Annotated in this window: 44 protein-coding genes (2 of these 44 only partly in view); 27 read left to right on the plus strand and 17 right to left on the minus strand. The window is 73.1% G+C overall.

Going from position 1 to position 57671, the window contains the following annotated elements:
- Window positions 1–134, plus strand: partial view of a sulfite exporter TauE/SafE family protein gene (locus tag BLA60_RS03165; RefSeq protein WP_075131112.1) — the end only. The gene continues 658 nt to the left of window position 1, outside the view; 134 of the gene's 792 nt are visible here — the last part of the coding sequence; its start codon lies off the left edge, out of view; the stop codon is at window positions 132–134.
- A 13-nt stretch (window positions 135–147) separates the two neighbouring features.
- Here the strand turns inward: BLA60_RS03165 and BLA60_RS03170 are convergent, their stop codons facing one another.
- The 3 genes from BLA60_RS03170 to BLA60_RS03180 are packed head-to-tail and all read right to left on the minus strand — an operon-like array spanning window position 148 to window position 3007.
- On the minus strand, window positions 148–714 hold the full coding sequence (locus BLA60_RS03170; RefSeq protein ID WP_075131113.1) for a DUF4291 domain-containing protein: 567 nt from the start codon (window positions 712–714) through the stop codon (window positions 148–150).
- Window positions 715–746: 32 nt separating this feature from the next.
- Window positions 747–1961 carry an MFS transporter gene (locus BLA60_RS03175; protein WP_154814074.1) on the minus strand — a complete coding sequence of 405 codons (1215 nt, stop codon included), beginning with the start codon at window positions 1959–1961 and terminating at the stop codon, window positions 747–749.
- A gap of 2 nt (window positions 1962–1963) precedes the next feature.
- A complete protein-coding gene (locus tag BLA60_RS03180) occupies window positions 1964–3007 on the minus strand; it encodes a MerR family transcriptional regulator (RefSeq protein WP_075131115.1) in 1044 nt (347 codons plus the stop codon).
- A gap of 122 nt (window positions 3008–3129) precedes the next feature.
- Between BLA60_RS03180 and BLA60_RS03185 the strand changes: the two genes are divergently transcribed.
- From BLA60_RS03185 to BLA60_RS03195, 3 genes are all read left to right on the plus strand, one after another.
- Entirely contained in the window at window positions 3130–6819 is a 3690-nt protein-coding gene (locus BLA60_RS03185; RefSeq protein ID WP_154814075.1) for a S8 family serine peptidase, read from the plus strand.
- 133 nt (window positions 6820–6952) lie between these two features.
- Window positions 6953–8083, plus strand: a complete 1131-nt coding sequence (locus BLA60_RS03190) for a hypothetical protein (RefSeq protein ID WP_075131117.1) — start codon at window positions 6953–6955, stop codon at window positions 8081–8083.
- On the plus strand, window positions 8080–8460 hold the full coding sequence (locus tag BLA60_RS03195) for a hypothetical protein (RefSeq protein ID WP_075131118.1): 381 nt from the start codon (window positions 8080–8082) through the stop codon (window positions 8458–8460). Before BLA60_RS03190 ends, BLA60_RS03195 begins: the two co-directional genes overlap by 4 nt.
- Window position 8461: 1 nt before the next feature.
- On the opposite strand, the gene BLA60_RS03200 is transcribed toward BLA60_RS03195, so the two are convergent.
- The 4 genes from BLA60_RS03200 to BLA60_RS03215 are packed head-to-tail and all read right to left on the minus strand — an operon-like array spanning window position 8462 to window position 11731.
- The gene (locus BLA60_RS03200; protein ID WP_075131119.1) at window positions 8462–9871 is read right to left on the minus strand and encodes an aldehyde dehydrogenase; all 1410 of its coding nucleotides are present in this window, start codon (window positions 9869–9871) and stop codon (window positions 8462–8464) included.
- Window positions 9872–9875: 4 nt separating this feature from the next.
- Window positions 9876–10061 carry a tautomerase family protein gene (locus BLA60_RS03205; protein ID WP_075131120.1) on the minus strand — a complete coding sequence of 62 codons (186 nt, stop codon included), beginning with the start codon at window positions 10059–10061 and terminating at the stop codon, window positions 9876–9878.
- Between the two features lie 9 nt (window positions 10062–10070).
- On the minus strand, window positions 10071–10757 hold the full coding sequence (locus BLA60_RS03210) for a 2-keto-4-pentenoate hydratase (RefSeq protein WP_075131491.1): 687 nt from the start codon (window positions 10755–10757) through the stop codon (window positions 10071–10073).
- Between the two features lie 5 nt (window positions 10758–10762).
- Window positions 10763–11731 (minus strand): SAM-dependent methyltransferase, encoded by a 969-nt coding sequence (locus tag BLA60_RS03215; RefSeq protein WP_075131121.1) that lies wholly within the window; start codon window positions 11729–11731, stop codon window positions 10763–10765.
- A 211-nt stretch (window positions 11732–11942) separates the two neighbouring features.
- Between BLA60_RS03215 and BLA60_RS03220 the strand changes: the two genes are divergently transcribed.
- The 11 genes from BLA60_RS03220 to BLA60_RS42925 are packed head-to-tail and all read left to right on the plus strand — an operon-like array spanning window position 11943 to window position 30982.
- Window positions 11943–12257: an acyl carrier protein gene (locus tag BLA60_RS03220; RefSeq protein WP_245811798.1), complete on the plus strand. Its 315-nt coding sequence runs from the start codon at window positions 11943–11945 to the stop codon at window positions 12255–12257.
- Complete coding sequence (locus tag BLA60_RS03225; RefSeq protein WP_084734577.1) at window positions 12254–13348, plus strand: acyl-CoA dehydrogenase family protein; 1095 nt, start codon at window positions 12254–12256, stop codon at window positions 13346–13348. Before BLA60_RS03220 ends, BLA60_RS03225 begins: the two co-directional genes overlap by 4 nt.
- Complete coding sequence (locus BLA60_RS03230) at window positions 13348–14340, plus strand: hypothetical protein (protein ID WP_075131122.1); 993 nt, start codon at window positions 13348–13350, stop codon at window positions 14338–14340. Before BLA60_RS03225 ends, BLA60_RS03230 begins: the two co-directional genes overlap by 1 nt.
- Window positions 14337–15380, plus strand: a complete 1044-nt coding sequence (locus BLA60_RS03235) for an HAD-IIIC family phosphatase (RefSeq protein WP_075131123.1) — start codon at window positions 14337–14339, stop codon at window positions 15378–15380. Before BLA60_RS03230 ends, BLA60_RS03235 begins: the two co-directional genes overlap by 4 nt.
- A complete protein-coding gene (locus tag BLA60_RS03240; RefSeq protein ID WP_075131124.1) occupies window positions 15377–18769 on the plus strand; it encodes a non-ribosomal peptide synthetase in 3393 nt (1130 codons plus the stop codon). The genes BLA60_RS03235 and BLA60_RS03240 overlap by 4 nt, the downstream gene beginning before the upstream one ends.
- Entirely contained in the window at window positions 18756–21833 is a 3078-nt protein-coding gene (locus tag BLA60_RS03245) for a non-ribosomal peptide synthetase (RefSeq protein WP_075131125.1), read from the plus strand. The genes BLA60_RS03240 and BLA60_RS03245 overlap by 14 nt, the downstream gene beginning before the upstream one ends.
- Entirely contained in the window at window positions 21826–27930 is a 6105-nt protein-coding gene (locus tag BLA60_RS03250; RefSeq protein WP_075131126.1) for a non-ribosomal peptide synthetase, read from the plus strand. The genes BLA60_RS03245 and BLA60_RS03250 overlap by 8 nt, the downstream gene beginning before the upstream one ends.
- Entirely contained in the window at window positions 27927–28793 is an 867-nt protein-coding gene (locus BLA60_RS03255) for a 3-hydroxyacyl-CoA dehydrogenase family protein (RefSeq protein ID WP_075131494.1), read from the plus strand. The genes BLA60_RS03250 and BLA60_RS03255 overlap by 4 nt, the downstream gene beginning before the upstream one ends.
- On the plus strand, window positions 28790–28960 hold the full coding sequence (locus BLA60_RS03260) for an MbtH family protein (protein WP_075131127.1): 171 nt from the start codon (window positions 28790–28792) through the stop codon (window positions 28958–28960). Before BLA60_RS03255 ends, BLA60_RS03260 begins: the two co-directional genes overlap by 4 nt.
- A 4-nt stretch (window positions 28961–28964) precedes the next feature.
- Entirely contained in the window at window positions 28965–30041 is a 1077-nt protein-coding gene (locus BLA60_RS03265) for a ketoacyl-ACP synthase III family protein (protein WP_075131128.1), read from the plus strand.
- On the plus strand, window positions 30038–30982 hold the full coding sequence (locus BLA60_RS42925) for a LysR family transcriptional regulator (RefSeq protein ID WP_162292889.1): 945 nt from the start codon (window positions 30038–30040) through the stop codon (window positions 30980–30982). Before BLA60_RS03265 ends, BLA60_RS42925 begins: the two co-directional genes overlap by 4 nt.
- Window positions 30983–31012: 30 nt before the next feature.
- Here BLA60_RS42925 and BLA60_RS03275 read toward each other — a convergent pair whose 3' ends face one another.
- Genes BLA60_RS03275 through BLA60_RS03295 form a run of 5 tightly spaced genes read right to left on the minus strand, consistent with a single transcriptional unit; the run spans window position 31013 to window position 36850 of the window.
- Complete coding sequence (locus tag BLA60_RS03275) at window positions 31013–32458, minus strand: UbiD family decarboxylase (RefSeq protein ID WP_075131130.1); 1446 nt, start codon at window positions 32456–32458, stop codon at window positions 31013–31015.
- On the minus strand, window positions 32442–32957 hold the full coding sequence (locus BLA60_RS03280; protein WP_075131131.1) for a flavin reductase family protein: 516 nt from the start codon (window positions 32955–32957) through the stop codon (window positions 32442–32444). The genes BLA60_RS03275 and BLA60_RS03280 overlap by 17 nt, the downstream gene beginning before the upstream one ends.
- Window positions 32944–33702, minus strand: coding sequence for a dioxygenase family protein (locus BLA60_RS03285; protein ID WP_084734580.1), 759 nt, complete (start codon window positions 33700–33702; stop codon window positions 32944–32946). Before BLA60_RS03285 ends, BLA60_RS03280 begins: the two co-directional genes overlap by 14 nt.
- Window positions 33699–35228, minus strand: coding sequence for a 4-hydroxyphenylacetate 3-hydroxylase family protein (locus tag BLA60_RS03290; RefSeq protein ID WP_211288572.1), 1530 nt, complete (start codon window positions 35226–35228; stop codon window positions 33699–33701). Before BLA60_RS03290 ends, BLA60_RS03285 begins: the two co-directional genes overlap by 4 nt.
- Window positions 35222–36850 carry an aromatic amino acid ammonia-lyase gene (locus BLA60_RS03295; protein WP_075131132.1) on the minus strand — a complete coding sequence of 543 codons (1629 nt, stop codon included), beginning with the start codon at window positions 36848–36850 and terminating at the stop codon, window positions 35222–35224. The genes BLA60_RS03290 and BLA60_RS03295 overlap by 7 nt, the downstream gene beginning before the upstream one ends.
- Before the next feature lie 186 nt (window positions 36851–37036).
- On the opposite strand from BLA60_RS03295, the gene BLA60_RS03300 reads away from it, so the two are divergent.
- The 4 genes from BLA60_RS03300 (at window position 37037) to BLA60_RS03315 (ending at window position 40674) form a co-directional block, all read left to right on the plus strand.
- Window positions 37037–37657 (plus strand): helix-turn-helix transcriptional regulator, encoded by a 621-nt coding sequence (locus BLA60_RS03300; protein WP_075131133.1) that lies wholly within the window; start codon window positions 37037–37039, stop codon window positions 37655–37657.
- Window positions 37654–38265 carry a UbiX family flavin prenyltransferase gene (locus BLA60_RS03305; RefSeq protein ID WP_075131134.1) on the plus strand — a complete coding sequence of 204 codons (612 nt, stop codon included), beginning with the start codon at window positions 37654–37656 and terminating at the stop codon, window positions 38263–38265. Before BLA60_RS03300 ends, BLA60_RS03305 begins: the two co-directional genes overlap by 4 nt.
- Window positions 38266–38379: 114 nt before the next feature.
- The gene (locus BLA60_RS03310; protein WP_162292890.1) at window positions 38380–39633 is read left to right on the plus strand and encodes an MFS transporter; all 1254 of its coding nucleotides are present in this window, start codon (window positions 38380–38382) and stop codon (window positions 39631–39633) included.
- 3 nt (window positions 39634–39636) lie between these two features.
- The gene (locus BLA60_RS03315) at window positions 39637–40674 is read left to right on the plus strand and encodes a histidinol-phosphate transaminase (protein WP_075131136.1); all 1038 of its coding nucleotides are present in this window, start codon (window positions 39637–39639) and stop codon (window positions 40672–40674) included.
- A 4-nt stretch (window positions 40675–40678) separates the two neighbouring features.
- Here the strand turns inward: BLA60_RS03315 and BLA60_RS03320 are convergent, their stop codons facing one another.
- The 5 genes from BLA60_RS03320 to BLA60_RS03340 all read right to left on the minus strand — a co-directional run bounded on the left by BLA60_RS03320 (window position 40679) and on the right by BLA60_RS03340 (window position 47796).
- Entirely contained in the window at window positions 40679–43459 is a 2781-nt protein-coding gene (locus tag BLA60_RS03320; RefSeq protein WP_075131137.1) for an FtsX-like permease family protein, read from the minus strand.
- Between the two features lie 80 nt (window positions 43460–43539).
- Window positions 43540–44349, minus strand: a complete 810-nt coding sequence (locus BLA60_RS03325; RefSeq protein WP_075131138.1) for an SDR family NAD(P)-dependent oxidoreductase — start codon at window positions 44347–44349, stop codon at window positions 43540–43542.
- Window positions 44346–45188 carry an amidohydrolase family protein gene (locus BLA60_RS03330; protein WP_075131139.1) on the minus strand — a complete coding sequence of 281 codons (843 nt, stop codon included), beginning with the start codon at window positions 45186–45188 and terminating at the stop codon, window positions 44346–44348. The genes BLA60_RS03325 and BLA60_RS03330 overlap by 4 nt, the downstream gene beginning before the upstream one ends.
- Complete coding sequence (locus BLA60_RS03335; RefSeq protein WP_075131140.1) at window positions 45185–46372, minus strand: mandelate racemase/muconate lactonizing enzyme family protein; 1188 nt, start codon at window positions 46370–46372, stop codon at window positions 45185–45187. The genes BLA60_RS03330 and BLA60_RS03335 overlap by 4 nt, the downstream gene beginning before the upstream one ends.
- Window positions 46366–47796 (minus strand): aspartate aminotransferase family protein, encoded by a 1431-nt coding sequence (locus BLA60_RS03340; protein WP_084734582.1) that lies wholly within the window; start codon window positions 47794–47796, stop codon window positions 46366–46368. Before BLA60_RS03340 ends, BLA60_RS03335 begins: the two co-directional genes overlap by 7 nt.
- Before the next feature lie 118 nt (window positions 47797–47914).
- Here BLA60_RS03340 and BLA60_RS03345 point away from each other — a divergent pair, with 118 nt between their 5' ends.
- From BLA60_RS03345 to BLA60_RS03380, 8 genes are all read left to right on the plus strand, one after another.
- Window positions 47915–48709, plus strand: a complete 795-nt coding sequence (locus BLA60_RS03345; protein WP_075131141.1) for an IclR family transcriptional regulator — start codon at window positions 47915–47917, stop codon at window positions 48707–48709.
- Between the two features lie 222 nt (window positions 48710–48931).
- Complete coding sequence (locus BLA60_RS03350) at window positions 48932–50956, plus strand: hypothetical protein (RefSeq protein ID WP_211288573.1); 2025 nt, start codon at window positions 48932–48934, stop codon at window positions 50954–50956.
- Between the two features lie 12 nt (window positions 50957–50968).
- Window positions 50969–53077, plus strand: a complete 2109-nt coding sequence (locus BLA60_RS03355) for a hypothetical protein (RefSeq protein WP_211288574.1) — start codon at window positions 50969–50971, stop codon at window positions 53075–53077.
- Entirely contained in the window at window positions 53070–54329 is a 1260-nt protein-coding gene (locus BLA60_RS03360) for a Gfo/Idh/MocA family protein (protein ID WP_075131142.1), read from the plus strand. The genes BLA60_RS03355 and BLA60_RS03360 overlap by 8 nt, the downstream gene beginning before the upstream one ends.
- Before the next feature lie 29 nt (window positions 54330–54358).
- Window positions 54359–55582, plus strand: coding sequence for an ABC transporter substrate-binding protein (locus BLA60_RS03365; RefSeq protein ID WP_075131143.1), 1224 nt, complete (start codon window positions 54359–54361; stop codon window positions 55580–55582).
- A gap of 62 nt (window positions 55583–55644) precedes the next feature.
- Window positions 55645–56550, plus strand: a complete 906-nt coding sequence (locus BLA60_RS03370; protein ID WP_075131144.1) for a carbohydrate ABC transporter permease — start codon at window positions 55645–55647, stop codon at window positions 56548–56550.
- Window positions 56547–57377 carry a carbohydrate ABC transporter permease gene (locus BLA60_RS03375; RefSeq protein ID WP_211288575.1) on the plus strand — a complete coding sequence of 277 codons (831 nt, stop codon included), beginning with the start codon at window positions 56547–56549 and terminating at the stop codon, window positions 57375–57377. Before BLA60_RS03370 ends, BLA60_RS03375 begins: the two co-directional genes overlap by 4 nt.
- 2 nt (window positions 57378–57379) lie before the next feature.
- A protein-coding gene (locus tag BLA60_RS03380) for an NAD-dependent epimerase/dehydratase family protein (protein ID WP_075131145.1) crosses the window boundary here: on the plus strand, window positions 57380–57671 show its 5' end (the start). Its footprint extends 731 nt past the window's final position; 292 of the gene's 1023 nt are visible here — the first part of the coding sequence; the start codon lies at window positions 57380–57382; its stop codon lies off the right edge, out of view.

The following is a 57671-nucleotide window of genomic DNA, read 5'->3' on the forward strand; positions in this document are numbered from 1 at the left end:
CCGCGATCGCCGGGTCCTCCGTCGGGAAGATCATCGCCAACCGCCTCGACACCAGCAGGCTCACCAGTGCGTTCGCCATCCTGCTCGTCCTCGTGGGCGTGGGCGTCGGAGTGCGGAGCCTGCTCGCGCTCTGAGGCGGACCCGCACTCAGGGCGAGGCGCCGATGCGTGCCGCGATCGGTTCGGGAAGGGGGTAGGGCCGCTCGTCGGGGGTGCGCCGGAGGTCGTCGGTGATGTCGGTGAGATCGACGGTCCACTCGTTGACGTACTCGTGCACGGCCGGCCCGCGCAGCCCGATCTGGATGCTGCGCCACGGAAGCGGCCGGAGACCGGCGTCGCGTTCGGGGTCCCACTGGACGCGGACCGGGCTCTCGGTGGTGAGGCGTCGCCAGGTGTCGCGGTCGCGGTGGACGGCGGGGTCGAAATGGCTCAGGCAGGCCAGTGACAGCGCCCGCTCGAACCCGGCGCGGGTGAGCCGGATGGCGAGGACGCGTTCCTGGCCGGGTTTGGTGGCCCAGCCGCAGCGGTACATCATCCACCGGAACGACGGCTTGATCCAGGTCATGCGCTCCAGCTTGAACGGCGGGACGAACCGGCCCGCCTCGACCGCCGGGCCGGCGATGGCCGGCGAGTAGGCCTGGTAGACGGTGATCGTGTCCTCGTCGTGGACGGCACGGATCTGTCGAGGAGGCGGTGTCGGGTCAGGGTTCCCCATCGCAGGCACGGTACGGAGACCTCGCTCGGCGGTCATGTCGTTTTCGCGGGCACCGGGCGCCGGCCGGTCCGCAGGGTCCGGTCACGCAGCACCACCACCGGCGTGACGGCGGCCAGGACGGCGGCGACGGCGATCGTCACACCGGTCCCGGTGGTGGCGGCCAGAACACCGACGATCGCGTTGGCCGGGAGCATCGGGACCAGCTGGACCAGGATCAGCAGGCTCTGGAAACGGGAGGTCATCGCCGGGGGCGTCAGGCCGAGGTAGGTCGGGAAGACGTGCGCGGTGAACACGACGACCCCGGAGCCGACGACGGTCGTCGCGGCGGCGGCCAGTGGCCACACCGGCGCGAGCGCCAGCAACCCGAGGCCGGTCGCGACGACCAGTGGGCCGATCGTCATCGGCAGGTGGGGACGCGCGGCGGTCCCGCGCCAGGCGAACCAGGCACTGGTCGCCAGGCCGCCGACCACCCAGCACGCCTCGACCCAGCCGGTCTCGCCCGCTGACCAGCCGCGTTCCCGGGCGGCCAGCGGGATTCCCAGCAGGACGGTCGGAAGCACGCCGCCGGCGACGATCGCCACGGCCAGCAGGAGGTTCGGCACGCCCTCGGTGGCCCGCGCGGTGCGCAGACCATCGACGATGCTCCGGAACCCGGCCGACGCGGCGGGGTCGCGGTCACCGGAGTGCTCCCGTGGCGGCCGGACCAGCAGCAGGGTGATCATCAGCGCCAGGAACCCGACCAGGTCGAGCAGGGCCACCCCCGCCAGGCCCAACGGCCCGACCAGCAGTCCACCGAGCGGCGGCGCGGTGATGCGGGCCACCTGGTTGGACATCCCGGCCCGGGCCACCGCCGCGCCCAGCCGGTGGTCGTCGACGAACAGGCGGGGGAACGTGCCGGCCGCCGGGCGGGCGAACGCGAACACGGTGCCGGTGAGCGTCGCCGCCGCCACGAGCAGCCACGGCTCGGGGCCCCACAGGGCCGAGGTCACCGCCAGCGTCGTGCAGACCAGGATCATCGCGATCTCCGTGGCGATCAGCACCCGGCGCGGGCCGAACCGGTCGGCGACCGCACCGCCGACCAGGCACAGCAGCACCGCGGGGAGCACGGACGCGATCGCCACCGTCGCGGCGGGTCCGGGACCGTGGCCGCTCGCGGTCCAGGTCAGTGCGAAGGCGAGCAGTCCGGCGCCCAGCTCGGACCCGAGCGAGGCGACGATCCAGGAGTGGAACCCTCGGGGAAAGCGCATGGTCACTGCTGGGGCATCACGAGGGCGGCGAAGTCGGGCTGGCCGGGATCACGCCACAGCAGCGGCCGTCCGTTCGCCCGGACCTCGCACACCAGGTCGACCCCGAACGCGGCGCCGGCGATGACGGCCACCGCCGAGGCGGACAGCTCCAGCGTGACCGGGTCACCGCGGTGCCGGCCGGTGACCCGGCGCCGGCCGATGGTCAGCACGGCCTTCCCGTCGGCGGCGACCACGCGAACCGGTTCCTCGGCCGGTCCGGTGAGGGCCTGCCTGGCCACCACGATCCGGCTCACGCGGACCGCGTCGATCTCCAGAACCTGGTCCACGCTGGGAAAGCGGTCCGGTGCCGGCTCGACGGACAGTTCGGTGCCGTCCTCGTCGCGCAGGACGACCCGCGACGGCCGGGCGACGACCAGGTCGACGGTGGCGCGCCCGTGGAGCCAGTCCAGGGTCGGGCCGGTGGCGATCTGCGCCCGGGTGGGCGGGCCGGTGACCACGGCGGGAAGCGCGGTCCGCGCCAGCAGGAGGTACCGGTTGGTGGCGACGACGGCGACCCCGCCGGCGGTGAGGTCGATCAGTACTCCGTCCAGATCGGTGCCGTCGCCGGGCCGCCCGCTGGCCGCCATCACCTGCCGGATCGCCGTGGCGAGGACGTCGGCGTCCAGCCGCGCCCGGGTGTCCGGTTCGGCCCCGGTCGCCCGCAGGCTCCGGCGCAGTTCGGCGACGACCCGTTCGGCGGCCTCGGACCGGGAGCGGGTGTCGCTGACCCACTCGTCGAGCAGCCGCTCGCTCATGTCGGGGGTGGCGTCGAGCAGTTCCCGGATCCGGTCGAGGGACAGTCCCGCGTCGCGCAGCCGGCGGATCCAGATCGCCCGCTGCCACTGCGAGGGCGTGTAGTAGCGGTAGCCGGTGCGGTCGTCGACGTCCGCCGGCACCAGCAGCCCGTTCTCGCCGTAGGACCGGATCGCGCTGACGCTCAGCCCGACGGAGCGGGCGAAGCTGCTGATGGTCTGCAGCGGCGGCTGCCGGGGAGCGGAGTGGGACATGCCGGGAATCGTCGACTCTCACCCCGCCTGAGAGTCAACCCGGATAAAGGTGGGTTAAACGGCGGTTGCGGCCTTCGTGACGGGAACGGTAGTTAGGAACTGCCCGACATTGAGGAGATCTGGTGGGTCGACGAAGAGTGTGGCGCGGTGGAACCGGGGTCGCGCTGGCGGTCACGCTGGCCGCGGGTCTGGTCACCGCGACGGGGCAGGGGGCGGTGGCCGAACCAGGCGCCACCGTCGGACGGGGAGAGCCGGTCTCGGTCACGCTGGTCAGCGGGGACCGGGTGGAACTGTGGGGAAGCGGCCCGACGGCGCCGCTGCGGATCGAGCCGGCGCGGCGGCCACGCCCGGTTCCGTTCCAGGACTACTGGCACGACGGGGACCGCTACGTCGTTCCCGCCGACGCCGCCAAGCTGGTCAGCGACGGCGTGCTGGACCGCGCGCTGTTCAACGTCACCGGACTGGTGCGCCAGCGCTACGACGACGCGCACACCACGGCGGTGCCGCTGCTGGTCGAGCACAGCGGCGCGCGGGCGGCGGTGATGTCGACCGGCACCACGGTGCGTCGCGCCCTGCCCGAACTCGACCTGACAGCGCTGGACCAGGACAAGGCCAGCGCCGGGGACTTCTACGACCGGCTCACCGCGCCGACCACGCTGCGCACCACCGGGATCCAGAAGATCTGGCTGAACAAGCGGGTTCGCGCGACCCTGGACCAGAGCGTGCCGCAGATCGGCGCGCCGGCCGCCTGGGAACGCGGGCTGACCGGGGCCGGGGCACGGGTCGCCGTACTGGACAGCGGGATCGACACCGATCACCCGGACCTGGCCGGCAAGGTCGCGGCCAGCAAGGACTTCTCCGGCTCCGACGGGATCGAGGACCGGCTCGGTCACGGCACGCACGTCGCGTCGATCATCACCGGGTCGGGGGCGGCCTCGGGCGGGCGGTACCAGGGGGTGGCCCCGGACGTCAGCCTCGCGGTCGGCAAGGTGCTCGACGACTCCGGCTGGGGCACCGAGGACGGCGTGCTCGCCGGGATGCGGTGGGCGGCCGCCGAGTCCGGCGCGAAGATCGTCAACATGAGTCTGGGCAGCGGGCCCAGCGACGGCCAGGACCCGGTGTCGCTCGCGGTGAACACGCTCAGCCGCGAGTACGGGACGTTGTTCGTCGTCTCCGCCGGCAACTACGGGTCGCCGGGAACGGTGTCCTCCCCGGCGACCGCCGACGACGCGCTCGCCGTCGGCAGTGTGTCCAAACAGGACGAAGTGAGTGACTTCTCCAGCCAGGGGCCCCGGCTGGGCGACAACGCGGTCAAGCCGGAGATCAGCGCCCCGGGCGGGCAGATCGTGGCGGCCAGCCCGGCCGGTGTGCCGCCGCTGGGCGAACCGGTCGGCGACGCCTACCAGCGACTCGACGGCACCTCGATGGCCGCCCCGCACGTCGCCGCCGCCGCGGCGATCCTGGCCCAACAGCACCCCGACTGGACCGCGCCCGCGCTGAAGTCGGCGCTGGTCAGCAGCGCGCGGGAGGTTGCCGGCGCCGGCGTGTTCCAGGTCGGTGCCGGCCGGCTCGACCTGGACCGGGCGACCGCGACCCCGGTCGTGGCCACCGGTGCGGTGTCGGCGTACCTGCCGTGGCCCAACACCGGGACGCAGGTGCGCCGGACGGTCACCTGGACCAACGCCGGTGACGCGCCGGTCACCCTGACGCTGCGGGCCGACGTGACCGGTGCGAACGGCGAGCCGGCCCCGGCCGGGCTGGTCACGCTGGCCGAGGACACGGTGACCGTGCCGGCCGGTGGCAGCGCGCCGGTCGACGTGCTCGTCACCGGGCAGGAGGACGGGGCGGGGACCTACTCCGGGGTCCTGGTGGCCACCGACGGCACGGTCGGCACCCGCACCGCGATCTCGGTGTACCAGCAGGAACAGCGGTTCTCGTTCACGGCGAACCTGCTGGACCGCGACGGCGCCGCCCCCGGGGCGGACTTCTGGGCGCTGGCCCACATTTTCGACGTGGAGACCGGCGACATGTACCTGGCCTACTCGGGTGAGACGATCAGCCTGCCCCGAGGCCGGTACTCCGTCCACACCACAACCAACACCCGCGACCCGGACCACGAGACCGTCTACACGGTCATCAGTCATCCCGACCTGTCCCTGGACCGGGACGTCACGCAGGTGTTCGACGCCAGGCTCGGGCAGCCGGTCACGGCCGAGCCGGACAACCCCGAGGCCAACGGTGGAACCCACTCGATCGAGGCCCTGACACGCCTCGGTGACTGCGACTGCATGTTCTCCCTCGCCTACGAGGCCGACCCCCGGTTCGCCCTGGGGTACGCGGCGACCCTGCCGGGCACGGCCTCGGACGGCTACGCCCTGGCCCAGAGTCGCCGGGCGACGGAGCCGGAGTTGGAGATGGTGGCCGACGACGGCGAACGGTTCGACGTCAACCTCCAGTTGCTGTACGGCGATCCGCCGACCGAACAGTCCTCGCTGAGGGCCGTGTACGGCGGCTCGGGCACACCGGAGGACCTGGCGAAGATCGACGCCGCCGGCAAGCTGGTGGTGATCGAGTTCGACCCGTACCTCGGCCGGGACGAGTGGCTGCGGCGCGGGGTCAACGTCGCCGAGGCCGGGGGAAAGCTGGCCCTGATCCGCTTCGTGGACCAGGGGGCCGAACCACTGCCGCCGGACCCGGTCGACGCCGAGCCGGTGCCGGCCTTCTACGGCGAGGGCAACCCCACGGTGGACCGGCTGGTCGAGTTGGTCAAACGGGGTGAGTCCACCGTCGACTACGTCAGCCGGGCGAGTACCGACCTGCGCTACGAGCTGGCCCACGGCGTGGCGCGGCAGGTGACGGGGCCGGTCACGTACCGGCCGAGGACCAGTGAGCTGGCCACCATGCGGGCGGCCTACCACGACAACGCGCCGGCCACGGTCGCCTACGGTGCCTTCACGACGATGTTCGACCGCCCCATCGGCCCCGGGTGGACCGCGCGGACGGCGGCCCAGCAGGTGCGGACGGAGTACTTCACGCCGGGTGAGTGGGACCTGTTCTGGAGCACCGGCCCGGACTCACTGGGCGAGACGGTGACGCTGGCCGCCGGCCAGCCGCCGACCCGGATCGCGTGGAACAAGGCGGTGATCGGCCCGACGTTGCGCGGCACCACCATCAACACCCTGCAGGAGGACCCGCACCCGTGGTCCTGGCGCCACGACGGGCAGCTCAGCGTGAAACTGCCGATGTACGGCGACTCGGCCGGCCGGGCGAGAATGGTCGACCCGTTCCGGGACGCCACCGGGTCGGTCACCGTGTACCGGGACGGCGAGGAGATCGGGAACTCCCCGGTGACCGAGGTCGTGGAGTACCCGGTGCCGGACGCGGACTCGTCCTACCGGGTGGTGGCCGAGGCCCGTCAGTCGAACGCGGCCTGGCCACTGTCCACTGTGGTCACGGCGGACTGGGTGTTCCGCTCGTCGGCGGCCGGCGAGGGCGCGGCGTTGCCGATGCTCACCGCCCGGTTCGACCCGTCGGTGGACGTCCGCAACCGGGCGCCCGGCAACCAGCGGGTCAGCTTCCCTGCCTACGTGGAACGGCAGGACGGCCCGGCCCGGATCACCTCGCTGTCGGTGGACGTCTCCTACGACGACGGGGCGACCTGGCGGCCGGCCGAGGTTCGTCGTGTCGACGGCCACTGGACGGTGTCCGTGCGGCACCCGGCGAAGGGCTACGCCTCCCTGCGGGCCCGAACGTCCGATGTGGACGGTAACCGACTGGCGCAGACGATCATCCGCGCCTATCAGATCGGCTGAGTGACACCGGGGCCGGCGGAATTCGCCGGCCCCGGTTCCGCCATGATCGAGTCGTCGGTTTTCCGGTTTTACCGCGCGTTACCCGGCGGTATGCGACATCATTCCTTCAGTTGTCACATTGCTGGAGGGGTGCATGTCGTTCTACGTGGATGCGGCGGCCGTCGCGGGGCTGTCCGCCCTGGTGACGCGAAACGGTGGCGGTGCACAGCTGTTCGCCAACTACAACAAGGGGTCCGGACCGAACGAGTTCGGCGAGGGGGTACTGATCAACCTCTGCGCGCAGTCGCTGGACCGGTGGCAGCAGCTCGCCCGGGACAACTCCCAGCGGGGCGCCGACCTGCTCCTCGGGTGCGGACACCAACTGGAGCACGCCGCCGAGCTCTACGCCGGCGTCGACCACGAGTACGCGGCCAAGCTCGACGCGACCTACCCGCACGGCGGTGGCGCCGCCCCGCTGGAGCCGGGTCAGGTACGCGCGGCCGACTCCGCCGGCGAGTTCACCGACTGGGAGAACCCGTCGTCGAACCCGCGAGACCCGAGCAAGGAGTACCAGGGGCCGCCGACACTGGGCGAGGCCGACGCGGCGGGCTCGGGCTGGAACATCGACCTGGAGGGCGAGGTCGACCGCGTCACCGGCGCGGTGTCCCTGGCCAGGCAGATCCGCGACGTGCTCCGGGCCATCCTCGGGCTCGATCCCTTCGACGTGGCGCTCACGCTGATCGCCGGCCACTGGGAGCTGCTGCTCTACCAGGCGCGGTGCGTCGAGGACCTGGACCCCGGGTTCACCAGGATCCGGGAGAACCTGGACCGGGGCCGGTTCGCCGTGCAGGACCGGTGGGAGGGGAACGCGGCCGGCGCGTTCGAGGTGTGGATGCTCAACTACTGCCTGGCCGCCGACGAGCTCGCCACCTTCGGCCGGGAGGCCGGCTGGAAGATGAGGAACTTCGCGGAGGCCGCGTACCACCAGTTCCAGGCGCTGAACATCGCGATCGACTTCCTGATCGACCTGGTGCTCGACCTCGTGCTCGCGGGCGGCGGCACGATGATCGGTGGGGCGCTGTCGGTACTGCGTGGCGAGAACCCCATCGAGGCGATCGGGTCGATCGTGGCCGCCTACGGGCAGGTGTCCACGATCCTCGACGCCATCCGGGTACTGGGGCACGAGTTGGTGTCGATCTCGGACGTGGTCGCCGGCAACGGCGAGGCCGTCGCGCGCAGCTGGCCGAGCAATCCCAGCGAGTACGTCCACCCGGAGTTCCGGTGACCGAGCTGCCGGAGAACCCCTGGGCCACCCGGCAGGGCCGCCTCGCCAGGGCCGAGCAGTTCCGGCGGCTCGCCTCGGGGGAGGGCGAACTGGCCGAGTTCGCCAAGGAGGTACTGGCCGGCCGGGTGGAGCCGCACGCGCTCGTCCGCTCCCCGGTCCTGAGCGACGAGGTGATGCGCACTCTCCATGCCCAGGTCGAGCGCTGGCACGCGCTGTCGGACAGGGAACGCGAGGAGATCGTGGCCGGGGCCGAGGAACGGACCCGGGCGCGGATCGAGGCACTGGCCGAGGCCGCCGAGTCCGCCGGGTCCGCTGACGAACCGGGACCACCGGAGGAGGACCCGCCGGCCGGGCCGGTGCTGCGCGACGCCTGGTAGGTCAGTCGATGGCCAGGGTGACGGTCCGGGGTTCGGTGAAGAAGTCCCTGCTGAACACGCCGCCCTCGCGGCCGATGCCGGAGTCGCCCGCGCCGCCGAACGGCGCCCGCAGGTCACGCACGAAGAAGCAGTTGACCCAGACCGTCCCGCCGCGCAGCGCGGCCGCCACCCGGTGCGCGCGGTTGAGATCGGTGGTGAACAGCATCGCGTTGAGGCCGTAGGAGGTGTCGTTGGCCAGGCGTACCGCCTCCTGCTCGGTATCGAAGGGGGCGATCACGGCGACCGGGCCGAAGATCTCCTCCCGCCACAGCGGGCTGGCCGGTGGCACGCCGGTCAGCAGCGCCGGGGGGACGGTCCAGTCGTCGGTGGCCGGGAGCGGATGCCCGGCCATGGCCAGGTACGCGGTGACCTTCCGGTGGTGCTCGGCCGAGGAGAGCGGGCCGACCCGGGTCGCCGGGTCGCGCGGGTCACCCACCGGCATGGCCGCCGCCCGGTCGGCCAGCAGCCGGTGGAACTCGTCGTGGACCGGGCGCTGCACCAGGATCCTGGTGCCCGCCAGGCACATCTGGCCGGCGTTGCCGAACGCGGCGTGCGCGGCGTGATCGGCGGCGACCGCCAAGTCGGCGTCGGCGAACACCACCGAGGCGCCCTTGCCGCCCAGCTCCATGCTCACCGGGGTCAGGTTCGCCGAGGCGGCGGTGGCCACCGCCCGGCCGGTCGCCGACTCGCCGGTGAACGTCACCCGGTCGACGCCGGGGTGGGAGACCAGCCACTCGCCGGCGGCGTTCGGGCCCGGTCCGTGCACGACGTTGAGCACCCCCGGCGGGAAACCGGCCTCCAGCGCCAGGCGCGCCAGCGCGGTGGCCGACGCCGGGCTCTGCTCGGCCGGCTTGAGCACGACGGTGTTGCCCCAGGCCAGTGCCGGTGCGATCTTCCACGAGCCCAGCATGAGCGGGAAGTTCCACGGCGCGACGGCCGCGACCACACCGGCCGGGGGATAGCGGGTGTGGACGAGGTGGCCGCCGTCGGCGGGGAACACCTCGGCCGGACACAGCCGCGCGTGGTCGGCGAAGAAGCGGAAGTTGGCCGCCGCGCGGGGCACGTCCCTGGTCAGCACCTCGTGCCGGGGGCGGCCCATGTCCGAGGTGTCGGCCGTGGCCAACTCCTCGCCGTCGCGCACGATCAGGTCGGCCAGCCGGTGCAGCAGCCGGCCCCGTTCGGCGAAACCGAGCCGGGGCCAGTGGCCGTGGTCGGCCTCCTGCCGGGCGGCGCGGACCGCGCGGTCGACGTCGGCCGGGCCGGCGAGGGCGGCGCTGGCCCACGCGCGTCTGGTCCACGGGTCCACCGACGCGAACCGCGCGCCGTCGGCCGACTCGGTCTCCCGGCCGGCGATGACGTGGGGGACGAACACGGCGTCACCGGTCCGCGAGGATCGTGCCGCCGGCGATCACCTCGGCCGGTTCGACCTCGACGATCCAGGCGCGGACCGACGTCCTCGGTGTGCCGGTCGACGTCTCGACGGCGTCGGCCAGTGCCGCGAGCAGGGCGCGTTTCTGTTCGGCCGTGCGGCCGGCGGCCATGGTGACCTGGATGAACGGCATGGGTACTCCTCAGCTGATCGTCACGAGCAGATCCCGGCCGCCGCCGCGTACGCGGACCTCGCCGCGCCGCGCCGGGACGGCGGCCGTGGGGGAGCCGAGCAGCACGACCTCCCCGGCGCGCAGGCCGCCGACCTCGCCGGCCAGCCACGCCAGGTGCGGTCCGGCCGGGTCCAGCTCGCCGGCGCCGGCCGGCTCGTCGTCGACGAACAGCTGGAGCGGCCCGGGTGTCACCGCCTCGCCGGCGACCACCGCCGCACCGCCGGAGGCGTTGTCGGCGATCACGTCGGCGATGGTGAACCGGTAGGCGCGCCACACGCTGTCCAGGACGTCGAGGGCGAGCACGTACTTCTCGACGGCGTCGGCCGCCCGCCGGGCGTCGGTCCCCGGCGGCACGTCCGCGCCGAGCACCGCCGCCAGCTCCGGCTCGATCCGGGGTTGGATGAACCGGTCGAGCCGGACCGTGGCCGGCGCGCGCAGCAGGTCGGACTGGCCGAGGTGGCCCCGGATGGGCTCGGACATCCCCATCTGCTCCTGCTTGGCGCGGCTGACCAGGCCGAGCTTCCAGCCCACCCGCGCCTGGCCGAAGACCTCGCGCTGCACCTGGTAGGCCTGCTCGACCGTCAACCGGGCCGGCGGCGCGTCGACCGCCGTCCTGGTGCGCCGGGCCGTGCGGATGGTGTCCCGCACCGTCTCCACGGCGATCACCCGGCCCTGCGGGCGAGCATCAGCAGGGCGCCGGGCATCGTCGGGCGCACCTCGCGGGCGACGGTGAACCCGGCGTCGGCCAGCACCGCGTGCCAGCCGGGCGCGTCCAGCAGTCGCTGGCCCATGAGGGCGTGGACCAGCGTGAACTCGGGGCTGAACAGCTGGCCGGGTTCGGTCGTCGCCGGGGTGACCTCGGCGATCAGCAGGTGCGCGCCGGCCGGCAGTCGCCGGGCCAGGCCGCGCAGGTGGTCGACCAGCGCCGCGCGTCCGGCGGCGAGGATCTCGTGCAGCAGGAAGAAGGTGACGACCAGGTCGGTGGCGGCGATTCCGGGGAGCGCGGCGAGGTCACCGGCGTCGAGCTGGCGCACCGACACGGTGCCGGCGGCGCCGGCCGCGCTGATCTCCCGTTCGGCCTCCGCGCAGGCCCGGGAGTCCTCGTCGACCCCGGTCCCGGTGGCGCCGAACCGGCGGCAGATCTCCAGCAGGAACCGGGCGTTGCCGCAGCCGAGGTCGAGCACCCTGGTCACGCGCGTTCCGTCGAGCAGATCGAGGGCCTGGGGGACCAGGTCGCGGGCGCCGACCAGCGCCGACCCGACCGCCACGCCGCTGCCGTCGCGGCCGGCGTGGTCGTCGGTGCCGCGCGCGCCGGTGACGAACTCGGCGATCGACCGCATCGGCAGGCCGTAGCCCCGGCTGAGCCACACGAGGTAGCCGATGTCGGCGCGGATCGCGTCGCCGAGCGGGGTGAACCGATGTCGGTCGCCGCACTCCTCGACGATCCCGCGCGCCGCCAGGTAGTCCAGCAGCGGTGCGCCCAGACCGTGGGAATCGGGGGCGAGCCGGCCGGTGGCGGCCAGCTCCGCAAGCAGTCCCGCCGTTTCCAGAGAGGCGAGAGTCGCGCACAGGGAAAACCCGGAAAACAGGTCGAAGGCGGGTCGGGCAGCAGTGTTCAAATCGATGACCACGACCTCGACGTTAGCGCCTCGGTGATTGTCAAACAATTTAGCGTTGCTGGACGAACGCTTCGCGATCGATGAAGGCGCGAAATGCCCGGGACTCTTAAGCAACACCGGACGATCCGTTGTGAAACCGTTGAAGAATGGTGTTTCGAGAGGTTACTACCAGCGAAAAGTGAAGTCAACCGGTGAAATAGTTCCGGAAGTCCGGTAGGAAGGGATGGCGACGGCAATTCTTGACGAATATTTGGGGGCCGCCTTGCAGAGTCCGCCCGAAGGCCGCGTGTCCAATGATGTCGAGTTGGAAATCATGCGCTATCTGGAATCGGAATTCGAGGATTCGGGGATCGATCGTTGCGCCGATATCTTCGCGCTCGGGTATGTCAACTCGCTGTTCGCCCTCGAACTGGTGACGTTCGTGGAACGCAGATTCGACATCACCATCGGAACCGACGACCTCGACCTGGACAACTTTCGCAGCGTCGAGGCGATGGCCCGGCTGGTCGGGACCATCCGGGCGGCGGCGGGACGATGAACGCCCTCGCCCAGGACCTGCGCCGCTTCGCCGAGGACCACGCGGCGGCCGCCGGTGAGTGGGACCGGGCCGGCGCACTGCCCGACGAGGTGGTGCGCGCGGTCGCCGCCCGGGGCTGGCTCGGCGCGGCGGTGCCCGACACCCACGGCGGCCGGCGGCTCGACCCGGTCTCCTTCGGCGAGCTGTGCGCGGGACTCGGTGGCGTGTGCTCGTCGCTGCGCGGTCTGCTGACCGTCCAGTCGATGGTGGCCGACGTGATCGCCCGCCGGGGCGAGGACCACCACCGCGCCTGGCTGCCCGACCTGGCCGCCGGCCGCGTGATCGCCGCCCTGGCGGCCACCGAGGACGGCGCCGGCAGCGACCTGGCCGCCGTGGGCACCCGCGTCGAACCGGTCCCCGGCGGTCTGCGGATCAGCGGACGCAAGCGCTGGGTCACCTTCGGCGAGACCGCCGGCCTCTACCTGGTCCTCGGCGTCACCCCGAGGGGCCCGACCGCGGTCCTGGTGCCCCGCGACGCCGGCGGGATCACCGTGGAGCCGGTGCGCGGCCAGCTCGGGCTGCGCGCGGCGATGATCGCCCACGTCACGTTCGACGGCGTCGTGGTGCCGGCCGCGCACCGGCTCGGCGCTGCCGGCGCCGGGCTGACCCACGTGGTCGCCGCCGCGCTCGACCACGGCCGGTACAGCGTCGCCTGGGGCTGTGTCGGCATGGCCCGCGCCTGCCTGGACCTCTCCGCCCGGCACGCGGTGGCCCGCTCCGGTCGCCTCGCCCAGCACCAGCTGGTCCGCCGGCTGGTCACCGACATGGTCGCCGGCGTGACCACGGCCCGGCTGCTGTGCGAACACGCCGCCGGGCACCCCCGCCCGGACCGCACGATGCTGGCCAAGTACGTCGCCGCGCGCACCGCGGCCCAGGTCACCCGCGACGCCGTCCAGGTGCTGGGCGCCGCCGGCTGCGCGCCGGGACATCCGGCCGAGCGGTTCTTCCGGGACGCCAAGCTCATGCAGCTGATCGAGGGCACCGACGAGATCTGCCAGACCCACGTCTGCGACGCCGAGTTCCGCCGGCACGCGACCCGGGGAGCGGCCTGATGCGGGTCAAGCGGATCGCCACCCACCTGCCGGCCACGACCGTCGCGGTGTCCGGGCTGGCGCGGACCGAGGACCTCGACGAGCAGGCCGCCGCGACGCTCGACCGGCTCGGCGTGCACGAGGTACGCGACGCCGGCACGGCCACCGAGGTCGACCTGGCCCACGCCGCCGCCGTCACCGCCTGCGCCGACGCCGGGGTCGACCCGGCCGGGCTGGACGCGGTGATCCTGGTGCAGGGCCGGGCGCCGCAGTACCTGCTGTCCTCCGAGGCGGCCCGGCTCCAGCACGCCGTCGGGGCCGACCGGGCGTTCACCGTCGGGGTCGGCGACCTGGGCTGCGTGTCCTCCTCGGCGGCGCTCACGGTCGCACGCGGCCTGTTCGCCGCCCACCCCGGGTGGCGCTCGGCGCTGGTCGCCATGGGCGTGCGCACGGCGGCACCGGCGCGGTACCGGGCGCCGATGACCGTGCTCGGCGACGGTGGCCAGGCCGCCGTGCTGACCCCGGACGACGGCCCGTGGCGGCTGGTGGACCAGGATCTGCGGGTCAACGGCGGGTACGCCGACCTGTTCCGCATCCGCTACCGCGAGACCGGTGCACCCGGCTGGCGCGAGGAGTGCACCGACCTGCCGGGCTACTCCTTCCGCCTGGCAGTGGAAAGCCGTGCCCAGCTGACCGGGATGACCAGGGAACTGTTGGCGCGCAACGGATGCGGGCCCGGTGACGTGGCCTGGCTGATGCAGAACCTGTCCGCCGGTGCCATCGCGTTCTGGCAGCGGGCGCTGGGCGTGGAGCTGCTGGGGGTGTGCGCGGCCAACCTGCGCCGCTACGGCCACCTCGGCCCCGCCGACGTGCTGCTCAACCTCGACCACGCCGCGCCGCTGCTGCGGGCCGGCGACCGCGTCCTCGTCCTGAACAGCAGCCCGGTCGCGGCCTGGAGCTGCGCGCTGTTCGAGTACGTGCCCGACCGAACCCCGGAGAGGACACCCCGATGACAACCGCGATCAAGTGCGTGGTCTGGGACCTGGACGACACGGTGTGGGACGGGGTCCTGCTGGAGGGCGACCGGCCGGCGGTCCGGCCCGGCGTCGCGGACACGATCCGCGCCCTCGACGAACGCGGCATCCTGCACGCCGTCGCCAGCCGTGGCGACCGGGACCGGGCCACCGCGCACCTGCGTGCCGTCGGCCTGCTCGACCTGTTCGTGCACCTGGAGGTCGGCTGGGACGCCAAGTCGGACGCGGTGGCCCGCACGGCGACCGAGCTGAACCTCGGCCTGGACACTGTCGCCTTCGTCGACAACGACCCGTCCGAGCGCGACGAGGTGCACGCCGTGCTGCCGATGGTGCGCTGCTACCCCGAGACCGCCGCCGCCCGGCTGCCCGCCCTGGCGGAGTTCACCCCGGACGGGATCACCGGCGAGTCGCGGGCGCGCCGCACGATGTACCAGGCGGAGCGGCGCCGCCGGGCCGACGAGCAGACCGCCGGCGCGCACCGCGCCGAGTTCCTCGCCGGGCTGGGGCTGGTCATGACCGTGCGCCGGGCGCGCGAGGAGGACCTGCTGCGCGTGCGGGAGTTGACCGTGCGCACCCACCAGCTCAACACCACCGGCCGGACCTACCCGCTCGACGAGCTGCGCGCGCTGTGCGCCGACCCCGGCCATGAGGTGCTGGTCGCGACCCTCAGGGACCGCTACGGCTCCTACGGCACCATCGGCCTGGCGGTCAGCGAGATCACCGGCACCGACCACGTACTGACGCTGCTGCTGACCTCGTGCCGGGTGATGTCCCGGGGAGCGGGCGGCGCGCTGCTGCACCACGTCGTTGACCGGGCGCGCCGGGCCGGGCGGGTGGCGCGCGCGGAGTTCGTGCCCACCGAGGTCAACCGGATCATGATGGTGAACCTGCGGTTCGCCGGGTTCGCGGCGGTCGGCGAGCGTGACGGGGTGGTTCTGCTGGAGGCCACCGCGCCCGGCGCGCCGCCACCGGCCCACGTGCTGATCGAGGACGCCGACACCAGGGCGGCGCGGTCGTGACCGGTCCCGACCTGGTGGCGCTGCTGCGCGCGGCCGTCGCCAGCACGACCAGGACCGAGCCGGCGTCCGTCGGCGAGGACAGCTCGCTGCGCGCGCTGGGCGTGAACTCCATGCGGGCCCTGCGTATCGCCGCCCGGCTCGAACGGGAACTCGGCGCCCCCGTCGCCCCGTGGCCGCTGCTGGAGCACGACCGGCTCGGCGACGCGGCGGCGGCGATCGTGCCCGGGACCGACGAGCCCCCGCGGCACCGGCCGGGACCGTGGCGGCCGTTGTCGCACGCCGAACAGTCCCAGTGGTACCTCGACTGGTCGGAACCGGGAGCGACACGCTACGTGTTCTCGGGGGCGATCCGACTGCGCGGCCCGGTCGATCCCGCCGCCCTGGGCGCCGCGCTGAGCGCCGTGGTGCGCCGGCACGAGCCGCTGCGCACCCGCTACGGGACCGGGCCCGACGGCGTGCCGCGCGCGGTCGCCGCCGACCCGTACCCGGTGGCGCTGCCGGTGACCGGCGAGCCGCTCGACCAGGTGGTGCGCGCGGAGCGGGAGACACCGTTCGACCTCACCGGCGGCCGGCTGCTGCGGGCCCGGCTGGTGCGCCTCGCGCCGGAGGACCACGCGCTGGTGCTGGCCGCGCACCACATCGCCGTCGACGGCTGGTCGTTCGGCGTGCTGCTGCGCGAACTCGGCGGACGGTCGCCGGAGCTGACCGCCGGCTACCCGGACGCGGTCGCGGCCGAGGCGGCGACCTGGCGCGCGGACGGCCCGCGTCAGCGGGAGTGGTGGCGCGGCTACCTCGCCGACGCGCCGCCCGCGCTGGACGTGCCGGGCGACCTGCCGGTCGGGCCCGGCGCCACCGGAGCGGGGCGGGTGCTGCGGTTCGCGGTGGAGCCGGCCGTCACCGCCGCCGTCCGCGCGTTGCCGGCGACCCCGTACGCCGTGCTGTTCACCGCCTTCGCCGTCGTGCTGCACCGGCGCGCCGGTCGGGACGACCTGCTCGTCGGGACCCCGCTGGCCAACCGGGCGCGGCCACGCTTCCACGACCTGATCGGCATGTTCGTCAACACCGTGGTGCTGCGCTCCCGCGCCGGCCGGGACACGACCTTCGCCGCGTTGCTGCGCGCCACCCGCGACGGGCTGCTCGGCGCGATGACCCACCAGGAGGTGCCGCTTCCCGAGATCACCGCCGCGGCCCAGGGCGCCGCGCGGGATCCGCTGGTGCGCGTGATGTTCGACCTGCACTCGTTCCCGCCCGGCGAGCTGGCGCTGCCCGGCGTCGAGGTCCTGGCCGGCGACGGCGGCCCACTGACCCTCAACTCGTTCGAGACCCCGGGCAGCCAGGCCAAGTTCGACCTCACGCTGACCATGGAGGACACCGGCGAGGCCCTGCTCGGCGCCCTGGAGTACCGCACCGACCGCTACACCCGGCGCTGGGCCGACGGGTTCGTCGAGGACCTGCTGGCCGTGCTCACCGAGGCGACCCGCGACCCGGACACCCGCGTCCGCGACCTGGCCGCCGGCCGGGGCGAACCGTCCGTGGTGCGCGGCGAGCCGGCCCCGCCGGGGGAGTGGACGGTGCACGGGCTGGTCGGCGGGCGGCCGGAGGCGGTCGCGGTCGTCGACGGCGACGAGGCGCTCGACTACGCCGAGCTGGACCGGCGGGCCGGCGAACTCGCCGGGAGGCTGCGCGCTCTCGGGGTCGGCGCCGGCACCACGGTCGCGCTGCTCGCCGAACGCTCCGCCGGTCTGGTCGTCGACGTGCTGGCCGTGCTCCGCGCCGGGGGCGCGTTCCTGCCGCTGGACCCGCGCCACCCGGTCGACCGGATGCACGCGATGCTCGCCGACGGGGACGCGTCGCTGCTGCTCACCCGCGAGCACCTCACCGCGCGGGCCGGGCGTGGCGCCGGGCGCGACCTGGGCGCCGGCCGGCGGGTGATCACCTTGCGCCACACGGAGTCCACGCGCCGGGACGCCGGCCAGGCGGACACCGCGTACGTGCTGTTCACCTCGGGCTCCACCGGGCGGCCCAAGGGTGTCGCGGTGTCCCACCGGTCCCTGGCGGTCGCCGCGCTGACCTGGCGACGGGAGTTCGGGCTGGGCGAGGGCGACGTGGTCGCCCAGATCGCCGGCTGCGCCTTCGACGTGTTCTGCGGCGAGCTGGTCCGCGCGCTGGGCACCGGGGCGCGGCTGGCGATCGTGCCCGACGACGTGGTGCTCGACCCGGTCCGGTTGCACGCCCTGCTGCGGGACGCCGGGGTGACCTGCGCGGAGTTCGTGCCCTCGGTCCTGGCACCGCTGGTCGACCTCGGCCGCGAGCTGCCATCGCTGCGGCGGGTGGTGATCGGGGTGGAGCCGTGGACGGCCGGTGAGCAGGCCCGGCTGCGTGCCCTGCTGCGGCCGGAGGCGGTGGTGCACAACACCTACGGCCTGACCGAGGCCACCATCGACTCGACCGGCGAGATCCTCACCGGGACCGACGGTCTCCCGGCGGAGCACCGGTTCCCGGTCGGCTGGCCGTTCTCCTCGACCACGGTGTACGTGCTCGACGAGAGCCGGCGGCCGGTGACGGTCGGGCTGGCGGGCGAGGTGTGGATCGGCGGCACCGGCGTGGCGCAGGGCTACGTCGGCCGGGCCGCGCACACCGCCGACCGGTTCCGGCCCGACCCCTTCGGCGACCCCGGCACCCGGATGTACCGGACCGGCGACCGGGGCCGGCTGCTGCCGGACGGGCGGCTGGTGCTGCTGGGCCGGCTCGACCGCCAGCACAAGGTGCGGGGCACCCGGGTGGACCTGGAGGAGGTGGAGGCGGTGTTGGCCGGCGCGCCCGGTGTGCGCCGCGCGGTGGTGGTGCCCGAACCCGCCGGCCTGGTCGCCTACCTGGTGCGCGAGCCGTCCGCCGCGACCGAACCCCGCGAGGTCGCCGCGCATGCCGCGCGCTGGCTGCCCAGGACCGTGTGCCCGGTGCGCTACGCCGTACTCGACCGGCCCCCGCTGACGCCCAACGGCAAGATCGACGTCGCGGCCCTGGCCGGGGTGCCCACCCAGCCGGTCGCGGCGCCCGCTCCGGCCCGCCCGGCGAGCACCACCGAGCGCGAGATCGCCCGGCTGTGCGCCGAGGTCATCGAGGGCGGGCCGGTCGGGGAGGTGGACCCGGCGGCGGACTTCTTCGAGCTGGGCGGGCACTCGCTGCTGCTGGCCCGCTGGATCGGCCTGGTGCGCGACCGCTTCGCTGTCGACCTGCCGATCCGCGAGGTCCTGCTCAGACCGACCGTGGCCAGGGTGGCCGAACTGGTGGAGGCCGGCGCCCCGGCCGCCAGGACACCGACGGCCGGCCACACCCGTATCCGCTGGTCCGCCCGACCACAGCGAGGTGGCGACGATGAACGACCGTGAGCTGGCGGCGACCCTCGTCCCGGCCCTGCCGTTCCAGGAACGGCTCCTGCTCTCCGAACGGCTGACGGCCGACCGCGCCGTGCACCCGATCCCCGTGCGGCTGCGGCTGTCGGGCCCGCTGGACCCCGACGCCCTGCGCGCCGCGCTGGCCGGCTGCGTCCGGCGGCACGAGGCGCTGCGCACCGGCTTCGAGACCGTCGACGGCCGGCCGCACCAGGTCGTGGTCGACGCGCCGGGGCTGCCGGTCCCGCTGCGCACCGTGGACCTCACCGAGGACCCCGGGCGCCTGGACGGGCTCGCCGCCGAGGAGGCCGGCCGGCCGTTCGACCCGACGGCGATCCCGCAGGCCCGCGCGGTGCTCGTGACGCTCGGACCCGACGAGCACGAGCTGCTGCTGACCGTGCACCACGCGGTGTGCGACGGCAGCTCGATCGAACAGCTGGTGGCCGAGCTGGTCGCCGGCTACGGCGGCGAGGACGTGCCGCCGCCCCGGACCGGCCTGCTCGACTGGACCGCGCGCCGCCTCCACGACGCCGGCTCACCGGCCGCCACCGCCGACCTCGACCACTGGCTGGACCGGCTCGACGGCGTGGCGACCGTGCTGGAACTGCCGGCCGACCGGCCGCGCACCACGTCGGTCGAGTCGGTGGCGCACCGGGTCACCGTCGAGTCCGCCCTGGTGGATCGGCTGCGCGCCCTCGGCCGCGCCGAGCGCACCGGCTTCGCCGCCACCCTGCTCGCCGGCCTGGCCGCCGTGCTGCACGCGCACACCGGCCAGGACGACTTCTGCGTCGGCGTTCCGCTCTCGCTGCGCGACGACCCGGCGCTCGACCGCACCGTCGGCCCGCTGCTGACCACGGTCGCCGTGCGGCTGCGGGTCGCCGGCACCTTCCGCGAGCTGGTCCGCGCCACCGGCCGGGCGCTGCGTGAGGCGCAGGCGCACACCACCGTGCCGTTCGAGCGGGTGCTGGACTCCCTGGCGCTGCCCCGTTCGGGCGGGCTGGCCCCGCTGTTCCAGGTGATGTTCACCCACGAGCGCGTCCGGCGGCGGCAGTGGGACACCGGCGGGGTGCGCGTGCGCGCCGACATCGCCGGGGCCACCGCCGCCCGCAACGACCTGACCGTCGCGGTCACCGAACTGGACGACCGGCTCGACGTCCTCGTCGAGCACCGCGCCGACATCTTCGACCCCGACCGGCTGGGCCGCCTCGCCGGACACCTGCGCACCGTGCTGGCCGCCGCGGCCGGCGCCCCCGACCGTCCGGTCGTGCGGCTGCCGCTGCTCGACGCCACCGAGCGGGACCTGGTGCTGCGCCGGTGGAACGACACCGACGCGCCCGTGCCGGCCACGACGGCCGCCGCGCTGTTCGCCGCGTGCGTCGCCCGTGACCCGGACGCGCCCGCGATCCACACCGGCGGCACCACAGTGACCTACGGGGAACTGGACGTCGAGGTCGAGACGCTCGCCCGCCACCTGGCGGACCTGGGCGCCGGCCGGGAGACGCTCGTCGGCGTCGGTCTGCCCCGGGGCCGGGACGCGATCGTGGCGCTGCTGGCCGTGCACCGGGCGGGCGCGGCCTATCTGCCGCTGGACCCGTCCTACCCGCCCGCGCGCCTGGCGGCGATCGTGACCGGCAGCCGGTGCGCGACGGTCGTGACCCGCCCAGGGGTGCTGCCCCCGCTGCCGGTCACCGAGGTCCACCTCGACGCGCACCCACCCGGCCGGACCGTCCCGGTGGCGCCCGCCCCGGACGACCTGGCCTACGTCATCCACACCTCCGGCTCCACCGGCGTGCCCAACGGGGTCGCGGTGACCCACCGGTCGCTGGTCGCGCGGGTGCTCGACGACGGGTGCGCGGACTTCGGGCCCGGCCAGGCGGTGCTCAACCTGGCGTCGCTGTCGTTCGACGCGTCGGTCAGCGAGGTGTGGGCGCCGCTGTGCAACGGCGGCGCGATCGTCGTGCCCCGGGTCGACCAGCCGTTCCTCGACCAGGTCCGCGAGGGCGTGACCGGGGCCCCGGTGACCACCCTGCAACTGGTCTCCCCCCAGCTCCCGCTGGTCCTGGACTCCGCGCCCGAACTGTTCGACGGCGTGTCCCAGGTGGTCGTCGGCGGCGACCTGCTCTCGCCCGGGCACGCGGCCGGCCTGCTCGCCCGCCGGCCCGGTGTGCGGTTCACCCACGTCTACGGGCCGACCGAGTGCACGCTGTTCGCCCTGACCGACTCGCCGGCCGAGATCGACCCCGGCCGCTCGACCGTGCCGCTGGGCCGGCCGCTGGCCAACACCCGGATCTACCTGCTCGACGCCGGGGCCCGGCCGGTGCCCCTCGGCTCGCCGGGGGAGATCCACCTGGCCGGGGTCGGGGTGGCGCGCGGCTACCTGCACCAGCCGGCGTTGACCGCGCGCCGGTTCCTGCCCGACCCGTTCGGCCCGCCGGGCACCCGGATGTACCGCACCGGCGACCTCGGCCGGTTCCTGCCCGACGGGCGGGTGGAGTTCCTCGGCCGGGTCGACCACCAGGTGAAGATCCGGGGGTTCCGGGTGGAGGTCGGCGAGGTGGAGGCGACGCTGTGCGCGCACCCGGGCGTACGCGAGGCCGCGGTCGTGGTCCGCGACGGGCGGCTGGTCGCCCACGTCGTCCCGGCCGGCGCCGACCCGCCCGACACCGAGCTGCTGCGCGGGCACTGCCGCACCACCCTGCCCGAGCACCTGGTGCCGGCGGCGTTCAGCGTGCTGGACCGGTTGCCCTTGACCCGCAACGGAAAGGTCGACCGCGCCGCGCTGCCCGCGCCAGCGGTACCGGTGGCCGGCGGGTCGGCGCGCACCCCGGTCGAACGCGAACTGGCCGCGCTGTGGGCGCGGGTGCTCGACGTGCCGGACGTGCCCGACGACACCAACTTCTTCCTGGCCGGCGGCGACTCGATCAGGATCGCCAAGCTCTACGACCTGGTCGACGCCACCTGGCCGGGCCGGCTGCGGCTCGCCGAGCTGTTCGAGCTCGGCACCGTGCGCACGCAGGCGGCCGCCGTGCTCGACCGCGAGGAGAGGGACACCGATGCGTGACCAGGACGTGGCGATCATCGGGATCGCCGTCCGCTTCCCGCAGGCCCCCGACCTGGAGACGTTCCGGGAGAACCTGGCGCTTGGCCGGGACTCGGTGCGCCCGCTGCCCAGGGAGCGGATCGAGGCCTGCCGGCTCGACCCGGGGGCAAGCTACCCGCAGGCCGCCTACCTCGACCGGATCGACCTGTTCGACCATCGCTTCTTCGGGCTGTCCCCGCGCGAGGCCGAGTCGATGGACCCGCACCACCGGATCGCCCTGGAGCTGGCGTGGTCGGCGGTCGAGGAGGCCGGCCACCGGCCGGCTGATCTGGCGGAGGTCACCACCGCCGTGCTGTTCAGCGCGCCGTCCCCGGACTACGCCAACCTGGTCGACGACCCCGACACGATGGAGCTGCTGGGCGGCAACGCGGCGGCGCTCGCCGGGCGGATCTCCTACCTGCTGGGCCTCACCGGCACCTCGGTCACGATCAACACCGGGTGCAACGGCTCACTGTTCGCGGTGCACCAGGCCTGCCAGGAACTGCGTGCCGGCACCGCCGACTACGCCCTCGCCGGCGGCGTGAGCCTCAAGACCGGCCACCCCACCGCCGACTACCTGGAGCGCTACCCCGAGATCATGTCGCCGACCGCGCGGACCAGGGCGTTCGACCGGGACGCCGACGGGGCGGGCGACGGTGAGGGCGGCGCGGTGCTGCTGCTCACCCCGCTGCGCCGGGCACTGGAACGCGGCGAGCACGTGCACGCCGTCGTGCGGGGCAGTGCGGTGCGGCACAACGGGTCCCGGTCCGCGACGTTCACCGCGCCGAGCGCGGCCACCCAGGCGGAGGTGATCACCGCCGCCTGGCGTGACGCCGGCCTGGACCCGCTGGCGGCCGGCTACCTGGAGACCCACGGCTCGGGCACCCGGCTCGGTGACGCGGTGGAGATCGAAGGGCTGGCGCTGGCCAGGGCCGGTGCCACGACCCGGGTTCCGGTCGGCTCGGTGAAGACCAACATCGGCCACATCGACCACGCCGCCGGGATCGCCGGCCTGGTGAAGGTCCTGCTCAGCGTGCGCGAGGGCGAGCTGTACCCGTCGCTGCACTTCACCGCGCCGCCGCCGGGGCTGGACCTGGACGCCAGCGGGGTCGAGGTGGTGACCGAGCCACGGCCGTGGCCGGCCAACGGCGCGCCGAGGGCCGCCGGGGTCAGCTCGGTCAGCCTCGCCGGCCTCAATGTCCACTGTGTACTGACTGGTCCGCCCGCCGCCGCACCGGCGCCCGGCACGGACGGTCCCCGGCTGGTGGTCCTCAGCGCGATGACCGCCGAGGCGCTCGCCGGGTCGTGCCGGCGGCTGGCCGGGGCCCTGCCGGCGGACGCGGCGCTGGCCGACATCGCGCGCACCCTCGCCCAGGGCCGCGAGCACCACCGGTACCGGGTCGCGGTCGTGGCCGCCGACCACGCGGGCCTGGCCGCCGCGCTGACCGAACGCGCCGAGATGATCGAGGCGCTGCCACCCGCCCCCTCGGCGGACGGGGTCCGGGTCGCCGGCACGGCCGACCCCGCGTTGACCCGTCTCGGGTTGCGCCACGACCTTGAGCTGACCTGGCCGTCCGCCGGGGCCCACCTGGCCGCCGAGGTGGCGCGGGTCGGCGGACCGGTGGTGCTGCTGGCCGCCACCGAACTGGCCGGCCGGCTCGCGGTGCTGACCAGGGGCCGCGAGGACGTGACGGTCGTCCCCGTCACGGCCGGCGACCCGCTGCACGTGCTGGCCAGCGTGTACGAGGCCGGCGCGACCATCGACTGGGCGGCCCACCACGACGCGCTCGACCCCGGCCGCCCGTTCCGCCGGATCGGCCTGGCGACCTACCCGTTCGACGGCCGGCCGTGCTGGATCCCCGCCGGCCGGCTGCGGGCCGCGACCGTCGCCGCGCCAGCCGCGCCAGCCGCCCCTCCCGCGCCGGAACCGGCCGGCGACCTCGCCGAGGGCATCAGCCAGGTCTGGTCGCGGGCACTGCGCGGCGAGGTCCGCCCGAGCGACAACTACTTCACCCTCGGCGGCAACTCCATCACCGCACTGGAGGTCATCGGCGACCTGGAACGGGACCACGGGGTGACGGTCGACCTGCTCGACCTCTACGAGAACCCGTCCCCGGCCCAGCTCGCCGACGCGCTCCGCCAGCGGGCGGAGACGCGGGCCGACACGCGGGCGGACACACCGGTGCCGGCCGACCCCGACGCCATCCGCCGCGTCGACGCGCTGGAGCTGTCCTTCGGCCAGGAGCGGATGTGGTTCCACCACCAACTGATGCCCGACAGCTCGCTCTACAACATCCCCACCACCTTCCAACTCCTCGGCGACCTGGACGTGCCCGCGTTGCGGGGCGCGCTGCGCGACTTCGTCGACCGGCACGAGAGCCTGCGCTCGCGCATGCCCAGCCGCGACGGCCGCCCGTACCTGGTCGTCGACGACGAGATCCCCGACCTGCCGAGGACGGTCGACCTGCGCGGCCACCCCGACGCGCGCGCGGCGGCCAGGCGACTGGTCACCAACGAGGCGCTGCGGCCCTTCGACCTCGCCACCGACGCGCTGTTCCGCGCGGTGCTGGTCCGGGTCACCGACGGCGAGCACCTGCTGTTCATGAACGCCCACCACGGCGTCGACGACGGCTGGAGCCCGGCGATCGTGGACACCGAACTGGCCGCGCTCTACGGCGCGCGGCGCGCCGGCACCCGCGCCGACCTGCCCGAACTGCCGGTGCGCTACCGCGACTACGCGCACTGGCAGCGCAAACGGCTCACCGGCGCGGTGCTCGACCAGGAACGCGCGTACTGGCGCGACCGGCTCGCCGACCCGCCCGTGCTCGACCTGCCCACCGACCGCCCACGCCCGGCCGAACGCGACTTCGAGGGCGGCCTGTACCCGTTCACCATCCCCGTCGGCCTGGCCGACGGGATCCGGGAGGTCAGCCGGCGCACCTCGTCAACGGTGTTCACCGTGGTGCTCAGCGCGATCTACGTCGTCCTCGGCCGGTACGCGCGCCAGCACGACGTCGTCGTCGGCACGCCGACCGCCGGCCGCTCCCGGCCGGAGGTGCGGGGCGTGGTCGGCTTCTTCAACAACTCCATCGCGCTGCGCGGCGACCTGTCGGGCGGGCCGACGTTCACCGAGCTGGTCCACCGCGTGCGGCGGGTCGTCGCCGAAGGGCTGGCGCACGACGAGCTGCCGTTCGACCAGGTCGTGGACGTGGTGGCCCCGCGACGGATCGCCGGGCGCAACCCGCTGTTCGACGTGATGTACGTGCACCAGACGCTGCCCACGCTCGGTGCGACGATGCCGGGGCTGCGGCTGCGCATGCTCGACGACGTCGACACCTCCGCCCACGCCAACGGGTTGACCCCCGGCACCGCCAAGTTCGACCTGACCTTCTGCCTGTGGGACCGCGAGGACCACGACGACCTGCCGGGCGGCATCGAGTACGCCACCGCCCTGTTCGAGCACGAGACCGTCGGGCTGATCGCCGACCAGCTGGTCGGCGTGCTCACCGAGATCGTCCGCGACCCGGACCAGCCGGTCGACTCGCTGCGCCTGGGCGAACCCCGGCTCGACGCGCTGACCGGCCCGCCCGAGGACGACGGGCCGGACACGGTGACCGGCCTGGTCGAGGCGACCACGGCCCGCACCCCGGACGCCGTCGCCGTGGCGTCGGCCGAGGATCCCGGCGGCGACCTGACCTACGCCGAGCTGCTGGCCCGGTCGAGGTCGGTCGCCCACCGGCTGCGCGCGGCCGGCGCCGGCCGGGGCGACGTCGTGGCGGTGTCGGTGGCGCGTTCGCCCGCGCTGCCCGTGGCGCTGCTCGGCGTGCTCACCGCGGGCGCGGCGTTCCTGCCGCTGGATCCCGCCCACCCCACCGAACGCCTGTCGTCGCTGGTCGCGGACTCCGGCGCGCGGTTCCTGCTCGCCCAGCACGATCTGGGCCTGGACGGTCAGCTCACGCGGGTGCCCTTCGCCGACTCCGGCCAGGAACTGGCCGACCCGGTCAGGCCCCGTCCAGCCGACCCGGCCTACGTCATCTACACCTCCGGCTCCACCGGGCGGCCCAAGGGCGTGCTCGTGTCCCACGGCGGCGCTGCGGCCGTGCTGCGGGCCGCCGCGCCGCTGGTCGGCGCGCGGGCCGGGAAGCGGACCGTGCAGTTCGCCTCGGCCACGTTCGACGCCGCCGTGTTCGAGCTGTTCACCACGTTCGCGGTGGGCGGCACGGTCGTCCCGGCGCCGGCCGGTGACCTGCTCGTCGGTGCCGACCTGGAGGACTTCCTGGTGCGCCACCGGATCCAGGTCGCGGTCCTGCCGCCCTCGGTGCTCGCCTCACTGCCCGACCCGGACGCGGTGCCCGAGCTGGACGCGCTCGTCGCGGCCGGTGAGGCGCTGCCGGCCGAACTGGTCGAGCGGTTCGCCCCCGGACGGCACCTGGTCAACGCCTACGGCCCGACCGAGACCTCGATCATGGCCACCCACGACACCTGCCGGCCCACCGGTGCCCGGCCGGCCATCGGCCGGCCCCTGCCGGGCGTGCGGCTGCGGATCGTCGACCAGCGCGGTGTTCCCGTGCCGCCAGGGGTCCCCGGCGAGCTGTGCGTCGGCGGTGTCGGCGTCGCCCACGGCTACCTCGGGCGCCCGGCGCTGACCGCGCGCCAGTTCGTGCCGGACCCGCTGGTGGCGGGGGCCCGCGTCTACCGCACCGGTGACCTGGTCCGGCAGCTGCCGGACGGGCGGGTCGACTTCCTCGGCCGGGCCGACGACCAGGTCAAGCACCGGGGTTTCCGGATCGAGCCCGGCGAGATCGAGGCCGCCCTGCGAGCCCACCCCGAGGTCGGCGAGGCGGTGGTCGCCGCACACCGGGACACCGCCGGCGAGCGCCTGGTCGCGTACCTGGTCTCCGCCACCGCCGACTGGCCCCGGGTCCGGGACTGGCTGGCCGAGCGGCTGCCCGCGCACCTGGTGCCATCGGCCGGTGTACTGGTCGACCGGATTCCGTTGCTGCCCAGCGGAAAGGTCGACCGGCGGGCGCTCGTGCCACCCGCCGCCACCCCCGCCGCCGGCCGGCCGCGGGACGAGTCCGCGACCCGGGTCGCCGCGCTGTTCGAGCAGGTGCTGGCCACCGCGCCGGTCGGCCAGGACGACAACTTCTTCGACCGGGGCGGGCATTCCCTGCTGGCCGCCCGGCTGCTCAGTCTGGTCGAGCGGGAGACCGGGCGAAGGCTGCCGCTGTCGGTGCTGTTCGACCACCCGACACCGGCCGGCCTGGCCGCCGTGCTGCGTGACGCCGACCGCCACGTGCACCGCTGCCTGGTCACCATCGACGGCCACGGCGGCGCGCCGCCGCTGTTCCTGGTCCACCCGACCGGCGGCAACGTGCTGTGCTACCAACCACTCGCGCGGGCACTGGGCCCCGACCAGCCGGTGTACGGCCTGCAGGCCCATGGCCTCGGCCCCGGCTGTGAACCGGACCGCACCCTGCCCGAGATGGCCGCGCGCTACCTCGCCGAGGTACGCGAGGTCGTGCCGTCGGGCCCGTTCCGCGTCGGCGGCTGGTCCTTCGGCGCGTTCGTGGCCTGCGAGATGGCCGCCCAGGCCGCCGGCCAGGTCGACCTGGTGGTGAGCATCGACGGCGACCTCACCGCCGAGGTCCCACCGGCGCCCGACGACGACGCCGAGCTCCTCTACGCCGCCGTCCGGCCGTTCGCCACCCCGGAGCAGACCGCCCGGCTCTCCGACCCGGTGCGTCCGACCTACGCCGAGTCGCTGCGCATCGCCGCCTCGGCGGGACTGCTGCCGGAACGGATGCGGATGGACGAGCTGACCCGGTTCCTGCGGTTGCTGCGGACCAACCACGCCGCCACCGGGCCGTGGCGCCCGCGCCGGTTCGCCGCCGACATCGCGGTGCTGCGCGCCAGTGACGGCCTGCTCGGCGACGACGCGCTGGCCGTCCTCGCCGGCCTGACCGACGGGCGGCTGATCGTCGAGCCGGTGCCCGGCGACCACTACACGATGATGTCGCGCCACGCCGCCGAGGCCGGTGCCCGGCTGGCGGCCGTCCTGGAGGGGGAATGGACATGACCGAGACGACCGCCGTGATCGGCGCCGGCACCATGGGCACCGGCGTCGCCCAGTGCCTGGCCGAGGCCGGCTACCGGGTCGTGGTGCACGATCCCGTGCCCGGCGCGCTCGACGCCGCCCGCGCCCGCCTGGACGCCGGCCTGCGCACCCGAGCCCTGCTGCGCGGCCGGACCGGCGGCGCCGCCCCGGCCGCCGTGCGCGCGGCGATCGAGTGGACGGCGGCGACCGAACCGTTGGCCGGCGTGGGTTTCGTCATCGAGTGCGGGCCCGAGCGCCTGGACGTCAAGCGCGCGATCCTCGGCGTGGTCGACGCGGTGTGCGCGCCGGAGACCGTGGTCGCGTCCAACACCTCCGCCATCCCGATCACCCGGATCGCCAGCTGGACCGCGCACCCGGAACGGGTGCTGGGCATGCACTTCATGAACCCCGCGCCGGTCAAGGACACCGTCGAGGTGATCCGGGCCGAGCACACCACCGACGCCGTGCTCGACGCGGCGCTCACCCTGCTGGCGCGCCTGGGGAAACGCGGTGTCGTGGTGCGCGACGCGCCGGGGTTCGTGTCCAACCGGGTGCTGATGCCCACCGTCAACGAGGCCGCGTTCCTGGTGCACGAGGGCGTCGCCGACGCCGCCGCCGTCGACGAGGTGTTCCAGCGGTGCCTCGGCCACCCGATGGGCCCGCTGGCCACCGCCGACCTCATCGGCCTTGACGTCGTCCTCGACTCGCTCGACGTGCTCCACGAGCACTACCGGGACCCCAAGTTCCGGCCATGTCCGCTGCTGTCCCGGCTCGTCCACGCCGGGTACCACGGCCGCAAGACCGGCCGGGGATTCCACACCTACCGCCGGGGAGGCACGCCATGACCGACACCCAGGTCGTGCGCAACGACGAGGAGCAGTACTCGATCTGGCCGGCCGGGGACGCCCCACCGCCGGGCTGGCACCCCGTGGGGTTCGCCGGCAGCGAGCAGGAGTGCCTGGACCACATCGCCTCGGTGTGGACCGACATCCGGCCGCGGAGCGCTCGGTGACCTCATGCGGGGAACCCTGGACCTCGACCTGTACCTCGACGCCGTCGGCACCTACCTGCCGCCGGCCGTCTCCGCCGCCGACGCCGTCGCGCAGGGCCGCTACGACCCGGCCGACCACGCCGACGACGGCTACGACCACGTCCTCGTCGAGGACAGCCGCTCGCCCGCCGAGATGGCCGTGCTGGCCGGTCGGGCGGCGCTGGCCACGGCGCGGCACACCGGCCCGGTCGACCTCGTGCTGCACGGGTCGAGCTACTACCAGGGGCAGGACTTCTGGACCCCGGCGACCTACGTCCGCCGCGAGCTGGTCGGCGGCACCGGGCCGGCGTTCGAGGTGCGGTCGGCGTCCAACAGCGGGATGGCCGCGCTCGACCTGGCCGCCGCCTACCTCGCCGCCGGTCCGGGGCGCGCGGCCGCGCTGATCACCGTCGCCGACCGGTTCGCCCTGCCCGGTTTCGACCGCTGGGCCTCCGACGGCGGCGTCGTCTACGCCGACGGCGCGGCGGCCGTGCTGCTCTCCCGCACCGGCGGTGTCGCCCGGGTCCTGGCCGTCACCTCCAGCTCCGATCCGGAGCTGGAGTCGCTGGGTCGTGACGTCGACCGGTTCCTGCCGGCGCCGGACCCGGCCGCCGGCCCGCTGGACCTGCGCGGGTTCAAGGCCAGGTACCTACGCCGCGCGGGGTTCGATGAGCTGCGCGCACGATTGTGGGCGGGGCTGCGGACGAACGTGGCCGCCACCGCGCGCGCGGCGCGGGTCGACCTCGCCGCCGTGGACCGGTACCTGGTGCCCAACGTCGGCCGCGACCTGCTCGAGTGGGAGTTCCTCGAACCCCTCGGCATCGGCGTGGATCGCACGGCCTGGGACAACGCCCGCCGCATCGGCCACCTCGGCGCGGCCGACCAGTTCGCCAACCTGGCGGACATGATCGAACGTGGTGTGCTCACCGCTGGGCAGCATGTGCTGTTGATCGGTGTCGGGCTCGGCTTCAGCTGGACCAGCGCGCTGCTGCGCGTCGAACCAGGCGACCGGCCCGGTGCCGCACCACCCCGCCCTGCCCACCAAGGAGGCACTGGCCATTGAACTTCGTACGCCTAGAGGTGTTCAAGGAGGTCGCCCGGCATGGATCCCTTACCCGCGCGGCCAAGGAGTTGACCTACACCACCTCGGCCGTGTCCCAGCACATGTCCGCCCTGGAACGGGAACTGGGCGCCGTGCTGTTCGAGCGCCTGCCGCGCGGCGTGCGCCTCACCAAGCCCGGTGAGGCGTTGCTCTCGCACGTCGAGCGCATCCTGGAGGAGTACCGGGCCGCCCGCCAGACCGTGCGCACGATCACCTCGGTCGCCCACGGCCGCGTGCGGCTGGGCGCGTTCGCCGCGGCGAACGCGACCGTGGTCGCCACGGCGGTCGCCCGGTTCCGGTCGGTCTACCCGCGCACGGAGGTCGAGCTGCGGCGCGTCGAGCCGGACGAGGCGGTCGGGCTGATGGCGGTGCGCGAGTTGGACCTCGCCATCACCTACGCCTACCCCGAGGAGCGGCTGCCCAGCCCGGACGGCATGCACCTGCAACCGCTGCTGGAGGACCGGCTGCACGTGCTGCTGCCGCGTACCCACCTGATGGCCGGCGAGCACGAGGTGCGGCTGGCGGAGATGGTGGGGGAGAAGTGGGTGCGCTGCGCGGACAAGCGGTCGGCGAACGTGCTGACCAGCGCGTGTCTGGCCGCCGGGTTCGTGCCCGAGGTCGCGCTGTGCTGTGACGACGAGACCGACCTGCCTGGCCTGACCGCGGCCGGGGTCGGCGTGGCGCTGATCTCGGGGCTGTCCAGGGCGGCGCACCGCTCGGACGTGGTGGTCCGGCCCATCGCCGGCGACCCCGTCGTGCGGCAGGTCTACGCGATGTCCCCGAACGGGGCGCCGGCACCGCGATCGGTCACCGCGATGCTGACGATGCTCGCCAACGCCGCCACCGATCGCGAGATGTCCGAGACGGCCAGGCTGATCTGCGGCCCGCGCCGGGGCGACTGACCGGGGTGAGGTCCGGGGGCTCCTCGGGCCTCACCGCTCCAGCAGCGCCCGCACCCGCTCCCGCACCCCCGCCGGGTAGGCACCGGCGAACGAGCTGTGCGCCGGTCGGTGCTCCAGCAGGCAGTCGTACACCGCTCTCGGTCCGACCTTCGCGGCCTTCTCCCGCTCGGTGTAGCAGGCCAGGATCGGCAGGATCGGCCCGGCGTTCACCCCGACCCGGTCCACCGGGTGCTGGCGGGTGCCCACCGCCCACAGCAGCTCGGCGGGATCGGCCGGGTCGACGTCGTCGTCGAGCACGAACAGCTTCGGCACGGTGAAGCCGAACTTCGTCGGCCACACCACCTCGCCGATGCGCGCGCACAGCGTCGTGGAGTCCAGCCCGGCCCGCCGCCAGTCCGCCGGCACGGTCACCACCATCCAGTGGTTGGCCGTCTCGAACGGGCACCACACCGTGGTGACCGGCAGGCCGGCCGCGCGCAGCAGACCCAGCGCCTCGGCGGCGAAGCACACCCCGGCCGCCGTGTGGTAGTCGTCGACCGGCCGGCCCTCGGCGATCACCGGCCACACCGGGTCGTCCCGGTGGGTGATGGCGGTGATCGTGTACACGGGCTCGCGGCCCGTGCCGGAGACCAGGTAGCCGGGGAACTCGCCGAACGGGCCCTCGTCGGCGTCCCGGCCGGGGGACACGTGACCCTCGATCACCACCTCGGCGGTGGTCGGGACGGCCAGGTCCACCGTCGCGCAGCGGACCAGCTCCACCGGTTGGTCGTAGAACGCCCCGAGGTAGCCGACCTCGTCGACGTCGCGCGCCAGCGGCATGCTGGACACGAACGGCGTCGCCGGCGGCCCGCCCTGGAACAGCGCGAACGGCATCGGCTCGCCCCGGTCGGCCCACTGGCGCCAGATCACGCCCAGGTGCTGGGAGGGCACGAACAGCCCGGTCATCCGGTGCCCGTCGAGCTTCTGCACGCGCGAGATCGACCAGTTCGTCCACGACCCGTCCGGGGTACGGACCACGATCGTGCCCCAGGTGTTCACGTACGGTCCGCCGTCGCCGTCGTGCACCACCGGCACCGGCCACCGGTCGAGGTCGGCCTCGGCCCCCAGCGCCACGTGCCGCTGGCACGGCCCGTCGGCCACGATCCTGGGCGGGACCGGCGGCAGGTCCCGCACCCGCGCCAGCCGGTCGACGATCGCCGCCGGCGCGGTCGCCGGGTCGAGGCCGAGCGAGAGCGCGACCCGCGCCAGCGGGAGGTCCGCGCGGCTGGACAGCGCGGCCGGTGCGCCGAGCAGCCGCGCGCCGGGCACCGCGCACGCCGGCCGGGTGAACAGCGGTGCGGGAGAACGGTTCTCGTAGCCGTGCCGGGTGTAGGCGGCGACCTCCAGGTCGGGGTCGATCGGCTCGTCGACGACCCGCAGGTCGCCGAGGGCGGCCAGGGCGTCCAGGTGGTCGCGCAGGTCAGGGATGCCGGTCATGGTCCTCCGTCGGGAAGTCCGCTATGGCGGTGAAACCGCCCTGGTAGAACAGCAGCGGCGCGCCGGTGCCGATCGCCGTGCCGGTGACCAGGCCCAGGACCAGCACGTGGTCGCCGCCGTCGTGCCGGCTCCACGGCTCACAGTCCACATAGGCCAGACAGCCGGCCAGTCGCCGGCCGCCCCCGTCGCCGCGCCAGGCCACCTCCGACAGGCGCCGCCCGCCGGCGAAGTGCACGGCCAGGTCGCGCTGGCCGGCGGCGAGGATGTTCACCGTGAACGGGACCGCGCCCAGCGCCCGGCCCGCCCGGCTGGCCCGGTCCACCGACACCAGCACCAGCGGCGGGCGCAGCGACACCGAGGCGAACGCGTTCACCGTGAGACCGCGCACGCCGTCGGGGCCCGGATAGGTGATGACCGTGACCCCGCTGGCGAACCGGCCGAGCAGGGTGCGGAACCGGGTGGGGTCGACGGTCCCGCCTCGGTGGTCAGTCCTGGGCACGGGCCAGCACGAAGTCGTGGCCGGCCTCGAGGGTGTGCTCGCCCGGCGCGGGTCGCAGTACCAGTTCGTCCTTCACCCCACCGGCGACGTCGCTGTCCAGCCACGGGTCACCGGCGAAGTACAGCTGGGTGGTGAGCGTCCGGTGGCCCGGCGCGGAGATCTTGAAGTGCACGTGCGCCGGCCGCCAGGCATGCATGCCCAGCAGGGCGAACAGCCGCCCGGACGGCCCCGCCGAGGGCACCTGGTAGGCGCCGGGGACCACGGTGGCGATGTCGTAGCGGCCCTCGTCGTCGGCGACCACCCTGGCGCGCAGGTTGTGCTCGGGCAGCGCCGGCACGAAGTGCGAGTAGCCGCCGGCCATGTCCGCCTGCCAGGTGTCCAGGACCGCGCCCGGCAGCGGCCCGCCGTCGGCCGACCGCACCCGCCCGGTCAGCCGCAGCCGCTCGCCCGGCTCGTCGTCCTGCTGGGGCAGCGCGCACGGCGAGTACAGCAGCGGCGCGTCCGGCACGTGGAACGGGCCCTCGACCGCCCCGGCGCTGGCCCCGGGGCCAGCGCCGTTGTGGGTCTCCACGGTGGACTCGAAGAGGATGTCGAGCAGCAGGTGCCACTCCGCGGCGTCACCCAGCTCGACGACGAACTCCTTGAGGTCGTGGTACTCCCCGTAGGTGATGCCGTGGCGCACCAGGGAGTCCCGCAGGTGCGCGATCAGTTCCGCGGCGAAGGTCGCCACCCGCTGGGAGGTCATGTCCGCTCCTTGCCGTCGAGGTGACCGTCGAGGTGACCGTCGCCGCCACCGGCGAGGTCCGGGACGGTCCAGCCGTCCAGGTCGTACTCGGCCAGGCAGCGTTCGACCAGGTCGTCGAACTCGCCGAGCCGTCCGCTGTTCTCCATGGCCGTCACCAGGTCCACCCGCACGGCCTCGTGGTTGCCCGCGTAGTTGCGCTCGTACAGCTCGTGCCGGCCACCGAACTCGGTGCCGGTGGCGTCCCACAACAGCTTCATCACCTTCACCCGCTCCACGGCGGTGGTGCCGCCGCTGCCCCGCAGGTACTTGTCCAGGTAGGGCCGCACCGCCGGGTTCGCGAAGTCCCGCGCGCTGGAGTTGACGTAGATCAGCCCACTGCCGACGTCCTGCTGGACGATCTCCCGGATCCTCGGGTAGCCCACGGTCATGAACCACCGGTAGGCCATGCCGTACTCGGGGTTGGGCAGCACGGACCCGTCGTGCCATGGCACCGGGTCGCGGGCCATCGCGGTGCCCAGCCCGGCGAACAGGTTGCGCCAGGCCAGCACCTCGCCGAGCCGGGCCCGGACCCCGCGGAACCCGCCGGTGCCGGTGATCCGCAGCGCCTTGGCCAGCAGCCCGGCGACGAACTCCAGCTTCACCGTCAGCCGCACACAGCCCTGGAAGGTGAACCGGGGCAGGAAACCGGAGGCGGGGAAGAACGAGTTCGCCCGCTCCACGTCGCGGTGGACGAACACGTCCTCCCACGGCACCAGCACCCGGTCCAGCACGAAGATCGTGTCGTTCTCGTCCATTCTGGACGAGAGCGGGTAGTCGAAAGGGCTCGCCGAGGCGGTGGCGGCGGTGTAGGAAGGCCGGCAGATCAGCTTCACGCCCGGCGCGCCGACCGGCACGGTGAACACCACCGCGAACTCCGGGCTGCTGATCGCCAACCCGTGGTGGGCCACGAAGTTGTAGTGCGTGATGGCCGATCCGGTCGCCACCACCTTGGCGCCGCTGACCACCAGCCCCGCGTCGGTCTCCCGTTCCACGTGGACGAACGTGTCGCCGACCTGGTCGGCCGGCAGGCCACGGTCCACCGGCGGGTGGATGATCGCGTGGTTCCAGTACAGGACCTCCTCCTGGGAGCGGCGGTACCAGCGCAGCGCGTTCTCCTCGAACGGCGCGTAGAACGGCGCGTTGGCGCCCAGCGTGCCGAGGAAGCTGGCCTTGTAGTCGGGGCTACGGCCCATCCAGCCGTAGGTCATCCGCGCCCAAGCGGTGATCGCCTCCTTGTCCCGCACCAGGTCGGCGGCGTCGCGGGCGGCGCGGAAGAACGCGTGGGTCCGCCCGCCGCTGCCGGTGTCGGTCGGCGCGGTGAGCCGCCCGGCGGTCGCCGGGTCGTGCAGCGCGTCGTAGAGCCGGGCGATCATCCGCACCGGGTTGCGGAAGGCCGGGTGGGTGGTCACGTCGGCGACCCGTTCCCCGTCCAGCCACACCTCGCGCCCGTCGCGCAGGCTCTCCACGTACTCGTCGCCGGTCAGCACGCCGGCACCGCCACGGTCGTGGTCACCTCGCGTCGCAGGGTCCCGGCGCGGATCAGTTCGGCCACGGCGGCCACGTCGCCGTCCAGGCGCCGGTCGCCGGAGACGAACGGGGACACCGACCGGATCAGCTCGTGCGCCCGGCGTACCGCCGGTGCCGCCAGCTCCACCCCGCGCAGCTCGACCGCCTGTGCCAGCGCCAGCAGGTGGATGGCGGCGACCTGGCGGGTCAGCTCGACCACGGTGCGGGCGTCGCGCGCGGCGATGGTGCCCATGCTGACCTTGTCCTGGTTGTGCGCCTCGGTGGAGCGGGAGAACACGGTGGCGGGACCGGAGTGCTTGAGCGCCTCGGCGGTGATCGCCGAGCAGGCGATCTGCATGCCCTTGAACCCGTGCTCGACCCCGGCGTCCTCGTGGTCGTCGGGGTGCGGGACGGCGAGGTTGGCCGGCAGGCCGGCGTTGAACTTCTCGTCCACCACCAGTTCGAGTTGGCGGTCGAGCAGGTCGGCGACGTTGGCGACGGCGACCTTGAGGCTGTCCATGGCCTGGCCGAGGTGTCCGGCGTAGAAGTTGCCGCCGTGGTGGACCTGCCCGGCCGCCCCGGCGAACAGCGGGTTGTCGGTACTGGAGTTGATCTCGGTGCGGACCCACCGGCCCGCCCAGTCCAGCGTGTCCCGCAGCACTCCGGTCACGTGCGGGGCGCAGCGGATCGAGTACTTGTCCTGGATGCGTTCGTCCTGCCGCACGTAGCCGCGTCCGTCCAGCGACTCGGTGCGGGTCAGGATGTCCTCGTAGGAGGTGGTCAGCGCGGAGCCGTCGAGCAGGGCGCGGATCGTGGCGGCGCTGGTGGTCTGCCCGGGGTGGGGCTTGCTGTCGTGGACGAACGGGTGGAAGTGCGAGGCGTTGCCGCGCAACGCCTCGCAGGCCATGGCGGTGGCCAGGTCGGCGACGAAGGCGAGTTCGGTGGCGTCGGCGCAGGCCAGCGCGGCGAACGCGGCGGTGAACGACGTGCCGTTGATCAGCGCCAGACCTTCCTTGGGCTCCAACGAGAGCGGGGCGAGCCCTTCGTCGGCCAGGGCGTCGGCCGCCGGACGCGTCCGGCCACGGTGGCCGACCTCGACCTCGCCGATCAGCGCGCCCGCGACGTAGCACAGGGGCACCAGGTCGCCGCTGGCGCCGAGCGAGCCCAGCTCCGGGATCCGGGGCGTGATCCCGCGTTCCACCAGACGCAACAGCAGCTCGACCAGCTCCGGGCGGACCCCGGACGCGCCCCTGGCCAGCGAGTTGGCCCGGATCAGCAGGGTCGCCCTGGCCACATCGTCCTCGGCGAGCGGTCCGGCGCCGTTGAGGTGGTAGAGCACCAGGTTGCGTTGCAGCCGGGCGGCCCGCTCGGGGGCGACGTGCCGTTCGACGCTGTCGCCGAAGCCCGTGGTGACCCCGTAGACCGGGATCCGCTTGTCGACCAGTGCCCGCCGCAGCTCCAGCGACGAGACCATCGCCGCGACCGCGTCGTCGGCCACGCGCAGGGTGATCGTGTCGGACGTCCTGGCCACGGCCAGGACGTCCTCGATGGTGAGATGGTGCCCGTCGAGCACCATGGTGGCGCCCGGTCCTGGTTCGGTCATCGACGCTCCTTGTCCTCGCCGAAAAGTCTTGTCACCGGTGCGCCCGGCTGTCGTCGGCCCCAGGACCCATTCACATTTCCTTAAACCTTTTCCGTGGCGTCCGTCGAGGTCGGGGCCGTAACCTCGAAATGGCCAGGGCGACACATCGGGTCCAATTAGTTGGCCAAGTGAAATGGGGTCGACCGAATGACGGCACCACCCGGGGAAATCAGGGTCCTGGTCAACGAACGCGAGTCCGTGGTCCGGTCGGCCATCGCCCGGCTCGGTGGGATCGTCTGTGCCGGCGCGGTCGGGGACCCGGCCGACGTCGTCGGGGCGGTGGCCGCGACCGGTGCGCGGGTCGTGGTCTACGACGAGGCGGGCCTGGGGCACCAGGCCGTGTCCGAGTCGCTGGCCGGCCTGGTCGCCCCCCGCGCGGTGGTGCTGGCCGGTGACGGTGTCCCGCCCGCGCGGCACCTGGCCGGCGGTGCCTTCGGCCTGGTGCCGCGCACGGCCGCCCCGGCGGAACTGGGGCTGGCGATCCGGGCGGTGGCCGGGGGCGGGATGTACCTGGCGGCCGACCACGCCGGGCGCCTGCTGGAGACCCTGACCGGTGGTTCCGGCGTTCGCGGGCTGACCCTGCGCCAGCACGAGGTGCTCGACCTGCTGGCCACCGGCGCCTCCAACGCCGAGATCGCCTCGGTGCTCTCGGTGAGCGAGAAAACCGTGAAATCACATGTGTCGGGCATTCTCAACCGGCTCAACCTGCGCAACCGCACCCAGGTGCTGGCCTACCTGATGAGCTGCGAACGGATCCCGGTCCGATGAGCGGCCCCCGCCGGATCGTCGTCGGCGTGACCGGCGCGACCGGGACGGTGTACGCGGTGCGGCTGTTGACGGCGTGCCGTTCGGCCGGCCTGGAGACCCATCTCGTGGTGTCCTCGTCGGGCGAGCTGACCAGGGCGACCGAGACCGACCTGAGCCGTGCGGACCTGCACGGGCTGGCCGACGTGGTGCACCGGCCCGGCGACTTCACCGCCCCGGTGGCCAGCGGTTCGTTCCCCACGATGGGCATGGTGGTCGCGCCGTGCTCGGTGCGCACGCTCTCGGCGATCGCCTACGGCACCACCGACAACCTGCTCACCCGCGCGGCCGACGTGACCCTCAAGGAGCGCCGGCGGCTGGTGCTGCTGTTCCGCGAGACGCCGTTGACCATGGGCCACATCCGGGCGATGGCGGCGGCGACCGAGTCGGGCGCGGTGGTTTTCCCCCCGGTACCGGCGTTCTACACCCGACCGGACTCGCTGGCCGACGTCGTCGAGCACACCGTCGCCCGGGTTCTTGACCAATTTGGACTGTCCACTGTGCTCGATGTGCCGCGGTGGGGCCTGTCCGGCGTGGACGGAAGGAATTATCAGCGTTCGTCCTCGGCGTAATCAGTCGGTTGCCCACCGTGACATCGTTTCGTTATGCTTGAAGATCACATTGACCACGACGTGTTGAGGGGTTTCTTTCTCGTGGATGAATCGACGGCGGATGACACCGGCACGGTGGGAACTGGGACCGAGGACGGGGTTGAGCCAACCACTTCCGCACCCGGTCGCCTGCCCGCCGCCTTCTACCGGCTGTTCTCCGCGGCCGTGGTCAGCGGCCTCGGCGACGGGCTGCGGTACACGGCCCTGCCGCTGCTGGCCGCGAGCATCAGCGACCGGCCGAGCGTCGTCGCGACGGTGACCGTGGCCGGCATGCTGCCCTGGCTGCTGTTCGGGCTGCTGGCCGGAGTCCTCGCGGACCGGGCCGACCGGCGTTCGCTGATGTGGATCACCGACTTCACGCGGTCGCTGCTGATCGCCGGGTTCGCGCTGCTGGTCGCCACGAGCACGATGTCGATCTGGCTGATCGCCGTCTTCGCGTTCGTCATCGGCTGTGCGCAGGTCATGTTCGACACCGCCGCCGGCGCGTTCCTGCCGGCCGTCGTCGCGCCGGAACAACTCGGCGCGGCCAACGGCCGGTTGATGTCGGCGCAGGTGCTGACCTCCCAGTTCATCGGCCCGCCGATCGCCGGCCTGCTGTTCGCGGTGTCGGTGGTGTGGCTGTTCGTCATCGACTCCATCGGGTTCCTGGTGGCCGCCGTGCTGGTGCTGACGCTGCGCGTGGCCAGGCAGGGCCCGGCGACCAGCGGCGGCTCGGTCGGCTCCGACCTGATGGACGGCCTGCGCTGGCTCAACCGGCACCGCGTGCTGCGCGACCAGTCGGTGCTCTACGTGGCGATGGCGTTCGTCAGTGGCGCCCTGCTCGGCGTGTTCGTGCTCTACGTCAAGCAGGACCTCGACCTCGGCGGCTTCGGCTACGGCCTGCTGATGGCGTGCTTCGCGCTGGGCAACCTCGTGGTGGCGCCGCTGGTGCCGAGGATCCGGGGCGCGGTCGGCGACCGGGTCTCGCTGTCGGCGTCGGTGGTCACCGTGGTGGTGACGCTCACGGCGCTCGGCACGCTGCCGCACCCGGTCGTCGCCGGCCTCGCGCTGCTGCTGTTCGGCGGGGCTGTGATGAACTGGATGGTCGTCACGGTCACCATGCGCCAGGAGATGGTGCCCGACCAGCTGCTCGGCCGGGTGACCAGCACCTACCGCATGCTGGGCTTCGCGGCCAACCCGTTCGGCGCGCTGGCCGGCGGGGCGATCGCCACGGCCGTCGGCATCCGGTCGATGCTGCTGGTCGGCGCTGCGGTGGTCGTGGTGTCCGCGCTGGCGTTCCGCCGGGGCCTGGACAGCCAGCAGATCCTGGATGACGAACCGGCCGGCTGACCGATGGCCGTGCGGATCAGACCCGAGCTGGCCCAGACCCCCGGCTACACCCCGGCGCCCGTGCCGCCCGACGCGATCCTGTTGGCCAACAACGAGGTTCCCGGCCCGCCGCTGCCCGGCGTGCCCGAGGCGGTCGCGGCCGCGACCGGGACGCTGCACCGCTATCCGGACGCGACCTCGACCCCGCTGGCCGCCGGCCTGGCGCGCCACCTGGGGGTGGCGCCGGACCGGGTGGTCGTCGGCGCCGGGTCGGCCGGCGTGTGCCTGCGGGTCCTCCAGGCCCTGTGCGAACCCGGCGACGAGGTGGCCTTCGGCTGGCGTTCCTTCGAGCTGTACCCGCTGCTGGCCCGGACGGTCGGCGCCGTGCCGCGACCGGTTCCGCTCAGCGGTGACCGGCTCGACCTGGACGCCCTGGCGTCGGCGACCGGCCGGCGGACGCGGGTGGTCCTGCTGTGCAACCCGAACAACCCCACCGGTACGGCCGTCACCGGGCACGAGCTGACCCGCTTCCTGGCCGCCGTGCCGCCCCACGTCCTGGTCGTGGTGGACGAGGCGTACCGGGAGTTCGCGACCCCGGGCGCCGTGCCCGACGCCGTGGTGTCGAGCGGGCGGCATCCCCGGGTCGCGGTACTGCGCACGTTCTCCAAGGCCTACGGCCTGGCCGCGCTGCGGGTCGGCTACGGGGTACTGCCGGTCGAGGTCGCCGACGCCGTGCGCCGCGTCGCCCCACCCTTCGGCGTCAGCACGGTCGCCGAGGCCGCCGCCTCGGCCGCCCTGGCCGCGCACCCGGTGATGCTGGCCCGCTGCCGGGAACTGGCCGCCGAACGCGACCGGGTGCGCACGGCGTTGCTGGCGGCCGGGCACCGTGTTCCGGTCAGCCAGGCCAACTTCCTCTGGCTCCCGCTGGGCGAGCGGACCTCGGAGTTCGTCGCCCACTGCCGGGACCGGGGCATCGTCGTGCGCGGCTACGCCGGTGAGGGCGTCCGGGTCACCGTCGGCACCGCGTCCGACAACGACGCCTTCCTGGCCGCCGCCACCTGAGCGCTCATTCCTCGGCCAGCAGGGTCGCCAGCGGAAGACGGCGCAGGACCAGGGCCGGCACGACGGCCGCGAGTCCGGCGACCACGACGGCCGCGACGGCGATCCCGGCGGCGAGCCACACCATGCGCGGACGGATCTCGCCGGCGAACACCGAGACGCCGAGCAGCCCGAGCCCCGAACCCAGGACGGCGCCGACGGCTCCCATGGCCAGACCCTCGTACCCGACCAGTCGCAGCAGGGCGTGGTTGGACCAGCCGCTGGCCCACAGCGTCGCGAGCTCGGCGGCGCGTTCCCGGATGTTGATGTAGAGCAGGTCGGCGATCATCAGCACACCGAGGCTCACGGCGGTGATCGCGGCGACCAGGTCGACCGTGCGCACCCGCAGGGCCACGGCGTCGCCGAGCAGGGTGCCGACGACGTCGTCGGTGAACGCGAACGCCAGCACGACGAGCACCGTGAGCGCGCCGACGCCGACGGCCAGCGCGGTGACGCCCAGCGCGGTGCGCCCGGGGACCCGCCACAGGTTGCCCAACGCCAACCCGAGAACGCTGGTTCGGTGGCGTACCCGCCGGACCCTGGCCGGTGGACGCAGCGCGGCCAGCGGCCGGGATCTCGCGGCGAGCAGCGCGGGTGCGACGGCGGCGAGCACGGCGATCCCCAACGCGACCGGCACGGCGATGAGCGCGTGCTGGAGGGTGATCGGTGCGCCGGCCGTGTCGGCCAGGCCCATCGCCAGCGCGCCGGACAGCACCCCCGCGATCAGCCCGACGCCGACCACCTCGGCGAGCACGACCCCGGCCAGGCGCCGGGCCGGCCAGCCAAGACAGGTCAGCACCGCCAGCTCGCGGCGGCGGTCGCGGACCGCGGCGGTGACCGCGTTGGCCAGGAACAGCGTGCACACCACCAGGATCAGCCCGAACAGGACGAGGCTCTTGCGGTCGGCGGCCTGCACGATCGCCACCGCGGCGCCCTTGCGTGACCAGTCCTCGGTCAGTGTCAGCCCCGGCCGCCCACCACCGGCGGACAGGGCCACGGTGAGCGGCTGCGGGGACGAGCCGAGGGTGACGTCGACGTCCAGACCGGTGGTGGTGGCGATCCGCTCGGCGGTCGTGCGCAGCAACTCCTGGCTGCGTTCGTCGACGCCGGTCACCCCGGCCACCCGGACCCGGACCGCGCTGACCGGCTCGTCCTCGCGCCACAGGCTCGTGATCGCGCTGAGCGAGTCGAGGTTGGTGAGGATGAGCGGCGGGGTGTTCAGGTAGTCGGCGGGATTGCTGTTGGGCCGCAACGCCTCCCCGCCGAGGAGGTCGCGCGACCGCTGGTCGGCGCCGACGGCCCGGGGGGCCTGGTAGGTCTCCAGCGGGACGGTGGTGAGCGGGGAGAAGTCGCTGATCCGGGCCGGGTCGAACTTGCCGACCTGGGTGTACTCCGGCTTCCGTCGCGACGAGGACATGGTTCCGCCCAGCCTGGTCAGCCGGCGGAACCCCTTCTCCGCGACCAGCCTCGGTGGCAGGTCGAAGTACACGCCGACGTCCCGGATCGTCCAGGCCTCCGGATCCGGCGTGCGCACCTCGGGACGCAGCACCCCGTCGGCGCCGGTGTGGTAGCTGGGTGGGCCGACCCGGTACATGATGCTGGCGTCGGCGTACGCCACGTCGGCGTCGAGCCACGGGTTGCTCGAGACCCGGACCGGCTCGCCCGCGGACGCGCCCTTCACGTCGGCCAGTCGCGGTACCCAGTCGTCCCATTCCCGGTCGACGGCCGTCTCCGCCAGCTCAGGACCCAGGCTCTCGACCGACAGCTCCACCTGTTCGTCCAGGTACCGGGCGTTGGCGGTGAGCGCCGGGATGCCGGTGAAGTACTGGTCCCGCTCGTCGGTGGACCGGGGGTCACGTGTGCGGGCGGGGCGGTCGGTCGGGGACAGGTACCGGCCGGAGACGATCGCGTCGTCCAGACCCACCAGCTCGGCCTCGGCGGCCGGGTCGATGGCCGCGGCGAGCACCATCACGTTCCAGGTGACCGTGACGACGAGCCGGTCACCCGGCGGTGCGCCGCGGTCGGCGATGGCGTTGAGGTACTGGCCGTTCTCGTTGACCCAGTACGGTTCCACCCTGGTCCGTTCCCGGGCGGTCGTGCCGTCGGCGGTCTCCCAGTCCTCGTAGGGCCGGACACAGACCTGCCGGAACTCCTCGGCCGAGACCACCTCCCGTACGGTCACGCAGCCTTCCATCCCGCCGACCCAGTACGTGCCGTCGGCCCATTTGCCGTAGTCGCTGTCCTCCGCGACCAGCCGGTTGCGGCTGAGGTAGACGTAGCGTGGCGCGTCGTCGAGCACGGTGAGTCCGTGGTTGGCGATCACGCTCGGGGTGATCCGGAACAGCTGCCGGCGGGCGGTGGGATCCACCTGGTCGGTGAGGTCGACGGTCTGGTTGAGCTGGAGCTTGACGTAGCCGAGCATGGCGATCGGCGCCGCGACCTCGACGTTGCCGGCCGCGCGGATCTGGTCCAGCTGTGCCAGCGAGATGCCGCCGTAGCTGCCGGACAGCGAGTTCGGGGCGATGAGCCCGCGTTCGCGCTCCAGGTCGTTGCGGCTTCCCCGGGGGCGCACCAGGATGTCGTAGGCCGAGCGCGCGTGGGCGGCGACCGTGCTCTCGACCTGGAGGCGCTGCACGGCCGCCCCCGCGCTGAGCACGGTGAACCCGGTGGTGGCGACGAGGACACCGGCGAGCAGCGCGACGGTGCGCCGTGGCCGGCCGCGCAGTTGGGCGAACACGAACCGCAGCACGGGCCCACTCTGACGTCATGCATTGTGACAATGCAAGACCGCGTGCCCGGCCGAGACCCAGCCGTGATGCCAGGAGCGGGTCACAGCGAGTTGCGGTAGGGCGGCATGAACCGGTGGCGGGGCATCTGATCGGCGAGAACACCACCGTCGACCACCAGCGTGGTGCCGGTGACGTAGCGGGCCGCGTCGGAGGACAGGTAGACCACCGCGCCGGCGACGTCCGATGGCTCCCCGTACCCGCCGGCGAGCGGGATCCGCTCCTCCCAGGCGGCCTCGAACTCCCCACGGGCCAGGGCGAAACCCTCGTCGATCGGGGTGGCGATCATGCCGGGCGCGACCGCGTTGACGGTGATCCGGTGCCGGCCCAGCTCCGCGGCCAGCGAGCGGGTGACCAGTTCGACCGCCCCCTTGGACGCGTTGTAGTGCGCCAGGCCGGCCTCGGCCATGAGGCCGTTCTTCGACGAGATGTTCACGATCCGCCCCGGCCGGCCGTCGGCGATCATGTGCTCGGCGATCCGCTGCGACAGGAAGAACACGGCGTCCACGTTGACCGCCATGATCGCCCGCCACGCGGCCGGCGTGATCTCGTTGAAATGGTCCAGCCGGGCCACGCCCGCGTTGTTCACCAGGACGTCGACCGGGCGGGTCGCCCACAGCAGGTCGGCCAGGTCGGCGAGGCCCTCGGTGTCGGCGAGGTCGAACGGGACCACCGTGCACGTCCGGCCACAGGCCTCGACCAGCGCCCGGGTGTCATCGGTCGGCGGGCCACCGGGCCGGTCGACGACCGTGACGTCCGCGCCGGCCCCGGCCAGCGCCACCGCGATCGCCTGACCGAGCCCACGCGCGCCACCGGTCACCACGGCCGACCGTCCACTGAGGTCGAACGTCATGACAACCCCAGCAGTGACAGCGAGTCCCGCTCGATGAGCCGTTCGATCTCGTCGCGATCCAGCGGCGGGAGACCGGGGATCCCCGGGACCGCCCCCACCTCGCGCAACCCGTCGATCGACGCGTTCACCGTGGTGAACGGGTAGTCGCTGCCGAACAGCAGCTTGCCCCACACCCCGTAGTCCTGCACCAGCCGCAGGCTGTGCCACAGCTGGAACGGCCGGTAGTGCAACGCCGACACGTCGGCGTACACGTGCGGGTGCTTGCGGATCACCGCGACGCACTCACCCTCGAACGGGTGCCCGAGATGCGCCAGCACCATCCGCAGCTCCGGATGCCGGATGGCGACCTCGTCCAGGTGCACCGGGAACGCGTAGCGCAGCGGCGCGGCTGACACGAACGTCGTGCCGGTGTGCACGAGCAGCGGCAGCCCGTTGGTCGAGGCGTAGGCATACAGGTCGTCGTACTCCGGTGCGGCGGGGTCGAACCCCGCGTACATCGGCATCAGCTTGATGCCGCGCAGCCCGAGGTCCCGGTGCCCGTGCTCCAGTTCCTCCCGCCAGCCCGGCTGGGTCGGGTCCAGCGACAGGTACCCGACCAGCTGGTCCGGATGGGCCCCCACGTACTCCGCGACCGCCGCGTCGTCCACCCACAGCCCGGACCGCCTGGCCTTGCCGCCCACGACGATCGTCCGCGTGCCGGCGGGCGCGCTCGCCGCGTACTCCGCCCACCGCACGGTCAGGTCGACGTGCCCGCCGTGCGCGCGCGCCGACTCCGCCGCGAACGGGTCACCGACGTGGTCCGGGCAGGTGAACAGGTGCGAGTGGACGTCCACGATCATGTCCGGTTCCGTTTCTCCCAGCCGTCGGCGAACATGTTCCAGAAGCGGTGGGTCGGCGGGTGCTCGGCGAACACCTCGTCCACCAGCTCCACCCCCAGACCCGGCCGCTCCGGCAGCTCGACGTACCCGTCGACGACCGGCAGCGCGCCCCGCACGGCCTGAGCCACGTACGGTTCGAGCAGCCCGTCGAAGGTCTCCAGGACGGTGAAGTTCGGGATGCCGAGCACCGCGTGCACCGATGCGGTGGTGCACAGCGGCGAGTTGGAGTTGTGCGGCGCCACCGTCATCGCGTGCACGTCGGCCATCGCGGCGAGCTTGCGGACCTCGGTGAACCCCCCGGCCATCGACAGGTCCGGCTGGATGATGTCGACCGCGTTCGTGTCGAACAGGCGGGCGTACTCGTAGCGGTTGTGGAAGTGCTCGCCGCCCGAGATCGGGAACGCGGCGCGGGCCCGCAGCTCGGCGTAGCGCTCGATGTGGGTCCACGGCAGCGGTTCCTCGAACCAGCCGAGGTCGAACGGCTCCAGCGCCGCCACCAGCCTGGCCGCCGTGTGGAACGCGAACCGCGCGTGCCCCTCGACGAACAGGTCGACGTCGGGCCCGACCGCCTCCCGCACGGCCGCGACGATGTCCAGCGAGAGCCGGAACTCCGGCCGGGACAGCTCGCCGAGCCCCGCGCCGAACGGGTCGAACTTCAGCGCGCCGTACCCGGCGGCCACGGTCTCCCGCGCCCGTTCGGCGAACGCGGCCGGCTCCCGGTCGCCGGTGTACCAGCCGTTGGCGTACACCCGCACCCGGTCGCGGCACGCGCCACCGGTCAGCCGGTACACCGGCACGCCCAACGCCTTGCCCATCAGGTCGTGCAGCGCCTGGTCCACACCGGACACGACGATGCCGCCGATGTCGCCGCCGCGCAGGAAGTCGCCCTGGTACAGCCGCAGCCACAGCTCCTCGACGTCGAACGGGTCGGCGCCGACGAGGTGGCGGGCCCCCATCGCCTCGGCGAGCTGGCAGGTCTCGCGTACCCGGTACGGGTGGGTGATCTCGCCGACTCCGGTCAGGCCCTCGTCGGTGTGCACCCGGACGTACCCGAAGTCGCGCCACGCCGTGCCGAGCATGAGGGTCTCGACCCGGGTGATCCGCCCGGCCGGTCCGGCCGGGCGGGTGGAGTTGACCGTCAGCACGGCAGCGCCCCGGCCATGGTCGACGCGCCGGAGACGTCGGTCGTCGGGTCGGCGAGCTGGGCCCGGACGGCGATCTCGGTCGCGGCCAGCAGACGGTCGACGTCGTCGTCGGTGTGCGCGTAGGACAGGTGGCTGCGCTTGAGGTTGAGCGGCAGCTCGAAGATCCCGTGGTCCAGCAGCCGGCGGCGGTAGCCGACGAACATCCCGGTGTCGTTGGCCAGCAGGTCGTCGTAGCTGCGGGGAGCCTTGGCCAGGAAGTAGGTGACGAACACCGAGCCGTACCCGGCGACGACCGCCGGCACGCCCAGCCCCGCGTACAGCGCGCTCAGCTCGGTGCGGACCCGCTCGCCGAGCCGGAACACGTGCTCGTGCACCGGTTCGGCGCGCAGTTTGTCCAGTGTGGCCAGTGCGGCGGCGACCACGGCCGGGTGCCCGTTGTAGGTGCCGGCGAAGAACACCGGCGCCCCGGGGCGGGAGCTGAACAGGTCCATCAGATCGGCGCGCCCCCCGATCGCGCCGATCGGGTAGCCGTTGGCGATGGCCTTGCCCATGGTGGTCAGGTCCGGCCGGATCCCGGCGATCCGCTGCCAGCCGCCGAGGTCGTGCCGTACGCCGGTGATCACCTCGTCGAACACCAGCACGCTGCCGTGGCTGGTGCACTCCTCCCGCAACGCCGCCAGGAACTCCTGGTCCGGCAGCAGGCAGCCGACGTTGTGCGGCACCGGCTCCACGATCACCGCGGCGATGTCGGCGCCGTGGGTGGCGAACGTCTCGCGCACCTGCGCCACGTCGTTGAACCGCAGGACCAGCGTCGACTCCAGGACCTCGGGCAGGATGCCGGTGGAGATCGGGTCGTGCCGGCCGACGCGGTCGGGTGCGGAGATCACGTTGAGGCTGACCGAGTCGTGCCAGCCGTGGTAGCAGCCCTGGAACTTCACCACCAGCCGGCGTCCGGTCGCGGCCCGTGCCACGCGCAGCGCGTGGAAGGTCGCCTCCGAGCCGGTGCTGGTGAGCAGCACCCGCTCGAAGCTGGGCATCAGCTCGGCGAGGGTCTCGGCGAGCCGGACCTCGCCCTCGGTGACACCGACGCCGCACAGGTCCAGTTCGCGGGCCGTCTCGGTGACGGCGGCGTCCACGTCGGGGTCGGCGTGGCCGAGCAGCGGTGGGCCGAAAGCGGCGTGGTAGTCGGTGTACTCGCGCCCCGTCGTGTCCCAGAAGCGCGAGCCCCTGGCCCGGGCGATCACCAGATCGCCGAGGCCGGGAACGTTGCGCTGCCCACTGTTGACGCCGCCGGGGATGAGCCGACGGGCCCGTTCGGGCAGGGGAGTGGACGGGGTCTGCTGGTGGATCACGTGGTTCTCCTCGATGTCACCGCCGGACCAGCCCCGATCCAGGGTGACGCGGATGTCATTCCGCCGCGACATGCGCTTTACGAAACACTATTCGGTCTTGTCGAACAGTACGGCGATCGTAAGGTGCCGAAAGAACCAGGTCAACGGATTGCTTGAAGATTTGTGCGGCATAGCCTTAAGGTGTTCGGCTATGACGAACAGCGAGGAGTCCCGGTACTGGGTACGCAGCGTCGCACGCGCCGCGGACGTCCTGGAGGTGCTGGCCGACGGCGCCCTGGGCAAGGGGCTGAGTGTGACCCAGATCGCGAGTGCCTGCGGCCTGTCCAAGAGCTCCGCGTTCGCGACCCTGCACACCCTGCAACAGCGCGGCCTGGTCGCCGACGACGGCGAGGGCATGAACCGGCGCTACCGGCTCGGCATGGCCCTGGCCCGCCTCGGTGACCGCGCCCGCGACCAGCTCTCGCTGCGCGACGTGGCCCGCCCGGTCCTGGTCGAGCTGACCGCCGCCACCGGCCTGACGTCACGGCTCGCGGTGTCCGAGAGCGACCACGCGGTGGTGATCGACCAGGTGACCAACGGCGAACGCGTCCAGGTGGACCTGCGGATGGGCATCCGCGAACTGCCGCACTGCACCGGGCTGGGCAAGGCGCTGCTCGCCGAACTCGACGACCACCAGGTCACCGACCTCATCGAGCGGGTCGGGATGCCACGGCGGACCGGCCGCACCATCACCCAGCTCGACCAGTTACTGGCCCACCTGCGCGACATCCGCGAGACGGGCTACGCGTTCGACGACGAGGAGGACGCCACCGGGGTGTTCTGCATCGGCTCCGCGCTGCGCGACCACACCGGCGCGTGCGCGGGCGCCATCAGCATCACCGGACTGAAGATCGGGCTGCCGACCTGGCAGTACCAGGAGCTGGGCCGGCAGGTGCGGGACGCCGCCGTGATCATCTCCGAACGACTGGGTCACCGCCCCGCTTGACGCCGTGTTCGAGACCTGTTTAGAGTTCCGCCACCAATCGGGCGTACAGCTGGCCCTCCGCGATGTCACAGCCCCGACCGCGGAAGGTTCGGTCAGCAGCTCCGCCGCCTGCACGCCTCGCGTGTTCGCCCGGCCTTCCTTTCCCCGTCGCCGCCCCTCGCGCGGCCGTGGGGCCGGATCGCGTGAAAGCCGAGGCGTTCGATGACGAGTCAGATTCGTGCTGTGCCAACGGTTTCCGGTCTGTCGTCGGTGCCAGGTGTGTCCGACGGCACGGTCGTGCGGGTCGCCGGGTACCACCAGCCGGGCGACGGCGGTGGCATGCTCGTGCGCTGGGACGCGCGCTCCGCCGCCCCGGTCAACGGCGGCACCGTCCTACCCGGACAGAAGCGGGGCCGCTGGCTCCAGCTGCACGAGGGCGTGGTCGACCTCCGCACGTTCGGCCTGTTCGACGCGACGCGGCCAGCCGACGACGCGCTCGCCGCGCTGGTGAACGACCCGGCCGTACACCGTGTCGAGGGACACACGGACCTGTTGTTCCAGCGGCGGCACACGTTCACCCGTTCCGGGCTGGAGCTGGACTTCGGCGGCCACACCGTTCGCACCGACGGTATCGAGCGCAACACCCACGACAACCCGTTCGGCGCGGTGATGTTCTTCCGGGGCACGGTCACCGACAGCACGGTGACGCACACGCTCACCGCCGTGCTGCCCGACCAGGACGACGTGTTCGAGGTCGGCGACTCGGCGCGGTTCGCCGTCGGCCAGTGGTGGACCGCCGTGGTGAACACCCTCGCCGGCGGTGACGAACGGGAGCTGCAGAAGCTCGTCCAGGTCACCCAGGTCGTGGACGCCACCCGCATCCGGGTGAACTACCGCATCGGCTGGGAACTGGGCGTGGGACGCACCATCACCTGGACGCGGGTCGAGCCGGTCGAGCGGGTGCACGTGCGGAACATGGTCTTCGTCGGCGCCCCGCCCTACGACGGCCCACCGAACGGCGAACTGCCCGACGACCGCGAGTACACCGGATCGCACCCGGTCGCCTACGAGTACGCGGTCCGCTGCGACGTCTCGGACGTCCACGCCACCCGAACCTGGTGGCCGGTGGTGATGCGCCGCTGGTGCACGTTCTTCCGCACCGAACGCAGCTCGCTGACCAACCCGCCGACCGTGTTCTACGGCGGCGCCGGCTACCTCACCCAACAGATCTACTGCCTGTACGGGCGCGTCGCCGACTGCCACACCGCCAACGCCCGCCACCTCAACGACTGGACCGCGTCGGCCTACGGCATCGTCGAGAACTGCCACGGCGACGGCGACGACGCCGGCGGCAACCCGTTCACCACACACGGCCAGTACGAGCACGACCTGGTGTTCGTCGGCAACTCCGGGCTGATGGACATCGCGAACTCCGGGGCGCAGTGGGGGATCAGCGCCAAGCGGATCACGGTCAAACGGCACGTCTGCTCGTGGTTCGTGGCCAACACCAGGATCACCGACCTGACGCTGGAGGACGTGCACGTCGTGCCGAGGTCGACCTTCGACCCCGGCGGCACGCTGACCGTCAACGCCGACGGCGTCCAACTGCGGGGCTGCTCGGCCAGCACGTTCGCCGTGGCGCAGCGCTCCAACCGCTCCGCCCGGCCCAACGTGATCGCCGACTGCGCCTTCGACCTGCCACCCGACCAGGTACTCGTCCAGACCCCGGTCACCAACACCGTCCACTTCGTCCGGTGCCGCTTCGGCAACGCCACCGGTGCCGTGCTGCGTGGCCCGGGCGCCGTGCACTTCACCGACACCGTGGTCGACGGCGGCGAGGGCGCCGCGCCGATGCTCGTCGGCTCGGCCGAGGTCGTGGTGTCCGGCGGCCGGTTCACCAACACCGGCCTCAAGCTCACCGCCGTGCGTGACCAGCGCCTGGTCGTCGGCGGCGGCGCGGTCCTCGACGGCACCAACACCGACCGCGCGCTGCTCTCGCGCGCCGAGGGCGCCGGCACGATCGTCTGGCAGCTCGGCGACTACCGCAGCACCGCCGCCGACGGCACCGCGCACGTCGCGATCACCAGTGGCGCCAACCGGTACAGCGCCCTCGGCGCCGACTTCACCGGCGGCGCGCTGAGGTTCGCCGACGCGGCCTTCGCCGACGGCTCCCACCTGCTGCACACCCACTGCACCGAACAGAACGTCACGCGGTCCGTTCCCCCCGACGGCCCCCGTGTGCACACCACCCCGAACCTGACCTTCTGAGGAGACCCCGCGATGAACCCCTCTCGTCGTGCATTACTCGTGGCCGGTGGCACCGGCGGCATCGCCCTGCTCACCCCCGCCGTGGCCAGCGCCGCCGGCCGGGGCGAGGCCAGAAATGTCCAGGGCGTCGACACGGTCGCCGATCTCCTTGCCCTGGACGGGAACAAGACCCCGGACGGCACTCTGGTCCAGGTCGCCGGGTACCACCGGCCCGGTGACGGCGGCGGCATGCTGGTCCGCTGGGCGGCGGGCGACACCGCGACACCCAACGGCGGCACCGTGATCGGCACGGGAGGCAGGGGCCGCTGGCGTCAGCTGCACGACGGCACCGGCGACTTCCGCACCTTCGGCCTGTTCGACGCGAAGCAGCCGGCCGACGACGCGCTCGACGCACTGGTGAACAACCCCGCCATCGGCCGGATCGAGGCACATACCGACCTGCTGTTCACCCGCCGCCACACCATCGGCCGGTCCGATGTGGAGCTGGACTTCGGCGGCAACACCGTCCGCACCGACGGCATCGAGGAGAACTCGCACGACAACCCGTTCGGCGCGGTGCTCTTCTTCCGGGGCACGGTCACCGACACGGTCGTCACCGCGACCCTGTCCGCCGACCTGCCGGAACTGTCCGACGTGTTCGAGGTGCCCGACTCGGCGGCGTTCGCCGTCGACCAGTGGTGGGCGGCCGAGGTGAACAAGACCACCGGCGCGTGGGAGCGCGAGCTGCAGAAGCTGGTGCAGGTCACCCAGATCGTCGACGGCACCCACATCCGGGTGAACTACCTCAACGGCTGGCCGCTCAAGGCCGGCCGCACGATCACCTGGACGCGGGTCGAGCCGGTTCAGCGGGCGCACGTGCGGAACATGGTGTTCGTCGGCACCGGCACCGACCAGTACAGCGGCGCGCACCCGGTGGCCTACGAGTACGCCACCTGGTGCGACGTGTCCGGGATCGACGCCACCGGCACGTTCTGGCCGGTCGTCATGCGCCGCTGGTGCACCCACTTCCAAACGCGGAGCTGCTCGCTGACCAACCCGAAGTCGGTCACCTACGGCGGCGCCGGCTACCTCACCCAACAGATCTACTGCCTCTACGGGCACGTCGCCGACTGCCACACCTCCAACGCCCGCCACCTCAACGACTGGACCGCGTCGGCCTACGGGCTGGTCGAGAACTGCCACGGCGACGGCGACGACCAGGGCCCGTTCGTCACCCACGGCCAGTACGAGCACGACCTCGTCTACGTCGGCAACTCCGGGCTGATGACCTTCGCGAACTCCGGCGCGGCCTGGGGTTCGGCCGCGAAGCGGATCACCGTCAAGCGGCACGTGTGCTCGTGGTTCGTCGCCAGGGTCAAGGTCACCGACCTGACGCTGGAGGACGTGCGGGTCATCCGCAAGGCCGGCCTGGACGGGTCAGGGATGATCTGGATCAACGCCGACGGCGCCCAGCTGCGGGGCTGCTCGGCCGACAACCAGCTGATCATCTCCCAGGCGTCCGCACTGTCCGCGCGGCCCACCGTCATCGAGGGCTGCGACTTCACCATCGCCGACGGCACCGAGATCGTCCAGGCGTCGGTCACCAGGCCGGTGCACCTGGTCCGCACGGTCCTGTCGAACCTGAACGGCAACGCGTTCAACGGGACCGGTGAGCTGCACCTGACCGGCAGCACCCTCACCGGCCGGGACGGCGGCGCGCCGGTCACGGTCGCGGCCTCCACGGTCACCGTCGACGGCGCCACCCTGACCGGCACCGGCCTGCGGCTGAGCGGCAAGGCCGACCAGCGCCTGCACGTCGGCGGCGGGTCGGTCCTGCGCGGCACCAACAGCGCCAAGGCGTTCCTGTCCCGCGCCGACGCGGCCGGCACCGTCCGCTGGGAACTGCGCGACTACCGCAGCGTCGCCGCCGACGCCGACACCGCGCACGTGGAGATCACCGCCGGCGCCAACGCCTACTCCTCGGTCGGCGCGCAGCTGTCCGGCGGGAAGCTCACCCTCGCCGGTGGCGCGTTCGGCGACGGGTCGTACCTGCAGCACACGGCGTGCGTCGAGGAGGGCGTCGCCCGCGACGTGCCGGCCGACGGGCCACGCGTCCAGACCTCGGGGAACCTCCTTGTCTGAGCGTCGAACCGTCACGCTGGCGCTGGTCGGCGCCGGGAACCGGGGCCAGACCTACGCCTCGTGGATCGCCCGGCACGCCGACCGGGCGCGGCTGGTCGCGGTCGCCGAACCGGACCCGGCGCGCCGCGCGGCCGTCGCGGCGCACCACCCGGGGGTGACCGGGTTCGGTGCGTGGCAGGACCTGCTCGCGGCCGGCGTCGACGTGGACGCCGTGATCATCGCGACCCAGGACGCCGAGCACGCCGCCCCGGCGATCGCGTTCGCCCGCGCCGGCCGGGACCTGCTGCTGGAGAAGCCGATCGCGCCGACCGAGCGGGAGTGCCGGGAGGTGGTGGCCGCGGTGACCGAGGCCGGGGTGCGCCTGGCGGTGTGCCACGTCCTGCGCTACACCCCGTACACCGAGCTGCTGGTGGACGTGCTGCGCTCCGGGGTGGTCGGCGAGATCATGAGCGTCGAGCACCTCGAACCGGTCGGCTGGTGGCACGCCGCCCACTCCTACGTGCGCGGCCCGTGGCGCAGCGAGACGCTGGCCAGCCCCATGCTGCTCGCCAAGTCCTGCCACGACCTGGACTGGCTCTCGTACGTGACCGGACGCCGGGTGGCCAGGGTCGCGAGCTTCGGCGACCTCGGCCACTTCCGGCCGGACAAACGCCCGGAGCGGGCGGCCGACCGGTGCCTGGACTGCGTGCTCGAACCGGACTGCCCGTACTCCGCGCCGAAGCTGTACTTCCCGGTACTGCGGGAGCGCGGCGCGGTGTGGCCGGTGTCGGCGATCACCGACGCCACCGACGAGGCCGGGCTCACCGAGGCGCTGCGCACCGGCCCGTACGGCCGGTGCGTGTACGCCTGCGACAACGACGTAGTCGACCACCAGGTGCTGGCCATCGAGTTCGACGGCGGCGCGACCGGCACGTTCACCATGACCGCGTTCACCGAGCAGACCCACCGCCAGACCAGGATCTTCGGCAGCCACGGCCGGATCGTCGGCGACGGCGAACGACTGTCGGTCCTGGACTTCCGCACCGGGCGGACCGTCGTCCACGAGACCGGCCCCACCGGCGACGCCAACGCCGGCGACGGGCACGGCGGCGGTGACGACGGCGTGATGGCCGCGTTCGTCGGGTCCGTCGCCACCGGCGACGAGGAGTTCCGCCGCTCCGGGCCCGCCGACTCGCTCGCCGCCCACCTCGCCGTGTTCGCCGCCGAACACGCCCGACACACGGGCACGGTCGTCGCCGTGCCCACGCCATGACTTCCGCCCCGAATCCGAGAGGAAAGACCATGAAGCTCCGCGCGATCGCGGCCGCCGTGGTGGCCGCACTCGCCGCCACCACCTCGGCCTGTGGCTCGGCCGAGGACACCCCGCAGGACGTCACGATGTGGGTGTACCCGGTCGTGCCGGACGAGGCGCAGCACCGCGCCTTCTGGGACGAGCAGATCGAGGCCTTCACGAAGGACCACGCGAACATCGACGTGAAGGTCGAGATCTACCCGTGGGCCAAGCGGGAGGAGTCGCTGACCACCGCCATCGCCGGGAACAAGGCGCCCGACCTGGTCTACCTGATCCCCGACCAGATCCCCAAGTTCGCCAAGCTGGTGCAGCCGGTCGACCAGTACCTGCCCGACGAGGTGAAGGGCGACTACCGGGACAACGTCCGGGAGTCGGTCACCATGGACGGCAAGCTGATGGGCGCGCCGATCCTGATGGGCGCCAACCCGTTGATGTGCAACAAGAAGGTCCTCGACGCCGCCGGCGTGTCCGCCCCGGCGACGTGGGACGACCTGCTGGAGATCGCCCCGACGCTCAAGGCCAAGGGCTTCGACGTCACCAACTACTACGCCGACCCGTCCGCGACGCTCAACCAGTCGTTCTACCCGCTGCTGTGGGAGGCCGGCGGTGACGTGTTCGACGAGGACGGCGGCAAGGTCGCGTTCGACGGCGACGCGGGGGTCAGGGCGCTGACGTTCCTCAAGACCCTGGTCGACGAGGGGTACACCGAGAAGGAGCTGATCACCGGCATCCCGGCGTTCGAGCAGACCCGCCTGGCGCAGGGCAAGGTCGCCTGCACCTGGCAGCAACTGCCGGCGGACGTGGAGTCGTTCTGGGGCGCGGACGCCATCACCATCCACCCGCCGCTCAAGGACGAGGAGCAGGTCGGCTACGGCTCGATCGGCGCACTGTCGATGATGAAGCAGTCCGGTGCCAAGGACGCCGCGGGGGAGTGGCTCGCGTTCGTGAGCAGCCCCGAGGTCACCAAGGCCTACGACCTGGCCGGCAACTACTTCTCGCCCTACCAGTCGACCGGCGCGCTCTACACCGACGGCCCGCAGGCCGAGGTCGAGAAGACGCTCGACCAGATGGTCGGTGCCCCGCTGCACGACAAGGCCCGTGACGTGATGGGTCTGCTCGCGCCGGAGATCCAGGCCGCGCTGATCGGGCAGAAGAGCCCCGAGCAGGCCCTGGCGGACGCCGCCGAGGCGGCGAACGGCCTGATCGGCCAGTGACGCCGGCGGCCGGGCCGGCCAGCCGGCCCGGCCGTCACCCAACCCACCCGTGAGGATCACCGATGACGGTCACCGCACCAGCGCCACCGCGGCCCCGCTCCGGGCAACCGCCCCGACCCAGGAAGAGGTACCTGCGACCGGAGGCACTGCTGGGCCTCGGGTTCGTGCTGCCGGTCTTCCTGCTGTTCCTGGTGTTCCGGTTCGGCCCGGCCATCGTCGGTGTCCTGCTCAGCTTCTTCGAGTACACCCTCGGGGACAGCCCCCGGTTCACCGGGTTCGACAACTTCGTCCGGATGTTCGACGACCCGCTGTTCTGGCAGGCGCTGAAGGTGACCGTCATCTTCACCGTGCTCTACCTGCCGCTGTCGATCGCCACGTCGCTGGGGCTCGCGCTGCTGGTGCGGCGCTCGTTCCGGGGGTCGAAGCTGTTCCGGTCGGTGTTCTTCCTGCCGGTGATCACCAGCCTGGTGCTGGCGGCGACCATCTTCACCTGGCTGTTCTCCTCCTCCGGGCCGCTGGGCAAGCTGATCGGCGACTCGTGGCTCGCCTCGACCACGCTGGTGATCCCGGCGCTGGTCATCGTGTCGGTGTGGTCGCGTTTCGGCTACGGGATGCTGATCATCCTGGCCCGGTTGCAGGACGTGCCGCGTGAGCTGGAGGAGGCGGCGCTGGTCGACGGCGCCGGGCCGTGGGCGCGGTTCCGGCACGTGGTCCTGCCGCAGCTGCGCCCGGCGCTGTTCTTCCTCGCGGTGATCGAGACGACCACGTCCTTCCAGGTGTTCGACCTGGTCTACGTGATGACCGGCGGCGGCCCGGCGCGGTCGAGCTACACGCTGGTCATGGCCCTCTACGACCAGGGCTTCCAGTACTTCGACCTCGGTTACGCCTCCGCGCTGGGCGTGGCCCTGTTCGTGCTGACGCTGTTCGTCGCGCTGATCCAGCGTGTGCTGATGGGGAGGTCGAAGTGACCAACGCCCTGCGACCACGACTCGGCGGGAAGATCCTGCGTGGCGTGTTCCTCGCCGTCGCCTCGGTGATCACGATCTTCCCGTTCTACGCGATGATCGTGCTGAGCCTCAAACCGGTGGCGGCGGTGGAGTTCCCGCGCAGCCTGGTGCCGTGGCCGATCGACACCTCCTCCTACGACCGGGTGCTCGGCGGCGGCGACATTCCCCTGTGGACACTGAACACGCTGATCTACTCGGTGGTCAGCGTGGTGCTGGTGCTGCTGCTCTCGTCGCTGGCCGGGTACGCGTTCGCCAAGAAACGCTTCCCCGGCAAGGAGACGATGTTCTGGTCGTTCCTCGCCATGGTGATGGTGCCCTACCACGTCACGCTGATCCCACTGTTCGTACTGATCGCCGAGGCCGGTGGCGTGGACACCTACTGGGGCCTGATCGTGCCCACCCTGGCCAACGCGCAGGCGGTGTTCCTGATGCGCCAGTTCATCGGCACGCTGCCCGACGAGCTGTTCGAGGCGGCCAAGATCGACGGCGCGTCGGAGTGGCGGATCTTCGCCACGATCGTGCTGCCGCTGTGCAAACCGATCCTGGCGACGCTGGGCCTGTTCGTGTTCCTGTGGCACTGGAACGACTTCCTGTGGCCGCTGCTGGTCGGCAAGAGCACCGACATGCGGACCCTCACCGTGGGGATCGCGGCGTTGCAGGAGGAGAACGTGCCGCTGAACGTGGTGCTGGCCGGCGCCACGATCGCCTTCGTGCCGATCTTCGCCGCCTACCTGGTCGGCCAGCGCTACCTCACCGAGGGCGTGACCATGTCCGGAATCAAGGGATGAGGATGTTCGACTCCGAAACCGCGCTGGAAGACGCGCTCACGACCCCGTCGGCCGCCCTGGCCGAATCGCTGGCCACCGGCTCCGGGGACCTGGTGGTGCTCGGCGCCGGCGGCAAGATGGGTCCGACGCTGGCCCGGCTGGCCCGCCGGGGCCTGGACGCCGCCGGCCGAGGCGACGACACGGTCTGGGCGGTTTCCCGCTGGTCGGACCCGGCGGCCGCGACATCGCTTTCGTCCCACGGCGTCCGCACGGTGGCCTTCGACCTGCTGGGCGACCCGGACCTGTCGGCACTGC

This window comes from Actinophytocola xinjiangensis (assembly GCF_001921215.1).
GTDB lineage: Bacteria > Actinomycetota > Actinomycetes > Mycobacteriales > Pseudonocardiaceae > Actinophytocola > Actinophytocola xinjiangensis.

Coding starts and splice junctions, on each gene's coding strand:
- BLA60_RS03275 (WP_075131130.1), bottom strand. CDS start 32,458: ATGACCGGCATCCCTGACCTGCGCGACCACCTGGACGCCCTGGCCGCC.
- BLA60_RS03305 (WP_075131134.1), top strand. CDS start 37,654: ATGAGCGGCCCCCGCCGGATCGTCGTCGGCGTGACCGGCGCGACCGGG.
- BLA60_RS03180 (WP_075131115.1), bottom strand. CDS start 3,007: ATGTCCCACTCCGCTCCCCGGCAGCCGCCGCTGCAGACCATCAGCAGC.
- BLA60_RS03325 (WP_075131138.1), bottom strand. CDS start 44,349: ATGACGTTCGACCTCAGTGGACGGTCGGCCGTGGTGACCGGTGGCGCG.
- BLA60_RS03175 (WP_154814074.1), bottom strand. CDS start 1,961: ATGCGCTTTCCCCGAGGGTTCCACTCCTGGATCGTCGCCTCGCTCGGG.
- BLA60_RS03230 (WP_075131122.1), top strand. CDS start 13,348: ATGCGGGTCAAGCGGATCGCCACCCACCTGCCGGCCACGACCGTCGCG.
- BLA60_RS03250 (WP_075131126.1), top strand. CDS start 21,826: ATGCGTGACCAGGACGTGGCGATCATCGGGATCGCCGTCCGCTTCCCG.
- BLA60_RS03235 (WP_075131123.1), top strand. CDS start 14,337: ATGACAACCGCGATCAAGTGCGTGGTCTGGGACCTGGACGACACGGTG.
- BLA60_RS03265 (WP_075131128.1), top strand. CDS start 28,965: ATGCGGGGAACCCTGGACCTCGACCTGTACCTCGACGCCGTCGGCACC.
- BLA60_RS03245 (WP_075131125.1), top strand. CDS start 18,756: ATGAACGACCGTGAGCTGGCGGCGACCCTCGTCCCGGCCCTGCCGTTC.
- BLA60_RS03255 (WP_075131494.1), top strand. CDS start 27,927: ATGACCGAGACGACCGCCGTGATCGGCGCCGGCACCATGGGCACCGGC.
- BLA60_RS03355 (WP_211288574.1), top strand. CDS start 50,969: ATGAACCCCTCTCGTCGTGCATTACTCGTGGCCGGTGGCACCGGCGGC.
- BLA60_RS03220 (WP_245811798.1), top strand. CDS start 11,943: ATGGCGACGGCAATTCTTGACGAATATTTGGGGGCCGCCTTGCAGAGT.
- BLA60_RS03345 (WP_075131141.1), top strand. CDS start 47,915: ATGACGAACAGCGAGGAGTCCCGGTACTGGGTACGCAGCGTCGCACGC.
- BLA60_RS03330 (WP_075131139.1), bottom strand. CDS start 45,188: ATGATCGTGGACGTCCACTCGCACCTGTTCACCTGCCCGGACCACGTC.
- BLA60_RS03260 (WP_075131127.1), top strand. CDS start 28,790: ATGACCGACACCCAGGTCGTGCGCAACGACGAGGAGCAGTACTCGATC.
- BLA60_RS03315 (WP_075131136.1), top strand. CDS start 39,637: ATGGCCGTGCGGATCAGACCCGAGCTGGCCCAGACCCCCGGCTACACC.
- BLA60_RS03225 (WP_084734577.1), top strand. CDS start 12,254: ATGAACGCCCTCGCCCAGGACCTGCGCCGCTTCGCCGAGGACCACGCG.
- BLA60_RS03285 (WP_084734580.1), bottom strand. CDS start 33,702: ATGACCTCCCAGCGGGTGGCGACCTTCGCCGCGGAACTGATCGCGCAC.
- BLA60_RS03170 (WP_075131113.1), bottom strand. CDS start 714: ATGGGGAACCCTGACCCGACACCGCCTCCTCGACAGATCCGTGCCGTC.
- BLA60_RS03295 (WP_075131132.1), bottom strand. CDS start 36,850: ATGACCGAACCAGGACCGGGCGCCACCATGGTGCTCGACGGGCACCAT.
- BLA60_RS03365 (WP_075131143.1), top strand. CDS start 54,359: ATGAAGCTCCGCGCGATCGCGGCCGCCGTGGTGGCCGCACTCGCCGCC.
- BLA60_RS03300 (WP_075131133.1), top strand. CDS start 37,037: ATGACGGCACCACCCGGGGAAATCAGGGTCCTGGTCAACGAACGCGAG.
- BLA60_RS03190 (WP_075131117.1), top strand. CDS start 6,953: ATGTCGTTCTACGTGGATGCGGCGGCCGTCGCGGGGCTGTCCGCCCTG.
- BLA60_RS03370 (WP_075131144.1), top strand. CDS start 55,645: ATGACGGTCACCGCACCAGCGCCACCGCGGCCCCGCTCCGGGCAACCG.
- BLA60_RS03205 (WP_075131120.1), bottom strand. CDS start 10,061: ATGCCGTTCATCCAGGTCACCATGGCCGCCGGCCGCACGGCCGAACAG.
- BLA60_RS03340 (WP_084734582.1), bottom strand. CDS start 47,796: ATGTCGCGGCGGAATGACATCCGCGTCACCCTGGATCGGGGCTGGTCC.